Annotated in this window: 58 protein-coding genes and 1 tRNA gene (2 of these 59 running past the window's edge); 25 read left to right on the forward strand and 34 right to left on the reverse strand. The window is 64.1% G+C overall.

Annotated elements, in window-relative coordinates:
- The 3 genes from ctaD to EDD25_RS00560 form a co-directional block, all read left to right on the forward strand.
- On the forward strand, positions 1 to 1,606 hold the 3' portion of the coding sequence (ctaD, locus tag EDD25_RS00550; RefSeq protein ID WP_134171546.1) for an aa3-type cytochrome oxidase subunit I. Its footprint begins 125 nt before the window's first position; only the last 1,606 of its 1,731 coding nucleotides appear in the window; the start codon falls outside the window, past its left edge; it ends in the stop codon at positions 1,604 to 1,606.
- Positions 1,607 to 2,029: a cytochrome c oxidase subunit 4 gene (locus EDD25_RS00555; RefSeq protein ID WP_134171547.1), complete on the forward strand. Its 423-nt coding sequence runs from the start codon at positions 1,607 to 1,609 to the stop codon at positions 2,027 to 2,029.
- A gap of 253 nt (positions 2,030 to 2,282) precedes the next feature.
- Positions 2,283 to 3,668, forward strand: coding sequence for an MFS transporter (locus EDD25_RS00560; RefSeq protein ID WP_134171548.1), 1,386 nt, complete (start codon positions 2,283 to 2,285; stop codon positions 3,666 to 3,668).
- A 103-nt stretch (positions 3,669 to 3,771) separates the two neighbouring features.
- Here the strand turns inward: EDD25_RS00560 and EDD25_RS00565 are convergent, their stop codons facing one another.
- Complete coding sequence (locus EDD25_RS00565) at positions 3,772 to 4,674, reverse strand: LysR family transcriptional regulator (protein ID WP_241986335.1); 903 nt, start codon at positions 4,672 to 4,674, stop codon at positions 3,772 to 3,774.
- A gap of 116 nt (positions 4,675 to 4,790) precedes the next feature.
- Here EDD25_RS00565 and mmsB point away from each other — a divergent pair, with 116 nt between their 5' ends.
- Positions 4,791 to 5,693: a 3-hydroxyisobutyrate dehydrogenase gene (mmsB, locus tag EDD25_RS00570; protein ID WP_134171550.1), complete on the forward strand. Its 903-nt coding sequence runs from the start codon at positions 4,791 to 4,793 to the stop codon at positions 5,691 to 5,693.
- Between the two features lie 30 nt (positions 5,694 to 5,723).
- A complete protein-coding gene (locus EDD25_RS00575) occupies positions 5,724 to 7,208 on the forward strand; it encodes a CoA-acylating methylmalonate-semialdehyde dehydrogenase (protein WP_134171551.1) in 1,485 nt (494 codons plus the stop codon).
- A 139-nt stretch (positions 7,209 to 7,347) separates the two neighbouring features.
- Here EDD25_RS00575 and EDD25_RS00580 read toward each other — a convergent pair whose 3' ends face one another.
- From EDD25_RS00580 to ctaE, 5 genes are read right to left on the reverse strand one after another with little or no spacing between them, the layout of a single operon-like run.
- Positions 7,348 to 8,178, reverse strand: coding sequence for a methyltransferase domain-containing protein (locus tag EDD25_RS00580; RefSeq protein WP_166671152.1), 831 nt, complete (start codon positions 8,176 to 8,178; stop codon positions 7,348 to 7,350).
- Positions 8,179 to 8,203: 25 nt separating this feature from the next.
- Positions 8,204 to 9,838 carry a cytochrome bc1 complex cytochrome b subunit gene (gene qcrB / locus EDD25_RS00585; protein WP_134171553.1) on the reverse strand — a complete coding sequence of 545 codons (1,635 nt, stop codon included), beginning with the start codon at positions 9,836 to 9,838 and terminating at the stop codon, positions 8,204 to 8,206.
- A complete protein-coding gene (gene qcrA / locus EDD25_RS00590) occupies positions 9,835 to 10,908 on the reverse strand; it encodes a cytochrome bc1 complex Rieske iron-sulfur subunit (RefSeq protein ID WP_134171554.1) in 1,074 nt (357 codons plus the stop codon). Before qcrA ends, qcrB begins: the two co-directional genes overlap by 4 nt.
- Positions 10,909 to 10,961: 53 nt before the next feature.
- Positions 10,962 to 11,792: a cytochrome bc1 complex diheme cytochrome c subunit gene (gene qcrC, locus EDD25_RS00595; protein ID WP_134171555.1), complete on the reverse strand. Its 831-nt coding sequence runs from the start codon at positions 11,790 to 11,792 to the stop codon at positions 10,962 to 10,964.
- A gap of 24 nt (positions 11,793 to 11,816) precedes the next feature.
- Positions 11,817 to 12,446, reverse strand: coding sequence for an aa3-type cytochrome oxidase subunit III (ctaE, locus tag EDD25_RS00600; RefSeq protein WP_241986334.1), 630 nt, complete (start codon positions 12,444 to 12,446; stop codon positions 11,817 to 11,819).
- A gap of 143 nt (positions 12,447 to 12,589) precedes the next feature.
- Here ctaE and trpD point away from each other — a divergent pair, with 143 nt between their 5' ends.
- The 4 genes from trpD (at position 12,590) to dhaM (ending at position 16,077) form a co-directional block, all read left to right on the forward strand.
- Positions 12,590 to 13,642: an anthranilate phosphoribosyltransferase gene (gene trpD / locus EDD25_RS00605; RefSeq protein WP_134171557.1), complete on the forward strand. Its 1,053-nt coding sequence runs from the start codon at positions 12,590 to 12,592 to the stop codon at positions 13,640 to 13,642.
- 81 nt (positions 13,643 to 13,723) lie between these two features.
- Positions 13,724 to 14,725 carry a dihydroxyacetone kinase subunit DhaK gene (dhaK, locus tag EDD25_RS00610; RefSeq protein WP_134175000.1) on the forward strand — a complete coding sequence of 334 codons (1,002 nt, stop codon included), beginning with the start codon at positions 13,724 to 13,726 and terminating at the stop codon, positions 14,723 to 14,725.
- Between the two features lie 9 nt (positions 14,726 to 14,734).
- Positions 14,735 to 15,370, forward strand: coding sequence for a dihydroxyacetone kinase subunit DhaL (gene dhaL, locus EDD25_RS00615; protein ID WP_134171558.1), 636 nt, complete (start codon positions 14,735 to 14,737; stop codon positions 15,368 to 15,370).
- Complete coding sequence (gene dhaM / locus EDD25_RS00620) at positions 15,370 to 16,077, forward strand: dihydroxyacetone kinase phosphoryl donor subunit DhaM (protein ID WP_134171559.1); 708 nt, start codon at positions 15,370 to 15,372, stop codon at positions 16,075 to 16,077. The genes dhaL and dhaM overlap by 1 nt, the downstream gene beginning before the upstream one ends.
- Positions 16,078 to 16,484: 407 nt before the next feature.
- On the opposite strand, the gene EDD25_RS00625 is transcribed toward dhaM, so the two are convergent.
- A complete protein-coding gene (locus EDD25_RS00625) occupies positions 16,485 to 17,264 on the reverse strand; it encodes an SDR family oxidoreductase (protein WP_134171560.1) in 780 nt (259 codons plus the stop codon).
- Between the two features lie 125 nt (positions 17,265 to 17,389).
- Between EDD25_RS00625 and EDD25_RS00630 the strand changes: the two genes are divergently transcribed.
- The 4 genes from EDD25_RS00630 to EDD25_RS00645 all read left to right on the forward strand — a co-directional run bounded on the left by EDD25_RS00630 (position 17,390) and on the right by EDD25_RS00645 (position 20,047).
- Positions 17,390 to 17,863 carry an NfeD family protein gene (locus tag EDD25_RS00630; RefSeq protein WP_134171561.1) on the forward strand — a complete coding sequence of 158 codons (474 nt, stop codon included), beginning with the start codon at positions 17,390 to 17,392 and terminating at the stop codon, positions 17,861 to 17,863.
- Positions 17,860 to 18,810, forward strand: a complete 951-nt coding sequence (locus tag EDD25_RS00635; protein ID WP_134171562.1) for an SPFH domain-containing protein — start codon at positions 17,860 to 17,862, stop codon at positions 18,808 to 18,810. The genes EDD25_RS00630 and EDD25_RS00635 overlap by 4 nt, the downstream gene beginning before the upstream one ends.
- A 3-nt stretch (positions 18,811 to 18,813) precedes the next feature.
- Positions 18,814 to 19,572: a glycerophosphodiester phosphodiesterase family protein gene (locus tag EDD25_RS00640; protein WP_241986333.1), complete on the forward strand. Its 759-nt coding sequence runs from the start codon at positions 18,814 to 18,816 to the stop codon at positions 19,570 to 19,572.
- A 109-nt stretch (positions 19,573 to 19,681) separates the two neighbouring features.
- Positions 19,682 to 20,047, forward strand: a complete 366-nt coding sequence (locus EDD25_RS00645; RefSeq protein ID WP_134171563.1) for an RNA polymerase-binding protein RbpA — start codon at positions 19,682 to 19,684, stop codon at positions 20,045 to 20,047.
- A gap of 61 nt (positions 20,048 to 20,108) precedes the next feature.
- Here EDD25_RS00645 and lnt read toward each other — a convergent pair whose 3' ends face one another.
- From lnt to EDD25_RS00695, 10 genes are all read right to left on the reverse strand, one after another.
- Positions 20,109 to 21,665, reverse strand: a complete 1,557-nt coding sequence (gene lnt / locus EDD25_RS00650; RefSeq protein WP_134171564.1) for an apolipoprotein N-acyltransferase — start codon at positions 21,663 to 21,665, stop codon at positions 20,109 to 20,111.
- Positions 21,666 to 24,131: a DEAD/DEAH box helicase gene (locus tag EDD25_RS00655; protein ID WP_134171565.1), complete on the reverse strand. Its 2,466-nt coding sequence runs from the start codon at positions 24,129 to 24,131 to the stop codon at positions 21,666 to 21,668.
- Positions 24,132 to 24,137: 6 nt separating this feature from the next.
- Complete coding sequence (gene tatC, locus EDD25_RS00660; RefSeq protein ID WP_134171566.1) at positions 24,138 to 24,890, reverse strand: twin-arginine translocase subunit TatC; 753 nt, start codon at positions 24,888 to 24,890, stop codon at positions 24,138 to 24,140.
- A gap of 46 nt (positions 24,891 to 24,936) precedes the next feature.
- Positions 24,937 to 25,149 (reverse strand): twin-arginine translocase TatA/TatE family subunit, encoded by a 213-nt coding sequence (tatA, locus tag EDD25_RS18100; protein WP_134171567.1) that lies wholly within the window; start codon positions 25,147 to 25,149, stop codon positions 24,937 to 24,939.
- Entirely contained in the window at positions 25,139 to 25,498 is a 360-nt protein-coding gene (locus EDD25_RS00670) for a hypothetical protein (protein WP_134171568.1), read from the reverse strand. The genes tatA and EDD25_RS00670 overlap by 11 nt, the downstream gene beginning before the upstream one ends.
- Before the next feature lies 1 nt (position 25,499).
- Positions 25,500 to 26,483 carry a helix-turn-helix transcriptional regulator gene (locus tag EDD25_RS00675; RefSeq protein ID WP_134171569.1) on the reverse strand — a complete coding sequence of 328 codons (984 nt, stop codon included), beginning with the start codon at positions 26,481 to 26,483 and terminating at the stop codon, positions 25,500 to 25,502.
- On the reverse strand, positions 26,476 to 27,480 hold the full coding sequence (locus tag EDD25_RS00680; protein ID WP_241986332.1) for a helix-turn-helix transcriptional regulator: 1,005 nt from the start codon (positions 27,478 to 27,480) through the stop codon (positions 26,476 to 26,478). Before EDD25_RS00680 ends, EDD25_RS00675 begins: the two co-directional genes overlap by 8 nt.
- A 99-nt stretch (positions 27,481 to 27,579) precedes the next feature.
- The gene (locus tag EDD25_RS00685) at positions 27,580 to 28,548 is read right to left on the reverse strand and encodes an FKBP-type peptidyl-prolyl cis-trans isomerase (RefSeq protein WP_134171571.1); all 969 of its coding nucleotides are present in this window, start codon (positions 28,546 to 28,548) and stop codon (positions 27,580 to 27,582) included.
- 68 nt (positions 28,549 to 28,616) lie between these two features.
- Entirely contained in the window at positions 28,617 to 29,654 is a 1,038-nt protein-coding gene (locus EDD25_RS00690) for a tRNA (adenine-N1)-methyltransferase (protein WP_134171572.1), read from the reverse strand.
- A 39-nt stretch (positions 29,655 to 29,693) separates the two neighbouring features.
- Positions 29,694 to 30,419 carry an HAD family hydrolase gene (locus EDD25_RS00695; protein WP_277871676.1) on the reverse strand — a complete coding sequence of 242 codons (726 nt, stop codon included), beginning with the start codon at positions 30,417 to 30,419 and terminating at the stop codon, positions 29,694 to 29,696.
- Positions 30,420 to 30,498: 79 nt separating this feature from the next.
- On the opposite strand from EDD25_RS00695, the gene EDD25_RS00700 reads away from it, so the two are divergent.
- Positions 30,499 to 31,437, forward strand: coding sequence for a proteasome assembly chaperone family protein (locus EDD25_RS00700; protein ID WP_134171573.1), 939 nt, complete (start codon positions 30,499 to 30,501; stop codon positions 31,435 to 31,437).
- A gap of 2 nt (positions 31,438 to 31,439) precedes the next feature.
- Here the strand turns inward: EDD25_RS00700 and mshC are convergent, their stop codons facing one another.
- From mshC to EDD25_RS00715, 3 genes are read right to left on the reverse strand one after another with little or no spacing between them, the layout of a single operon-like run.
- The gene (gene mshC / locus EDD25_RS00705; RefSeq protein ID WP_134171574.1) at positions 31,440 to 32,720 is read right to left on the reverse strand and encodes a cysteine--1-D-myo-inosityl 2-amino-2-deoxy-alpha-D-glucopyranoside ligase; all 1,281 of its coding nucleotides are present in this window, start codon (positions 32,718 to 32,720) and stop codon (positions 31,440 to 31,442) included.
- Between the two features lie 13 nt (positions 32,721 to 32,733).
- Positions 32,734 to 33,588: an undecaprenyl-diphosphate phosphatase gene (locus EDD25_RS00710; RefSeq protein ID WP_134171575.1), complete on the reverse strand. Its 855-nt coding sequence runs from the start codon at positions 33,586 to 33,588 to the stop codon at positions 32,734 to 32,736.
- A gap of 36 nt (positions 33,589 to 33,624) precedes the next feature.
- On the reverse strand, positions 33,625 to 34,950 hold the full coding sequence (locus tag EDD25_RS00715) for a M20/M25/M40 family metallo-hydrolase (RefSeq protein ID WP_134171576.1): 1,326 nt from the start codon (positions 34,948 to 34,950) through the stop codon (positions 33,625 to 33,627).
- A 111-nt stretch (positions 34,951 to 35,061) separates the two neighbouring features.
- Here EDD25_RS00715 and EDD25_RS00720 point away from each other — a divergent pair.
- Positions 35,062 to 35,146 (forward strand) — tRNA-Leu (locus tag EDD25_RS00720).
- Positions 35,147 to 35,426: 280 nt separating this feature from the next.
- Here the strand turns inward: EDD25_RS00720 and EDD25_RS00725 are convergent.
- Together EDD25_RS00725 and EDD25_RS00730 are read right to left on the reverse strand one after the other, a co-directional pair.
- A complete protein-coding gene (locus tag EDD25_RS00725) occupies positions 35,427 to 35,963 on the reverse strand; it encodes a CarD family transcriptional regulator (RefSeq protein WP_134171577.1) in 537 nt (178 codons plus the stop codon).
- A gap of 61 nt (positions 35,964 to 36,024) precedes the next feature.
- Complete coding sequence (locus EDD25_RS00730; protein ID WP_341765335.1) at positions 36,025 to 36,738, reverse strand: TetR/AcrR family transcriptional regulator; 714 nt, start codon at positions 36,736 to 36,738, stop codon at positions 36,025 to 36,027.
- A 59-nt stretch (positions 36,739 to 36,797) separates the two neighbouring features.
- Here EDD25_RS00730 and EDD25_RS00735 point away from each other — a divergent pair, with 59 nt between their 5' ends.
- Positions 36,798 to 37,064: a hypothetical protein gene (locus EDD25_RS00735; protein WP_134171579.1), complete on the forward strand. Its 267-nt coding sequence runs from the start codon at positions 36,798 to 36,800 to the stop codon at positions 37,062 to 37,064.
- Positions 37,065 to 37,089: 25 nt separating this feature from the next.
- Here the strand turns inward: EDD25_RS00735 and EDD25_RS00740 are convergent, their stop codons facing one another.
- The 4 genes from EDD25_RS00740 to EDD25_RS00755 all read right to left on the reverse strand — a co-directional run bounded on the left by EDD25_RS00740 (position 37,090) and on the right by EDD25_RS00755 (position 40,587).
- Positions 37,090 to 37,971, reverse strand: a complete 882-nt coding sequence (locus EDD25_RS00740; protein WP_134171580.1) for an ABC transporter permease — start codon at positions 37,969 to 37,971, stop codon at positions 37,090 to 37,092.
- Complete coding sequence (locus tag EDD25_RS00745) at positions 37,958 to 38,914, reverse strand: ABC transporter ATP-binding protein (RefSeq protein WP_134175006.1); 957 nt, start codon at positions 38,912 to 38,914, stop codon at positions 37,958 to 37,960. Before EDD25_RS00745 ends, EDD25_RS00740 begins: the two co-directional genes overlap by 14 nt.
- 62 nt (positions 38,915 to 38,976) lie before the next feature.
- The gene (locus EDD25_RS00750) at positions 38,977 to 40,119 is read right to left on the reverse strand and encodes a LolA family protein (protein ID WP_134171581.1); all 1,143 of its coding nucleotides are present in this window, start codon (positions 40,117 to 40,119) and stop codon (positions 38,977 to 38,979) included.
- Positions 40,120 to 40,215: 96 nt separating this feature from the next.
- Complete coding sequence (locus tag EDD25_RS00755) at positions 40,216 to 40,587, reverse strand: hypothetical protein (protein WP_134171582.1); 372 nt, start codon at positions 40,585 to 40,587, stop codon at positions 40,216 to 40,218.
- 68 nt (positions 40,588 to 40,655) lie between these two features.
- On the opposite strand from EDD25_RS00755, the gene EDD25_RS00760 reads away from it, so the two are divergent.
- The gene (locus EDD25_RS00760; protein WP_241986331.1) at positions 40,656 to 41,546 is read left to right on the forward strand and encodes a hypothetical protein; all 891 of its coding nucleotides are present in this window, start codon (positions 40,656 to 40,658) and stop codon (positions 41,544 to 41,546) included.
- A 50-nt stretch (positions 41,547 to 41,596) separates the two neighbouring features.
- Here the strand turns inward: EDD25_RS00760 and EDD25_RS00765 are convergent, their stop codons facing one another.
- The 3 genes from EDD25_RS00765 to EDD25_RS00770 form a co-directional block, all read right to left on the reverse strand.
- A complete protein-coding gene (locus EDD25_RS00765; protein ID WP_134171583.1) occupies positions 41,597 to 42,547 on the reverse strand; it encodes a J domain-containing protein in 951 nt (316 codons plus the stop codon).
- Between the two features lie 426 nt (positions 42,548 to 42,973).
- The gene (locus tag EDD25_RS17335) at positions 42,974 to 43,138 is read right to left on the reverse strand and encodes a hypothetical protein (protein WP_166671154.1); all 165 of its coding nucleotides are present in this window, start codon (positions 43,136 to 43,138) and stop codon (positions 42,974 to 42,976) included.
- 130 nt (positions 43,139 to 43,268) lie between these two features.
- A complete protein-coding gene (locus EDD25_RS00770; RefSeq protein ID WP_134171584.1) occupies positions 43,269 to 43,979 on the reverse strand; it encodes an SOS response-associated peptidase in 711 nt (236 codons plus the stop codon).
- 72 nt (positions 43,980 to 44,051) lie between these two features.
- On the opposite strand from EDD25_RS00770, the gene EDD25_RS00775 reads away from it, so the two are divergent.
- Positions 44,052 to 44,888 (forward strand): DUF3097 domain-containing protein, encoded by an 837-nt coding sequence (locus EDD25_RS00775; RefSeq protein WP_134171585.1) that lies wholly within the window; start codon positions 44,052 to 44,054, stop codon positions 44,886 to 44,888.
- A gap of 248 nt (positions 44,889 to 45,136) precedes the next feature.
- Positions 45,137 to 45,340: a transcription antiterminator/RNA stability regulator CspE gene (cspE, locus tag EDD25_RS00780; RefSeq protein ID WP_134171586.1), complete on the forward strand. Its 204-nt coding sequence runs from the start codon at positions 45,137 to 45,139 to the stop codon at positions 45,338 to 45,340.
- A gap of 90 nt (positions 45,341 to 45,430) precedes the next feature.
- On the opposite strand, the gene EDD25_RS00785 is transcribed toward cspE, so the two are convergent.
- Positions 45,431 to 45,910 carry an Lrp/AsnC family transcriptional regulator gene (locus EDD25_RS00785; RefSeq protein ID WP_134171587.1) on the reverse strand — a complete coding sequence of 160 codons (480 nt, stop codon included), beginning with the start codon at positions 45,908 to 45,910 and terminating at the stop codon, positions 45,431 to 45,433.
- 107 nt (positions 45,911 to 46,017) lie between these two features.
- Here EDD25_RS00785 and EDD25_RS00790 point away from each other — a divergent pair, with 107 nt between their 5' ends.
- From EDD25_RS00790 to EDD25_RS00795, 3 genes are all read left to right on the forward strand, one after another.
- Positions 46,018 to 47,232, forward strand: coding sequence for a trans-sulfuration enzyme family protein (locus EDD25_RS00790; protein ID WP_134171588.1), 1,215 nt, complete (start codon positions 46,018 to 46,020; stop codon positions 47,230 to 47,232).
- A 214-nt stretch (positions 47,233 to 47,446) separates the two neighbouring features.
- Entirely contained in the window at positions 47,447 to 47,575 is a 129-nt protein-coding gene (locus EDD25_RS18105; RefSeq protein WP_277871674.1) for a hypothetical protein, read from the forward strand.
- Positions 47,572 to 48,126: a DUF222 domain-containing protein gene (locus tag EDD25_RS00795; protein ID WP_134171589.1), complete on the forward strand. Its 555-nt coding sequence runs from the start codon at positions 47,572 to 47,574 to the stop codon at positions 48,124 to 48,126. The genes EDD25_RS18105 and EDD25_RS00795 overlap by 4 nt, the downstream gene beginning before the upstream one ends.
- Positions 48,127 to 48,549: 423 nt before the next feature.
- On the opposite strand, the gene EDD25_RS00800 is transcribed toward EDD25_RS00795, so the two are convergent.
- Positions 48,550 to 50,367, reverse strand: coding sequence for a DEAD/DEAH box helicase (locus EDD25_RS00800; protein WP_134171590.1), 1,818 nt, complete (start codon positions 50,365 to 50,367; stop codon positions 48,550 to 48,552).
- Positions 50,368 to 50,423: 56 nt separating this feature from the next.
- On the opposite strand from EDD25_RS00800, the gene EDD25_RS00805 reads away from it, so the two are divergent.
- A complete protein-coding gene (locus EDD25_RS00805; RefSeq protein WP_134171591.1) occupies positions 50,424 to 51,209 on the forward strand; it encodes an SGNH/GDSL hydrolase family protein in 786 nt (261 codons plus the stop codon).
- An 11-nt stretch (positions 51,210 to 51,220) separates the two neighbouring features.
- Here EDD25_RS00805 and EDD25_RS00810 read toward each other — a convergent pair whose 3' ends face one another.
- Both EDD25_RS00810 and EDD25_RS00815 read right to left on the reverse strand, forming a co-directional pair.
- Entirely contained in the window at positions 51,221 to 52,453 is a 1,233-nt protein-coding gene (locus tag EDD25_RS00810; RefSeq protein WP_134171592.1) for a D-alanyl-D-alanine carboxypeptidase family protein, read from the reverse strand.
- Between the two features lie 125 nt (positions 52,454 to 52,578).
- Positions 52,579 to 53,382 (reverse strand): TrmH family RNA methyltransferase, encoded by an 804-nt coding sequence (locus EDD25_RS00815; RefSeq protein WP_134171593.1) that lies wholly within the window; start codon positions 53,380 to 53,382, stop codon positions 52,579 to 52,581.
- 275 nt (positions 53,383 to 53,657) lie between these two features.
- On the opposite strand from EDD25_RS00815, the gene EDD25_RS00820 reads away from it, so the two are divergent.
- Both EDD25_RS00820 and EDD25_RS00825 read left to right on the forward strand, forming a co-directional pair.
- Positions 53,658 to 54,440, forward strand: coding sequence for a Sir2 family NAD-dependent protein deacetylase (locus EDD25_RS00820; protein ID WP_241986338.1), 783 nt, complete (start codon positions 53,658 to 53,660; stop codon positions 54,438 to 54,440).
- Between the two features lie 20 nt (positions 54,441 to 54,460).
- On the forward strand, positions 54,461 to 55,060 hold the full coding sequence (locus EDD25_RS00825; protein WP_166671155.1) for a histidine phosphatase family protein: 600 nt from the start codon (positions 54,461 to 54,463) through the stop codon (positions 55,058 to 55,060).
- A gap of 31 nt (positions 55,061 to 55,091) precedes the next feature.
- Here EDD25_RS00825 and EDD25_RS00830 read toward each other — a convergent pair whose 3' ends face one another.
- A protein-coding gene (locus EDD25_RS00830; protein ID WP_134171596.1) for a glycosyltransferase family 4 protein crosses the window boundary here: on the reverse strand, positions 55,092 to 55,562 show its final stretch. The gene runs 615 nt beyond the window's last position; the window shows 471 of its 1,086 coding nt (coding positions 616-1,086); the start codon falls outside the window, past its right edge; the stop codon is at positions 55,092 to 55,094.

Consider the following 55,562-nt stretch of genomic DNA (forward strand, 5'->3'; position numbering starts at 1 on the left):
GTACCTGATCACCTCGTTCGTGTACTTCTGCCTCGGCGGGGTCATGGCGCTCATCATTCGTGCGCAGCTCTTCGCCCCCGGTCTGGAGATCGTTCAGACCAAGGAGCAGTACAACCAGCTGTTCACGATGCACGGCACGATCATGCTGCTGATGTTCGCCACCCCGTTGTTCTTCGGATTTGCGAACTTCCTCGTCCCCCTGCAGATCGGTGCGCCCGACGTGGCGTTCCCACGTCTGAACGCGTTGGCGTATTGGTTCTTCAACTTCGGTAGCCTCATTGCCGTGGCCGGGTTCCTGACCCCCCAGGGCGCTGCGTCGTTCGGCTGGTTTGCGTACCAGCCACTCGCGAGCACGACGTTCTCGCCTGGTATCGGTGGAAACCTGTGGATGGTGGGGCTCGGTCTTTCCGGGTTCGGTACCATCCTCGGTTCCGTCAACTTCATTACGACAATCATCACGATGCGTGCCCCCGGCATGACGATGTGGCGCATGCCGATTTTCACCTGGAACTCACTGATCACCTCGTTGCTTGCCCTGATGGTGTTCCCGGTTCTCGCCGCAGCCATGCTTGCAGCCGCCTCCGACCGCATCTTTGGTTCGCACATCTACGACCCCGCCAATGGCGGTGCCATACTCTGGCAGCACTTGTTCTGGTTCTTCGGTCACCCCGAGGTATACATCATTGCCCTGCCGTTCTTCGGTATCGTTTCGGAAGTGTTCCCCGTCTTCAGTCGAAAGCCGATGTTCGGGTACAAGACGCTGGTCTACGCGACTATTGCGATCGCCGCGCTCTCCGTTTCTGTCTGGGCGCACCACATGTACGTCACGGGCTCCGTTCTGCTGCCGTTCTTCTCGCTCATGACGATGCTTATCGCGGTCCCGACCGGGGTGAAGATCTTCAACTGGATCGGAACGATGTGGCGGGGTTCCGTCACATTCGAGACGCCCATGCTCTGGGCCATCGGCTTCCTCATCACCTTCACGTTCGGTGGACTCACTGGAGTCATCCTCGCCTCGCCGCCGCTTGACTTCCACGTCACGGACACCTACTTCGTGGTTGCGCACTTCCACTACGTCGTATTCGGCACCGTTGTCTTTGCCATGTTCAGTGGCTTCTACTTCTGGTGGCCGAAATGGACAGGGAAGATGCTCAACGAGAGCCTCGGCAAGTGGCACTTCTGGTTGCTCTTCATCGGCTTCCACACCACGTTCCTCGTGCAGCATTGGCTGGGCGTCGTCGGTATGCCCCGTCGCTATGCGACGTATTCACCCGATGACGGATTCACGTGGATGAACCAGGTGTCGACCATTGGCGCCATGATTCTGGCCACGTCGATGATTCCGTTCTTCCTGAACGTATACATCACGGCCCGCAAGGCACCGCTGGTTACGGTCAACGATCCCTGGGGCTACGGTTCGTCGCTCGAGTGGGCAACGTCTTGCCCGCCGCCGCGTCACAACTTCACGTCCATCCCGAGAATTCGGTCTGAGCGTCCGGCATTCGACCTCAACCACCCAGAGGCGGGACTTCCCGTGGGTATTGGGTACCTCAAGGACGCACCGGATGCCCCCACGTACGACGCATCATCGAACAAGGTGAAGTAAATGAGAACTAACGCGCGTCTCTTCTGGGGCCTGGCGGCCTTCTTCGCCCTCATGGCGGTTATCTACACGGTGTGGAGCGTCATCGATCCGTTCACCGGAAGCGTGGAGTGGGCAGGAACGTTTGCCCTCTCGCTCAGTGCTGTCCTGGCCGCGTTCATCGGCTTCTACCTGGGCAAGGTTTACACCGCCCAGGGCGGCGAGACTCCCGAGGACCGACTCGATGCCAACATCGATGACGGCGATGCCGAGTCCGGGTTCTTCAGCCCGTGGAGCTGGTGGCCCATCGTGCTCGCGGCATCTGCTGCGCTGGTGTTCCTGGGTCTCGCTGTGGGCATCTGGGTCGCATTCATTGGGCTGGCGTTCGGAGTCATCGGGCTCGTGGGCTGGGTCTACGAGTACTACCGGGGTCTCTTCGCCCGCTAAGCAACTGCAGTATCACGTGCCGGTCTTCCCTGGGAAGGCCGGCACGACTGTTTAACCCGCGACGCGAGTGGGCATTCCACGGTGAGCCCGACCAAGGCCGTGTGCAGTTTTGCACACCCGGCCTGTGCTAATCGATATTGACAGGCACAAAGCCAGCGCACAGGCTGATACAAGCCAAAACACCTGATCGGCGCTGCCGACCACGTCGCGGCCTCCGATCACGATGTGTCAAAGAAGACACGAGGGGAATCCCATGAGCACCAGTTCCAACACCCGAAACGGTGTGCAAGAATCCGGATTGAAAAAGGTCGTCGCGGCCTCCATGGCCGGCACGGTCGTCGAATGGTACGAGTTCTTTCTCTACGCCTCGGCGGCCACTCTGGTCTTCGGCACCCTGTTCTTTCCGAACGCGGGCAGCGAACTCGAAGGCATTATTGCGGCATTCGCAACCTACGCCGTCGGCTTCCTGGCACGCCCCATCGGCGGCATCGTCTTCGGACACTTCGGTGACAAGTTCGGTCGCAAACGCCTACTCCAGCTCAGCCTCGTGCTCGTCGGAGTGGCAACCTTCCTGATGGGCTGCCTGCCGACCTTCGACCAGATCGGCTACCTCGCACCGGTTCTCCTCGTGCTCCTGCGCTTCATCCAGGGCTTCGCCGTCGGCGGCGAATGGGGCGGCGCCGTATTGCTCGTCGCCGAGCACAGCCCCGCGAAGTCGCGCGGATTCTGGGCCAGCTGGCCGCAAGCCGCCGTGCCTGCCGGGAACCTGCTCGCCACGGCCGTGCTCTTCATACTCGCCTCCACCCTCTCCGACGCGGCCTTCCTCAGTTGGGGCTGGCGTGTCGCGTTCTGGCTCTCCGCCGTCATCGTGCTCGTCGGCTACTACATTCGCACCAAGGTCAGCGATGCCCCCATCTTTCTCAAGGCGCAAAAAGAGGTCGTCGCCGGCGAGAAGAACTTCGGCATCGTCGAGGTCTTCCGCCGTTACCCGCGCGGGGTGTTCACCGCGATGGGCCTGCGCTTCGCCGAGAACATTCTCTACTACCTCGTCGTCGTCTTCTCGATCACATACCTCAAGATCATCGTCGAGATGGACACCTCCCGTGTTCTGCTTCTCCTGCTCATCGCCCACGCCGTTCACTTCACTGTGATTCCGATCGTCGGTCACCTCTCCGACCGCGTCGGCCGTCGACCGCTGTACCTCACGGGTGCCGTCCTGGCTGGCACCTGGGGCTTCTTCGCCTTTCCGATGATGGACACCGCGAACGACATCATCATCATCATCGCCATCATGACGGGCCTGCTGTTCCACGCCCTCATGTATGCCGGCCAGCCAGCCATCATGGCTGAGATGTTCCCCACCCGCATGCGCTACTCAGGGGTCTCGCTCGGCTACCAGGTGACGTCGGTCATTGCGGGCTCCATTGCACCGATCATCGCCGTGAGCCTGCTCTCCACCTTCGGTTCATCCGTGCCGGTGGCGATCTACCTCGCGGCGGCCTGCCTCCTGACGGCGATCGTGGTGATCACGCTGAAGGAAACCCGCGGCCTCTCCCTGCATGACATCGATGCAGCGGATGCCGCCGAGACAGCTGATCGCGCCGCCGCCTCTGAGCTGGCGAGCACGACGAGCCGCTGACAGCTGGACCCGATGACGGCCCGATCACAGCGATCGGGCCGTCATCACTTTGCCGCCGCCCGCTTTTCTCGTGACCCACGGTTGACGCGTGCCGACAGCAGACTCAGCCAATGAACGCCGCCGGTCGATTCGCGATCTCAAGGGTGATCGCGTCTATCGCGGCACGCACCACGGGGGAGCGCAGCGATTCGGACCGCACGACCGCCCAGATGGGCAGCTGGCGTTGAAAATCGTCGCGCAGCACCGGAACGAATTCCGGCCGGTCGTGCACGAGAAAGTTCGGCAGAAGTCCGATTCCGGCGCCCGCCTGAACCGCCTCCAGCTGCGCGAACAGGCTCGTTGACTGAAAGCTCGTGGCGGGCTCCGGCAGCTGCGACGACCGGTGGCCGAGGTCGGTCACGAGCAGAGCGCTTTCGACATACGACACGAAACTGTGGGACTGAATATCGTCGAGCGACGGGGGGACACCCCGGCGCAGCAGGTATTCATGGCTCGCGTAGAGCCGCAGGAAGTAGTTGGTGAGAAACATTGCCTGTGCGTTGTTGACGTCGTTGCGCCCGGCCACGATTTCAAGGTCAACGCCCGACCGGTTCTGGCTGACCTTGCGGGTGGCGCTAAACATTTCGATATTGATGCGCGGGTGGTCGCGCTGGAGTTTCACGAGTGCCGGTGTGACGATCTCGGCCCCGAACCCGTCGATAGTGCTGATGCGCAGCAGCCCCGACAGCGGGTCGGTGTGGCTGATCGCCGTGGTGAGGGCGCCGAGCTGGTCTTCGATCGCTTCGGCGGCGTTGACGGCGTGTCGGCCCAGCTCGGTGAGTTCCCAGCCGTGCGGGCTGCGCTCGAGCGTGCGACCGCCCAACTCCTGGTCGAGCGAGAGGATGCGTCGCGAAATGGTCGTGTGGGTGGTGTCGAGCGCCTCGGCGACCGCGTTGAAGCGGCCCAGCCGGGCCACGGTGAGCAGCACGAGGAGGTCGTTGGGGCTCGGAAGCCGGTGTGAACTCACGAATCGGTCCTTTCGCGTTTGTGCATCTATGCACATGCCCTCTGTAAAAAATTACCTTGATTGCACTCTATCCGGCTGCGAGGGTGGAGGCAGCACACAAGCAAAGGAGCTTCGTTATGTCAGTAGTTGCATGGATCGGGTTGGGCAACATGGGCGGACCCATGTCAGCAAATATGGTGGCCGCCGGGCACGAGGTGCGAGGGTTCGATCTGAATCCGGATGCCCTCGCCACGGCCGTTCAGGCGGGCGTCACCGCCGCCGGGAGCATCGCGGATGCCGTCATCGGTGCCGACGTCGTTTTCACCATGCTCCCCAAGGGCGACCACGCCCGGGCGGTCTACTTCGGCGAGGACGGAGTGCTGGCCAACACCGACACGACGACCCTGCTGGTGGATTCGTCGACGATCGACATCGACACCGCCCAGGCCCTGCACGATGCAGCTGCCGAGGCCGGCTTTCGGTTCGTCGACGCGCCTGTCTCCGGTGGCATGAGCGGCGCCACGGCAGGAAGGCTCACCTTCATGATCGGCGGGGAGGCCGGCGCGGTCGCCGATGCCACGACGTTCATCGAGCCGATGGCGGCCAACATCATCCCGACCGGCGGTGCGACGACCGGCCAGGCCGCGAAGATCTGCAACAACCTCATGCTGTTCATCAATCTCGCCGCGGCGGCCGAGGGCGCTGTACTGGCCGAGCGGCTGGGACTGGACAAGCAGGTGTTCTGGAATATCGCATCCGTTTCGTCGGGCGACAGCTGGGCGCTGCGCACCTGGTATCCCGTCAAGGATGTCGTCGAGACGGCCGCGGCCAACCGGGACTTCGCTCCGACCTTCACGACCACCCTCGCGAGCAAGGACATCGGCCTGGCCATCGCCGCGGCCCGGGCGACCAACACCCCGCTCGAAATCGGCGAGCACGTGGCCGAGCTGTTCCAGCGCCTGATCGACGAGGGCGAGGGCGGCAAGGACTGCTCCATGATCGTCAAACTCGTTGACGGCACCCTGCAGCCCCAGGCCTGACCCCTGTCACTCATCAGAAAGAGCACTCCCATGCAAACAGTTCCCCACTACATCAACGGCCAGCGCGTCGAGTCGGCCGAACGGTTCGGCCCCGTGTTCAATCCCGCCACCGGTGTGCAGGAGAAGCAGGTCGTGCTGGCCTCCCGTACGGTCGTGATCGACGCCATCGAATCCGCCACGGGCGCCCTGCCCGAGTGGCGCGCAAGCAGTCTGGCCAAGCGCACGGCAATCTTTTTCAAGGTGCGAGAACTGCTCGCGGAGCGTACGAATGAACTCGCGGCCATTCTCACGAGCGAGCACGGCAAAGTGCTCTCCGACGCGGCCGGCGAGATCACCAGGGGCCTCGAGAACATCGAATTCGCCACCGGCCTGGCCCAGATGCTGAAGGGTGACTTCTCGCAGCAGGTCTCCCACGGAATCGACGTGCACTCCGTGCGCCAGAGCGTTGGCGTCGTCGCCTGCGTCACCCCGTTCAATTTTCCAGCCATGGTGCCGCTGTGGATGATCGGCAGCGCCATCGCCTGCGGGAACACGGTCCTCCTCAAGCCGAGCGAGAAGGACCCGTCGTCGGCCATCTTCATCGCCGAAATCTTTACCGAAGCCGGTCTGCCCGCCGGAGTGCTCAATGTGGTGCAGGGCGACAAGGAGGCCGTCGACGAACTGCTCGACAATCCAGACGTCAAGGCGATCAGCTTCGTTGGCTCCACTCCGATCGCGAAGTCCATCTACAACCGCGCGGCCGCGAACGGTAAGCGCGTGCAGGCGCTGGGCGGGGCCAAGAACCACATGGTGGTGCTGCCGGATGCCGACCTCGATATGGCAGCCGATGCCGCGATCAACGCGGCGTACGGCTCCGCCGGGGAGCGCTGCATGGCCGTGAGCGTACTCGTGGCCGTCGGCGGCATCGCCGACGACCTCGTCTCCGCGATCGAAAAGCGCATGAAAACGCTCATCGTCGGCCCGGGAACCGATCCGGCCTCGCAGATGGGCCCGCTCATCACCGGCGAGCACCGCGACCGAGTCGCGTCCTACCTGACCGGCGCGGAAGCTGCGGGTGCCACCATGGTCGTCGACGGCCGCGAGCAGAACTTCGACAGCGACGGCTTCTTTCTCGGAGTGAGCCTGATTGACCACGTCACGCCCGGCATGAAGGTCTACGACGACGAAATCTTTGGCCCCGTGCTCTCTGTCGTGCGTGTGGATACCTTCGACGAGGCCGTGAAGCTCGTCAACGATCATGAGTTCGGCAACGGTGTGGCGCTGTTCACGCGCGACGGCGGGGCGGCCCGGCAGTTCGAGTTCGAGATTGAGGTCGGCATGGTCGGTATCAACGTGCCTATTCCGGTGCCGGTCGGGTCGTTCTCTTTCGGCGGCTGGAAGAACTCGCTCTTCGGTGACGCGCATATGTACGGACCCGACAGCATCCGCTTCTACACCCGCGGCAAGGTCGTCACCACTCGCTGGCCCGACCCGGCCTCCTCCGAGATCGATCTCGGCTTTCCGCAGATGGCCTAGGCCACGACGACGCGGGTCCTCGATTGTCGGGGCCCGCTTTCGCCGTTAAGCCAGCAAATGTGGGTCTCGGGGTGCCGCCCTCCTCGTCTACCGCCCGCCCCCTATTCGCTTCGCGAAACACTACAGGAGGCCGGAAGCATCAAGAAGGGTGACGACGGAAGCTGAACAGATCGAAGGCGGCCGTCACGGCACGCGCTGGGCCCGTTGCCGGTACGGGCGTGAGGGGGTCCAAGTGATGAGCCGAGGGCCCCATGTCAATCAACGCCGCGACGTCTGTTGGGGAGAGGCTGAGCTCCAGGGAGATGGACCGCTGCGACTCGAGGTCGAAATGATTGGCGAGTGCTGTCGTCAGGTGGGTTGCCTTGTCGGGCTGAATCTTCAGGGCGAGTCCGTCTGCACGGAGCTCCTGAAGGTGAGTGCTGTGCGGCGCCACGACGAGCAGGAGTCCCCGGTCGGCGAGAACCCGGTGGAATTCCGCCGCATTCCGCGGGGCGAACACATTGAGGATCACCTGCGCTGCGCCGTCGCGGATCGGCAGGGGCGACCAGACATCGGCGACCAGGCCATCGATGCGTTCATCGGCCCGTACCGTGCGCGCCACGGCAACGGGGGAGAGATCCAGGCCCAGGGCTCGCGCCGTCGACATTCCGGCGAGAGCGGCTCGTAGGTAGTATCCGGTGCCGCAACCGACGTCGAGGACGCGGAGCGGGTGCTCCGCCGCAATCGTCTCGGCAATGGCATGCCGGAGGGGTTCATACCAACCGCCAGCCTGGAATCGATCCCGAGCATCCAACATGACGGCGCTATCGCCGATGAACTTGCGGGGACCGGGCAGCATCGTGGCGTACCCGCGTTTGTTCACATCGAAGGAATGACCGGTGGCGCAGGCGAGCGTGAGGGGATCGTGCGGCTCAAGGAGCAGAAAACAGTTCGGGCACCGAAGCCACTCCGATAACGTCTGGAGTGACATCGATGCCCGATCTATTGTGGTGACTCTACTTCTCGGTGATCTCTGACTGGTGCTCGCCATGAGCGTGGTGGAGTTCCCTCTGGTGGACCGGAGTGATCCGGTCTTCGAAGAACCAGCGGGACAGACCGGCGCGGAGCTTCTCTGCGGCCGTGATCTTGCCACGTGCGTTCGGCCGGGTCATGAGCGGCTTGAAGTCGTTGTAGCTGACCAGCTTCCAGCGCTCGTACTCGTCCACGGGCTGGTGAACTTCCACGTACTCGCCACCGGGCAGCCGCACGATACGGCCGGACTCGTACCCGTGGAGCACGATCTCGCGGTCCTTCTTCATGAGGGCGAGGCAAACTCGCTTCGTGATGAAGTACGCCAGGACCGGCCCGAGGATCGTGATGGCCTGGAGCGCGTGGATGACCCCCTCCATGGTGAGGTGGAAGTGCGTCGCAATGATATCCGATGACGCCGCAGCCCACAGCCCGGCGTAGAACGTGACACCGGCAGCACCGATTGCGGTGCGGGTCGGGGCGTTCCGCGGACGATCGAGCACGTGGTGCTCGCGCTTGTCCCCGGTGATCCAGGCCTCAATGAATGGGTACACCATCACGAGGACGATGAAGATTCCGATCACAATCAGTGGAACCAGGATGTTGAAGGAGTACGTGTGGTTCAGGAACACGAACTCCCACCCCGGTGGAATCAAGCGAAGAGCGCCGTCGGCAAAACCGATATACCAGTCGGGCTGGGTTCCGGCGGAAACCGGAGATGGGTCGTACGGGCCGTAATTCCAGATCGGGTTGATCGTGAACAGTGATGCGATCAGCATGACGACACCGAAGACGATGAAGAAGAATCCACCGGCCTTGGCGGCATAGACGGGAAGTACCGGGTACCCAACGACGTTCTGGTTGGTGTGACCGGCCGACGGGTACTGCGTGTGCTTGTGCACGACAACGAACAGCAGGTGCATTGCGATCAGCGCAACGATGATGGCCGGCAGCAGCAGAATGTGCAGCGAGTACAGCCGTCCGACGATGTCGACGCCCGGGAATTCTCCGCCGAAAAGCAGGAAGGAGATCCAGGTTCCGGCGACCGGAATTCCCTTGATGATTCCATCGATGATTCGCAGGCCGTTTCCGGAGAGCAGGTCGTCGGGGAGGGAATAGCCGGTGAAGCCCTCAGCCATCGCGAGGATGAAGAGAATGAAACCGATGATCCAGTTCAGCTCGCGGGGCTTACGGAAGGCGCCCGTGAAGTAGATGCGGAGCATGTGCAGGCCAATGGCGGCCACGAAAAGCAGCGCCGCCCAGTGGTGAACCTGGCGCATGAGCAATCCACCGCGGATGTCAAAGGAAATATCGAGCGAGGACGCCATGGCGGCCGACATCTCGATTCCCTTGAGCGGAGCGTAGGAACCGTCGTAGAACACGGGAGCCATCGACGCTTGGAAGAAGAAGGTCAGGAAGGATCCGGTGAGCAGGATGATGACGAAACTGTACAGCGCCACCTCGCCCAGCAGGAAGGACCAGTGATCCGGAAAGATCTTGCGCCCAAGCTCTTTGACGGCACCGGAAATGCTGGTGCGCTCGTCGAGGTAGTTCGCGGCGGATGAAGTGAATCCGCCGGATTTTTTTACCTCGGCGGGTTTACGGGTGTCTAACGAAGTCATTTACGCTCCCAGAAGCTCGGACCGACCGGTTCAGTGAAATCGCTCTGCGCGATGAGATAACCTTCTGCGTCTACCGTGATCGGCAGCTGCGGGAGCGGCCGCGCGGCCGGTCCGAAAATTACCTCGCAGTGATTCGTGACGTCGAATTGTGATTGGTGACACGGGCACAGAAGGTGGTGGGTTTGCTGCTCATACAACGCAACAGGGCAACCAACATGAGTACATATCTTAGAATACGCGACGATGCCCTGGTAGGACCAGTCCTTGCGCTCAGGAGTCTCGACGAGTTGTTCCGGCTTGAGGCGCATGAGGAGAACCGCTGCCTTTGCCTTCTCTTCCAGGCGACCGTGGCCCATTTCGGCCAGGCCTTCCGGAATCACGTGGAAGGAGGAACCGAGCGTGAGGTCGGATGCCTTGATCGGCGTTCCCGAGGGGTCAAGAGCCAAACGCGTGCCCGTTTTCCACAGCGTCTCCCGCAGCAGCTCCACCGGGTCCTGGTCCTGCGGGCCGAGGCCACGGAAGAGCACAACTGCGGGGAGCGGGAACGCAATGAGGGCACCGATCAGGCTGTTGCGAATGAGAGTGCGGCGACCGAAGCCGGACTCTTCATTGGCCTGCTGGAAGATCTCCACGGCACGGGCCCGAACCTCGTCGGTACCACGGACGGGATGACGTTCGTCGACCCCTTCGTGGTCGGACATGAGGGCCTTGCCCCAGTGCACAGCGCCGATGCCGATTGCGAACAGCGCGAGGGAAAGTCCCAGGCCGATGAAGAGGTTGTTCAACCGAACCGAGCCCGGATCTTCCGCCGTGATGGGGAATGCCATGTATGCGGCGATAGCGAACACGCTGCCGACAATGGACACATAGAAGAGGGTATAGACGGTGCGCTCTGCCTTGCGCTCCTCTTTCGGATTTAGATCCGTGATCCGGGGGCGGTGCGGCGGGAAGCCGGGGTTCTCGAGCGAGTTGCGCGCGACGACGGCGGTACCTGCAGGGGTACCTGCGCGTACAACGCTCGACGAGTCGGCGGCGGGGACATGCTCCGCGCCGTTATCGTCCTTGGCCATTGTTCTCCTTCTTACCAGCTGTCAATGTATTGCTGCGTCGCACGGGTAGTCGATCAGTTCGATTTGGCGGTGATCCACACGGTCAGGGCCACGATGGCGCCCAGTCCGAAGATCCAAATGAACAGGCCCTCTGCTACGGGCCCCAGGGACCCGAGGGCAACTCCGCCGGGTGACGGGTTGTTTTCGATGTACTTGAGGTACGTAATGATGTCGCGCTTGCCTTCGGCTGACACGTTCATGTCGTTGAAGACGGGCATGTTCTGCGGGCCGGTGATCATGGCCTCGTAGATGTGGGCGGCGGACACGTCCTTGATCGCGGGGGCAAACTTGCCCTCGGTGAGGGCTCCACCGGCGCCGGCCACGTTGTGGCACATGGCGCAGTTGATGCGGAAGAGTTCGGCGCCATTTGCAGCGTCGCCACTCGCATCGAGGACTTCGCCCGCGGGAATCGCGGGGCCGGGAGCCTGAGACGCCACATATGCGGCGAGTGCCGCAGTCTGGGCTTCAGTGAACTGAGTTGGCTTCTTCTGCGCCTGAGGTCCCTGCATCTGCATCGGCATGCGGCCGGTGCCGACCTGGAAGTCAACGGAGGCAGCTCCAACACCGAGCAGGCTCGGCGCGACGTCCGAGCCCTCCAGGGCGAGGCCGTGACAGGTGGCGCAGTTTGCGGCAAAGAGCTTCTCGCCCTCATCGATCGTCTGCTGCGAGGACGCATCCGTTGTGGCTGACGCAGTGGTGGTACTGAGGGCCGCATAGCCGGCACCCGTGAAGAGCAATCCGATGGCAATGAGGGCAACGCTGGCCAAAGGGTGGCGACGGCCGGACTTACCCGACGTGCCACCCTTGCGAGGCGTCGAAGCTGAGGGGGTTTTATTCGTGGTCATGCTGAAGGTGTCCGCTCCTGATTCTTATTTAAGAACGTAGACGACCAGGAAAAGCCCGATCCAGACGACGTCGACGAAGTGCCAGTAGTAAGAGACCACGATGGCGCTGGTCGCTTCTTTATGACCGAAGTTCTTGACCGCAAAACCGCGACCAATGATGAGAAGGAATGCGATGAGACCGGCCGTCACGTGGATTCCGTGGAATCCGGTGGTGATGTAGAACGCCGATCCGTAGGCGTTGGAGCTAAGAGAAATTCCCTCAGAAACCAACGTCGCGTACTCGAAGACCTGTCCGATTACGAAGATCGCGCCGAGGGCGTAGGTGAGGAAGAACCACTCAACCATGCCCCACTGGCTCAGCTTCCAGCCCGTGGAGCGAGCTTGCAGCCGCTCTGCAGCGAAGACGCCGAACTGGCACGTCACGGATGACGAAACAAGGATGAGCGTATTGATCAACGCAAAGGTGAAATTGTGTTTGTCCGACTCGAAGAGCCAGAGCTCGGGGGAGGTGGATCGAAGCGTGAAATAGATCGCGAAGAGTCCCGCAAAGAACATCACCTCGCTACCCAGCCACACAATGGTGCCCACAGCCACGCTGTTGGGCCGGTTCACAACGGGTGCTATCGCCGTCTGAGTAATTGAGGTGCTGGTCACCCCTCCATTATGGCCGATAATCGCACAGGTTTTTCTCATTGAGGCGTGCAAGTCGCCCTTCTTCGACGGTTGGGGTGCCCTGAGGCGGGGGGTGTATCCCTGTGGATACGGGGAAGCAGGGCCATTTCAGTAGAATTACGGACATGCTTGAATCTCAGTCATGGCCAAATATTCTTACTGCTCTTCTTGACGGCGAAGACCTGAGTGTGGCCGACGCCGCGTGGTGCATGGACCAGGTGATGCTGGGGGCCGTGACGCCGGCCCAACTGGGCGCGTTTCTTGTGGCGCTGCGGGCCAAGGGTGAAACCGTCAATGAAATCGTCGGATTCCGTGACGCGGTTCTCGAACATGCCGTGCCGCTCAACGTTGACTCCATGGGTTTGGACATCGTTGGTACCGGGGGTGACCGTTTTGGCACGGTGAACATTTCGACCATGGCGTCGATTGTGTGTGCTGCTGCGGGCGTGCCGGTCGTGAAGCACGGCAATCGGGCGGCGAGCTCGGCGTCCGGATCATCGGATGTACTCTCGGCGCTCGGCATCGATCTCACCCTTTCCTCGGAGCGGGTTGCTGAGGTGCTGGGCAGGACCGGGATCACGTTCGCGTACGCGGCTGCGTTTCACCCCGGTTTCGGCAACGCGGCCGGCACCCGCAAGGAGCTGGGAATACCCACGGTTTTCAATTACCTCGGCCCGCTGTGCAACCCAGCCCGGCCGGAGGCATCCGCTGTGGGCGTGGCGAATCTCGACCGAGTCCCACTATTCGTCGGGGTGTTCCAGACCAGAGGCGCAACCGCTCTTGTTTTTCGCGGCGATGACGGTCTCGACGAACTCACAACAACCGGCCACAGCCATGTGTGGGAGGTCTCGAGGGGACTCGTCACGGAACACGACATTGATCCGCGCGATCTGGGCATCAAACGGGCGCAGATCAGTGACCTGGTGGGTGGAGATGCCGACCATAACGCTGCCGTCGTGCACACGGTGCTCTCCGGCGAGCCGGGCCCGATTCGTGACATCGTACTGCTCAATGCCGCAGCCGGCCTCGTGGCTTTCGACCTCGCCAACAACCCCTCCCAAGTGCAGGTGTCCATCCTGGATCGCTTCCGGGACAAGATGCTCGTTGCAGCGACGGCCATTGATTCGGGGACTGCGACATCAAAGCTTGCGGAATGGGTCGCGGCGACACGGATGTAATTCGGCGTAGATCGCGTATGTTAGGCGTGTCAGAGCCGACAAATCCGGCAGTGCCGGAACCGATTGAGTGAATGGATGACCGTGAAGAAACTCATCAATGATCCAAGCAATGTTGTTGCAGAGTCCGTGGCGGGTTTTGCACTCGCGCACGCCGACCTCGTTCGTGTCTCGAACGATCCCCTCTTCATCGTGCGCGCGGACGCTCCGGTTCGGGGCAAGGTGGGAATCGTCAGCGGTGGCGGCAGCGGCCACGAGCCCCTGCACGGCGGATTCGTGGGACCGGGAATGCTCGACGCCGCCGTCCCCGGCCCGGTTTTCACCTCTCCAACCCCCGACCCGATCCTTGCCGCGACCAAGGCGGTCGATGGGGGAGCGGGGGTTCTGCACATTGTCAAGAATTACACCGGTGACGTGCTCAACTTTGAGACGGCGGCTGACCTGGCCCTGATGGAAGACATCGATGTGCGATCCGTGATCACCAACGATGACGTCGCGGTCAAGGATTCCCTGTACACGGCCGGCCGTCGAGGCGTGGCCGGCACCGTACTCGTGGAAAAGATCGCGGGGGCGGCGGCAGAGCGCCTGGATGACCTCGCGACCGTTGCTCGTATTGCAGAGAAGGTCAATTCTTTTGTTCGATCGATGGGCGTCGCGCTCACACCGTGCGTCGTGCCGCACGCCGGCGAACCGAGCTTCATTCTCGCTGAAGATGAAATTGAGATCGGCATCGGCATTCATGGCGAGCCGGGCCGGGAACGCATCACGATGGAACCCGCCGATGCCATCGTGGATCGTCTGCTGGGGCCCATCCTTGAGGATCTGCCCTTCGACAGCGGCGACGAGGTGCTTTTGTTCGTGAATGGAATGGGTGGCACCCCGCAGATCGAGCTCTACATCCTGTTTCGACGGGCGGCCGAGGTTCTTGCAGAACGGGGAATCACGGTGACACGTTCCCTCGTCGGTAACTACACCACGAGCCTGGACATGCAGGGGGCGTCGATTTCGGTCTTAAAACTCGACGCGGAGCTGACCACCCTGTGGGATGCCCCGGTGCAAACATCCGCACTGCGCTGGGGAAAGTAAGAAACGGGAATGTATCTGACCACAGCCTGGGCACTCGCGTGGGTGCGTCTCTCCGCGCAGGTCATTGCTGAGCACCGCAGCGACCTCAACACCCTCGACCGGGAGATTGGGGACGGTGACCACGGCGAGAATATGGACCGTGGCTTCGGCGCTGTTATGGGCCGCCTGAGCGACGTCTCTGACGACGCCGTGCCGTCTGAGGTGCTCAAGCTTGTGGCAAGCACTCTGATCTCAACGGTCGGTGGCGCGGCGGGTCCGCTCTATGGCACGGCCTATTTGAAGGCGGCGATCGCCGTCACCGGTGTGGCCGAGCTCGATGCCGCGGCGACCGTTTCGCTGCTCACGGCCGCACGAGACGGAATTGTGCTGCGGGGTAAGGCAGTGACCGGGGACAAGACCATGATCGACGCTTGGAATCCTGCCGTCGACGCGGCGGTCGCACGGCAGGCAGCCGGCGGTACCCCCCTCGACATCTTGTCGGCGGCCGCAGACGCCGCCGATCAGGGTGCGATCGCGACCGAACCGCTCGTGGCGCGTAAGGGCCGCGCGAGCTACCTGGGGGAGCGAGCGCGGGGTCACCGAGATCCGGGTGCGGAGTCCACCCGGCTGCTGTTGCGCGCGGCCGTAGACGTGGTGGCCGTGTGATGGGGGAGAGCACGGGGCACGTGGGCCAGCAGGTCGGCCTTGTCTTCGTTTCACACAGTGCGCTCATCGCTGACGGACTGGTCGAGCTCGCTCGACAAATGGCGCCACGTGCAATTCTCATGCCGGCCGGGGGAACTGACGAAGGGGGGATCGGCACGAGTTTCCTCAAGGTCTCCGAGGGGATGCTCGCTGCCGTGAGCGCCGGGGGAGTGGTGGTGCTCTGTGACCTCGGCTCAGCCATTCTGACGGCGGAGACGGCACTGGAGTTTCTGGACGATGACGTTCGCGCTCGCATCCGCATTGTGGATGCGCCGCTCGTTGAGGGCGGAGTGGCCGCGGCTGTCGCCGCCGAGATCGGGGGAGACATCGACGCTGTCGAAGCGGCCGCCCTGTCGGCCGTGACCGCCGGCGAGGTCGAAGCCACTCCAACGAGTCAGTCCGATGCTTTCGTCACGCGTTCCGTGACGCTCGTCAATCGAGACGGCCTGCACGCGCGGCCCGCAGCGGAATTCGTCACCCTCGCCAGTACTTTTGATGCCGCAGTCTCTGTTAATGGCACCGATGCCACGAGCCTCCTGGGAATCATGTCGCTGGGGCTGGCGCGGGGGATGACAGTGGAGATCTCGTCGTCAGGGTCGGAGGCCGCCGAGGCGGTCACGGCGCTCGTGGCGCTTCTGGAGTCCGGATTCGGCGAGGAGCACGAGTAGCAGGGCCGCTTAGCACGATCTGTCTTTTTTGTCGAATCCAGCGTAGTGTGTACGCATGTCTGTAGATGATGGCTCGAGAGTGGATTCCTCAGCATGCCCGGTGTGCAACCATCCCATGGGGGAGCACACCATCGATCACTCAACGAAGAACGCGATACTCAACTGCCCGGTTGCACATCCGGGGGCCTTTGACCGGGATGCCTTCGAGCCGGTCAACGAACTCGGGATGGTGATCCACACAAAACCCGTCCCCAAAGCATCGTTGCGTTAGCACTGTTCCGGCGAAGATTCTGGCTCTTCCCAAATCACCTGATTGTGTGTCGGAATCACTCTCAAGAAGAGCCTACTTGACATAATGTGCATTATCGGTCACACGTGTGGTGGCCCGTCAGGGACTTGTCGGCTCGTTACGCCGTGAGGAAACCAGTGATGTCTCCGACGTAGCGTGTGTGGTTCTCCGGCACGGTGTTGTCGGGCACAGGTTCCACGGCGGCCAGGGCGATCTCGGCGGCGAACTCGCTCACATTGTACAGACGTCCGGCAGCTTCCTTGCGCAGCCCAATCGCACCAGGATTTGAGCGTTCGAGCAATGTTGCGGTAATTGTTCCCTCGATCATGTCGCCGGAGACAACGACGAAGCCGATGCCGGCGGCGTCGAGCTCCGGGATCATGGCCCGCAGGGCATCTTCACCCGCGCGCTTGCTGCGTGCGACCGGCTCGTACTCGGGCATCGTGGGCGTGGTCTCCACGAAGTGCGCCTGATGGCTCGTCACAAACACAACCCGGGAGTTCTCCCCCAGCAGCGGCAACGCGGCGGTGAGCAGGTTGACCTGGGCGTCGCGGTTGAGCGCCATGGCGTAGTCCGCCGCCATTCCGCTCTCCATGCCGCCGGAGGCATTCATGACGAGAATGTCGAGCCCGCCGAATCCCGCGCGAACCGTCTCAAACATGGCCGTGACGGAGGCCGGATCGGTCAGGTCGGCGCCGACAGTGATGGCCGTTCCGCCTGCGGCGCGGATCGAATCGGCGAGTTTCTTCGCTCGCGCCTCCTTGTTGCGGAAGTTGATCACGACTGATGCGCCCGCCTCGGCGAAGTAGGCCACGGTATCCGCGCCAATCCCCCGGGATGATCCGGTGACAAGAACGCGCTTGCCCTTGAGTGATCCTGCTGCAAGTGGATTGGTCACGCATGCTCCTCAAAGTAGGCGGGTCAAATCTGGACGACCCGCAAGCTTCGAGACTACCAACAACCCGGTAAAACAGCCCTCCACCTGCTAGTTTTGGAGCATAAACCCGCTGGAAAGGGGACGCTATGGACGCTTTCATCGCCGATTACGCGTGGATTGTCTGGCTCGTGCTTATCCTGCTGTTCGTGACCATCGAGATGTTTACACTTGAGTTCACCTTCATTATGTTGGCCCTCGGAAGTGTTGGCGGTCTCGTCTCCGGCCTGCTCGGGGCACCGTGGTGGCTGCAACTCGTCATCGCGGCCCTTCTCGCCGTCATACTGCTCGTCGGTATCAGAGCGAGATTGCTCCGCATCCTCAAACGCGGTGGCGATCCGGCCAAATCGAACATCGATGCCCTACTGGGAATCGAGGGAGACATCGTCAAGTCGCTGGACGCCCCGGGCGGACTCGTTCGACTGGCCAACGGCGAAACCTGGACCGCTCGCCTCTCCCCCGCCGCCGAACGGGGCCGCCTCGACCCGGGCGAGCGCATTGTCGTCACCGAGATAGACGGCGCGACCGCCGTGGTCATGCCTGCCGAAAGGAAAACGTCATGAACGCTTCCGAAGCGCTTATCACCCAGATCGTTGTGATCGTTGTGATTGTCGCCCTGATCATCGCGGTCATCGTCACCATCTCGAAGGCCATTCGTATCATTCCCCAGGCGCGCGCCGGCATCGTCGAGCGGCTCGGCCGCTACCACAAGACGCTCAATCCGGGTCTGAATCTCCTGATCCCGTTCATTGACCGTCTGCGCCCTCTCATCGACATACGCGAACAGGTCGTCTCGTTCCCTCCGCAGCCTGTGATCACCGAGGATAACCTCGTCGTGTCGATCGACACCGTCGTGTACTTCCAGGTGACGGATGCTCGCGCCGCGACCTACGAGATCAACAACTACCTCGGGGCGGTCGAGCAGCTGACCACGACGACCTTGCGTAACGTTGTCGGTGGGCTCAACCTTGAGGAGGCCCTGACGAGCCGGGACAACATCAACGGCCAATTGCGTATCGTGCTTGACGAGGCAACCGGCAAGTGGGGTATCCGGGTCGGGCGTGTCGAGCTGAAGGCGATTGATCCGCCCATCTCCATTCAAGATTCCATGGAGAAGCAAATGCGTGCCGAGCGTGACCGACGCGCCCTGATCCTCACGGCCGAGGGGACAAAACAGTCGGCGATCCTCACGGCCGAGGGGGCTCGACAGGCGTCGATCCTCGAGGCGGAAGGCTACGCCAGGGCTGCCGTTCTGCGCGCACAGGGCGAGGCGGAGGCCATCACGACAGTGTTCAAGGCCATTCATGACGGAGATCCGGATCCGAAATTGCTCGCCTACCAGTACCTGCTGACCCTGCCGAAGCTGGCACAGGGCAGCGCCAACAAACTGTGGATTGTTCCGAGTGAGCTCACCGAAGCGATGAAGGGCATCGGCAACGCCTTCGGTCCGAAGGGAACCGGCACGGAGGCCGACTCCCCCGCGCCGGTTCGCCCCGTACCCCGGGCCTAGGCGGTGTCAGACCCCTCCGCTTTCCTCGCCCGCTCCGGCATTCGAGTCTTCGCCCACCGTGGCATGGTCGGCGAGGCACCGGAGAACACCCTTCTGGCGTTTCTCACCGCCCTGTCGGCCGGGGCGACCCACCTGGAAACCGATGTGCACGCCAGTCTCGACGCGGTGGCCGTGATCAGTCACGACCCCAATCTGGCCCGTGTAGGGCGCGACGTGCGCGTCAACCAGCTGACATTGGCGGAGCTCAAGCGAGTCAACTTAGGCAACGGCCAGTTCGTTCCCTCCCTGCCCGAAGCCCTCGACGCCTTCCCGGAGGCACTCTTCAACATCGACGTCAAGTGTGACGAGGCCGTCGTCCCCACGGTGCAGGCGGTTCTCGGCGCGCGGGCGACGGCACGAGTGCTCATCACCTCTTTTTCGGAGGACCGCCGCCGTCGCGCCTGCGACCTGCTTCCTGGCGTGGCCACATCCGCGTCGTCCCAGGTGGTCGCGAGGGCTCTGGTTGCCGCCTCCCTCGCACCCACGAATGTGCTTCGTCGCGTCCTGCGCGGTATCACGGCCGTACAGGTTCCGGAGCGCGCCGGTCCCCTGCGCATCGTCACCCCGCACTTTGTGCACCGGATGCATGCGGTGGGCGTGGAGGTGCACGTGTGGACCGTGAATGAGGTGTCGGCCATGCGCCGCCTGCTTGATATCGGTGTGGATGGACTCATCACCGACCGAACCGATGTCGCTGTCGCCCTCATAACCGAGCGAAGCTGAGAATTTGCCCCCAAAAAAGGGGTTGCGGGAAGCGAACGCACAGCTTAATGGTTTACAACTGGGTATGCATCGCGAGAACTGTGATTGCATCGCGAGAGGAGACCACACGATGGCTGACCGCAGTTTACGTGGCATGAGATTGGGCGCACAAAGCCTGCAGAGCGAAGAGGGCGTAACCTTTTCCGCACGAGTAACGCATACCTACCGGTGCGCGACGTGCAGCAAAGAAACAGTCATGATTTTTTCGGCAGACGCCGAAGCCCCCGATGAATGGGAATGCAAGTACTGTTCCCGAGTGGCGACGCGCCTTGAAGACTCCGCGCCGGTGATCGTTGATCACTCCGGGGAGAAGATCGCCCGCAGCCATTGGGATATGTTGCTCGAACGTCGCACGCGTGCAGAGCTGGAGGAACTCCTGCAGGAGCGCCTCACCGTTCTGCGCGAGCGTCGCGGACAGCAGAAGGTCGGTGCCTGAGCTACCACTCAGAACGCGACAGCACGGTCCCGAGCCCTGGTGGCTTCGGGGCCGTTTCTCGTTAATCCCGGTGCGGCCGAGTTTCGCGCCGAATCCGCCTCGCACTGAACCCGCAGAGCACGAAGCCGAAAACGCCTAGCCCGGACACGAGCCACTCGATCTGTCGTCCCGCGACCATGGCCGCCGTGATCGTGGAGCTGAGGGGCACGGTCGCCACCATGGCGCCCGGCTCCCACGTGGTCAGCTGATCGATGGTCTCGCCGTTCGGCGTGATGATCGCGCTCGTGCCGACGGTCGAGATGTTGACGACCGTGCGCCCGGTCTCAATGGCTCGCAGCCGGGCAATGGCGAGCTGCTGCACGCTCTCGTCGGTGTGCCCGAAGTCCGCGTTGTTGGTCTGGCCGAGGATGATTTCGGCGCGGTCATCGATCATGTTATGAATGAGCTGATCGTCGGCGATGTCGAAGCAGATCGCGATACCGGCGAGCACGCCGTTGACATCAAAAATGTTGTCGCGTGTGCCGATGCCATAGTCCCGACCGATCAGGTCGATGAGAGCCGGCGCGAAGGGGCGCCAGAAGGCCCGGTCGGGCATGTACTCGGCGAAGGGAACGGGATGCACCTTGTCGTAGACGTCAACGGCACCCTGGCCCGCCTCCCAGAGGAGAGAACTGTTGAAATACGTTCCGTTACTGAGGGTGATCGTGCCAGCCAGGAGCGGGGCGTTCATCTCCCGACTGATGTAATCGAGAGTCTGGGCGGCGCGCGGGTATTGGAGCGGATCGATGTCGCTGGCGTTCTCCGGCCACACCACGAAGTCGACGTCCTCTTCGAGCAGGGGAAGCGTGGCAGAGACATGATCACCCAGAATCTGCCCCGGCGTGTACTCGGCAAACAATCCGGCATCGGACGCCCCCTGCACGGCGGCCAAACGTGTGCTGCCACTATGCACGACGGGGAATGCCGGAACGAGAAGGAGCAGCACGACAGCGGTGACCGCGATGGTGGCGTGCCGGAGACGGCCGAGCCGCACATCGCGCAGCAGCTGCACGGTGAGAGCGCTCAGCAGTACGACCAGAAAGCTGAGGCCGGACATGCCCACCCAGCCGACGAGCGAAGCGAACGGTCCCTCCGACTGACTCAGCGCCACCCGACCCCAGGCGAATCCGCCATAGGGCCACACGGCCGAGATGGCCTCCCGCGCGGTCCACAGTCCGGCCACAATCACCGGGACGATTCCGAGGCGGCCCAGTCGGCTCGGCCACAGGCGGGGTCCCACCCGCAGCACGACCGCTGTCAGCGCGAGGCCCACGGCGAAGAAGATGCTCTGGAGTCCACCGAGGGCGATCCACGGCACCGGGCCGAGGTACAGCGTGATCCAGTAAATGTGAATCAGCCAGAAGGACAAGCCGGCCACGACGCCGACCGCGAGGCCAGTCCACGGTCCCCGGCCGAGGAGGGAAACGAACATGAGCGCGACGCCGACGGGAGCCAGCACCCACCAGTCCTGATCGGGATAGCCGGCGTCGAGCACAGCGCCGGCCAGGGCGGCCAGCACCAGGGCGGCCCAGAGGGGCAGGCTCAGGGCGCGTTGGCTCCCACCACTCAGCGTCGGCATTCAGGAGACCGAGGAGTACGCGACGATTCCGCGGCGCACGTCGTCGATCGCCTGGCGTGCCGCGCGGCCAACGGGGCCGTCGGCGACGACGGACAGCTGATCGAGCAGGTCTATTGTTTGCTTGGTCCAGCGCACAAAGTCCCCCGCCGCCATCTCTGCCTCGAGGAGCACATCGCCGAGCGATGCGCCACGCGCCCACTTCCACATGCTGAGGCTCAGGCCCACAGAGAGCGGTTTGCTGCCGGGGAGCTTGTGGTCCCGCTCAAGATCGTCGATGCGGCTCCAGAGATCCTGCGTCTCGTCGAGGGCGCCGCGAAAGGCGCCGCGAGGCAGGTAGCGGGCGTCGAGGAGCCCCTCTTCCCTCCTCGGTTCGAAGACGAGCGCGCAGGCCATGGCGGCGAGACTCGCGGGGTCGAGGTCGTTCCACAGTCCACGACGCAGGGACTCGGCCACGAGCAGGTCGCGTTCGGCGTAAATGCGCCGGAGAATTCGGCCACTCTCGCTGAGCTCAACGCGGCCGTGCTCGTTCTGCGTGAGATAGCCGTAGCCGAGGAGCACGTCACTCACCCGGTCAAAGACCCGCGCAATCGCTCCGGTGCGCGCGTTGATCTGCTGGCTGAGCGCCGCGGTCTGACGCGAAAGCTTCCACCAGCGCTCCGCCCAGCGGGTGTGTTGCTCCCGCTCCGGGCAGTGGTGGCACGCGTGCGCCCGCATGGCCTTGCGCAGGCGCGCAATCTGGCGCTGACGTTTGTCGCGTTCTCCGCGCCGCGAGTTGTCGCTCGTGGACACGGCGCGTTCGCACTCCGTCAGCTCGCGCCGGATTGTTGTGTACTCGGCGAAGTCACCGAGATGGCACGTCATCGCCTCGGCGAAACCGGCGAGGGACTCCTGCTGCTGCCGAACGGTGCGTGCCAGGTCGACGACGGCCCGGTCGGCCTGGAACTGGGCGAAGGAGGACTCGAGCACAGCCCTGGTGCGTTCCCGGCCAAACTGGTCGATGAGGTTCACGGCCATGTTGTAGGTCGGTTTGAAGCTGGAATTGAGCGGATACGTGCGGCGGGAGGCGAGGGAGGCCACCGCGTGCGGGTCCAGGCCCTGCTGCCATTGGATGACCGAGTGACCGAGGGTGTCGATGCCGCGGCGCCCGGCCCGCCCGGTGAGCTGGGTGTACTCCCCCGGCGTGATCGGAACCCGCGCTTCACCATTGAATTTCTCAAGCTTGTCGAGCACGACGGTGCGTGCCGGCATGTTGATTCCGAGGGCCAGGGTCTCGGTCGCAAAGACCGCCTTGACGAGCTTCTTCTGAAAGAGCTCCTCGACGACCTCCTTGAATGCCGGGAGAAGACCGGCGTGGTGTGCGGCCACGCCACGCTCGAGGCCGTCGAGCCACTCAAAGTATCCGAGCACACCGAGGTCCTCATCGAGCAGGGTTCGGCAGCGCTCGTCGACGATTCCGCGGATTTCGCGTCGTTCGTGTTCGTCCGTGAGGCGCACACCCGCACGCAGCACCTGCCGAACGGCCTGGTCGCAGCCGACCCTGCTGAAGATGAAGAAGATGGCAGGGAGCAGATGTTTGCCCTGGAGCATGCGCACGATCTCGGCGCGGTCCATGCGTGCCGTCTCGGTGCGCTGCGGCACGAAGTCCGGTCGGTTCCTTTGACGCCCGCGGTAGTCGGTTCTGCGGTCGTCCCCGCTGCGTCCGCCCCGCCCGCCGGTGCGCGCTCCCGCTTGGGACAGGCGAACGAGTTCCGGGTTGACCCTGTGGGTTCCGACGAGGCCCGCCGCATCGAACAAATCGAGCATGTTGTTCTTCACGAGTACGTGCTGTTCGAGCGGTACCGGGCGTTCCTCGGAGACGATGACGTCGGTCTCGCCGCGCACCGCCTGCAGCCAATCGCCGAACTCTTCGGCGTTGGACACGGTGGCGCTGAGGGACACCATGCGCACACGCTGCGGCAGGTGAATGATCACTTCTTCCCAGACGGCGCCTCGGAATCGATCGGCGAGGTAGTGCACCTCGTCCATCACGACGAAGGCGAGGTTCGTGAGCAGATCCGAGTCCGCGTAGAGCATGTTCCGCAGCACCTCGGTTGTCATCACCACGATGCGGGCCTTCGCGTTGATGTTGGTGTCGCCCGTGAGAAGACCCACCTCGTCGGCGCCGTACTCCGCGACGAATTCCTGAAACTTCTGGTTACTGAGCGCCTTCATGGGCGCGGTGTAGAAGACCTTCTTCGTGGGATCCTGCATCGCCAGGTAGATGGCGAACTCGGCCACGATTGTCTTGCCCGCCCCGGTGGGCGCAGCAACGAGCACACTGTTTCCGGACTCGATCGAGGCGCACGCCTCAATCTGGAACGGATCCAGATCGAAGCGCCGTGCGGCTTGAAATAGCTGAAGAACCGGGTGGATGATGCGGTTGCGGGATGCGGCGTAGCGTTCGGCCGGGGATTGGATGTGAGTCACGTGATCCTAAAATGCCAGGTCTTTTTCCACGGCACGAGCGCGTTTGGCGGCTCGTCGGTCGTGCAGGAAGGCAATGCCGTACGCGGCGAAGTAGAGCGCCACCATGGGGATCGCGAGGAGGAACATCGAGACAACGTCTGCCGCGGGAGTGGCGATGGCCGTGAAGAGGGTGATGACGAGGATCGCGATGCGCCAGGATTTGATGATGGAGGAGGCGCTGATGACCCCGGCAAAGTTGAGCAGCACGATGAAGACCGGGAGCACAAACGCGATGCCGATTGCCACGACGAGTTTGAGCACGAAATCAAAGTAGTTCTGCGCATTTATGAAGGCGGAGTCTTCTGCGGGAGCGAAGCTCGTCATCAGCTCAACGACGTGGGGAAGCACATACCACCCGGCGGCGCACCCGGCCAGAAAAAGCGGTATGGCGGTGAAGAAGAAGCCGAACGTGTACGCCTTCTCGGTTCGGGTCAGTCCCGGTACAAGGAAGGCAAAGATCTGGTAAAGCCACACGGGACTCGACACAATGAGACCCACGTAGAACGAAATCTTGAGCTTGAGGTCGAATGCCGACGTGATGTCGGGGTAGTTGATCTGAGCGTTGCGGTGCTGGGCATTGATGATCGCGTAGATCGGCTCGCGCAGCTGGTCCCACACGAAGTCCGAGAGCATCCAGCCTGCAACCGCACCCAGCAGGATGCCGGCGGCGGCCAGGAACAGGCGCTTGCGCAGCTCGATCAGGTGTTGACCGAGCGACATCTTGCCTTCTGACGCCGTACCCCGACGGCTTCGCACCGCCATCTATCTAGGGCTTGTTCGCCGGGTCGACCGGGCCGTCGGACTTAGGGTGCTCTGCCGTCGGCTCATCGTTCTTGTCGCCCTTGATCTCGGTCTTGAAGATCTTCATGGACTGGCCGAGGCTTCGAGCAAGGCCGGGGAGTTTCGGTGCGCCGAAGAGGAGCAGGATGATGAAGAGGATGATCACGAGGTGCCATCCGCTGAGTGCGTTACCGAACATGAGGTTTTGTCCTCTGAATCATTTGAGCGTGTAGCATCAGTTTACCGCGCGTGATCAGCCGATCGCGACGCAGCTGCGCTCGATGCCGTTGACCGACGGATGCCGATTCCACAGCGACGCGCAGTTCGGCAGCATCGACGAAGACCGCCGGTCGAAAACGGCGCGGTTCGTCGTGCGCGCCGCCGGGTGTCCCTCCCCGCTCCAGCGCCGCGAGTTGATCCCCGAGGTCCTGTAACGCGTCGGCCGTGCGCATCAGCTTGCGATACAGCACAATACCGAGGCCGGTGAGGGTGCCCAATAGCAGCAGCACGGCGCCGGTCCAGATGAGCAGCCAGGACCACCAGGGCATGTCAGCGCTCCCCGTACTGGGCGGCGCCCGCGGCAGCCCAGTCGGAAACCGCCTGGCGCGCTTGCGGTGGTCCGATAACCGTGACCAGGCCCCCGAGTCCGGTGACGAGTCGGGTGAGAGAGGTGTACTGGGCGACGCGGAGGGTGACGCGAACGATTGACGCATCATTCTTCGTGGCTCTCTCCACCCGTTCCGGTCGATAATCGGCCAGCAGGGCAGCGACAGCCTCCGGCATCTCCAGAACAACCGTCACGTCATCGATTGACGGCTCGAAGAGCGTGTCCGGCAGTGTCATGTCACCGGCATGGGGAATGGTCGGCCTGTTTGTCACCGAGACGTCACGCATGCGATCGAGGCGGAACGTGCGAACGGCGCCTCTCAGATGGCACCACCCGCGCAGGTACCAGTCACGGTCGACGGATTCGACGCGCAGCGGGTCGACGTGGCGCAGAACGCGTTCACCGCGCGAGTTCAGGTAGTCGAATTCAATCTGCACATGCTGCCGCACCGCGGTTTGCATCAAAAAAATGATCTCTGGGGATTCCCGGTTCGCGACCACCAGTTGGCTCGGTGCAGCGGATGCGCCGCGGGTCAGTTTGGCCATCAGCGACGCGATCGCGCCACGATCGGCGTTCTCCGGCAGGGCAGACAGGTACTGCAGCCCGGCGATCAGGGCAGCCGCTTCCCTCGCCGAGAAGCGCGGGGAATCGTCGATCGCCACTCGATGGGTGAGCACTATCCGGTCATTGTCTTCGAATTCGTCCCAGAGAATGTCGAACAGGTCCCCGTGCAGGTACTGGCGTGTTTCCCCCGGCACGCCAGACACCGCAATGAGGCGCACGGCAGAGCGCACGCGCGCGGCCGGGACACCGAAACGCTCGGCAACCTCGGCGACGCTGACGTCGTCATGGTCGATCAGGTAGGGCACGAGCGACAGCAGGAAAGTCAGCTTGTCGGCGGCAACGGGCGTGTGCAATTCACTCATGTGGCCCTCCATGCGCCTGCGCGACACCGAGCAGTCGCCTACGCACGGCCGATTGCAGGAGCGCCGGTGTCAGCACTCGAACCTCCGGGCCGTACCCGGCGAGTTCATCGGCGAGGATGTTCAGGTCGGTGTATCGCAGGGTGATCACGCTGCGCGGGGCCCCGGATGGTTCGCTGTCGGTGTTGCGCTTGCCGAGGCGAACGGACGCATCGCTGTCTGGCAGCACCGAGAGCGTCGCGGTCTGTGCGGTCCAGAGTGCCTCAAGCCCGTCGAGCGCTTTCTGGCCCGGGTTGCCGCCTGTCGCCGCGTCTGCCGGAACGACGGGTGTGCCTGGTACCGGCAGTACCGGCCCCACAATTCTTGACAGCAGAAAGGTCCGGGGTGCGGCCAGGGCCTGGTCGGTCGCGAAGAGGTGCCAGCGGCCGTCATGAAGCACGATGGCGCGAGGCGCGACACGACGACGCTGCGAAGCTCGCTCCCCCGGCTTGAGGTATGGAAATGAGACGACCTGGTTCTTGTCCATGGCCTTGCTCAGCGGTTCGAAGGAGGCTTCCCTCGCCCGGAGGGTAGGCGCATAGCCGAGAATCGGGTCACGGGAGTCGATGCCGAGGGAATTGAGCTTGGTGAGGGCCCGACGCGACTCGGCGGACAACGATCCCTCACGCCAGACGGTCGCCGCGAGTTTGAGAAGCATCAATTCGTCGGGTGAAAACGTCACGTCGGCCGGAAGATCATAGAGCCCCTTGGGAATCCGATACCGAAGGTGATGATTACTGCCCGGGTCATCGGGCGCTTCGATCATCTCGAGGGGGATGCCGAGCTCCCGGATGTCGTCCTTGTCCCGCTCGAACTGCCGCTCGAGGCTCGTGTTGCTCTCGCTCGCAGAATACCGCTGGCGGTAGCCCTGAACGGTGGCGAGAATCTCGGCCTTCGTCAGGCCGATCTCCGTTGCAATCAGAGCGAGCACAAGGCTGAAGAGGCGCTCCTCAACGGTCACGGGTCTGGGCGAGGCTGGTGCTGCTGGAGGCTGATCAGAAAGGGGCGGCACCGTGCGATTCTATCGCGCGGTGCCGCCCCGGGTTGCAGGCCGGAAGGCCTAATCGATTCCGAGGATGTCCACGACGAAGACGAGGGTGGACCCTGCCGGAATGCCCGTCATCGCCTGGTCACCGTAGCCCCGGTCGGGCGGGATGACGGCGAGGATCTGGGATCCGACCGTCTGGCCGATCATGGCGTCGGCGAAACCGGGAATGACACCGCCCTGAACCTTGGAACCGTCCGCCGCGACGAGCGGTACGGGTACGCCGGTCTTCCAGGTGGAGTCGAAGACCTCTTTGCTCGCCCAGATGACGCCCGTGTACGCAACGGTCACCGGGTCGCCCTCAACGACCGTCGCGCCGGCGCCCCTCTTGAGCACGGCGATCTCCAGGTCCGTGGGAGGGGCACCGGAGGGAATGGTGATGCCGGGGGTGCCGTCTTCGGCCAGTACCACGCCGGGCATCCCGTTCACGCTCGGCTGGTCGGCTCCGTTGGCTCGCGTCAGGTACGACTTGACGACGTCGATCACGAAGACGAGCGTGTCGGTTGCGGTGATCCCGAGGTCTGCGTTTCCGCCCTGCGGCCCGAACGCGTCCTCGGGAGCAACCGTCACAGCGATCCGCGAGCCCACCTGAGCGCACAGCAGGGCATCGGAGAGCCCCTTGATTGTCTGGTCGTTGACGACGAGGCTGGCCTGTGATGTGCCGTCATAAGGCGATTCCTGCACGACCGCACCCGTAGTGCCGTTGTACACGCTCAGATCGACCGTGACCTTCTGGCCCTCGGTAACCGGTGCGCCCTCACCGGGAACGACCACGTTGAGTTGCGTTGTCGTGGTTTTGATCGGTGTCGGAAAGTCGACAACGGGCTTGACGCCGACGTCTCCGCTGACGCTGAGAAGATTTGACGCGGCGCCCTCGCCCAACGGCGACGTACAGTCGTTCGCGGTGGCACCTGGGGCGCTGCAGGCTGTCAGGGATGCCACGAGTAGTCCGGCGGTAACAATCAGCGCGGATGCTTTGCGCACAAGTCCTCTTTCTGAATACGGGGTGCCGCGCGTGTGCGGCGGAAACCGGCCGGGTCGGCGACCGAAAGTCAGTCTATCTGGGGTTCTACCGGTGACTCGAGGTCACGGGCCTTGGACAGCCCGGCGCTCGTGCTCGCGGCGCGAGCGCGTTTGCGCATGCTCTTCGAGCTGACATTTCTTTCGCCCAGCGCACCCGGTGTCCATGCTTCCACATCGGCATCGTCGAAGTCGGTCTTCGACGGTCGCCGTTTGAGTTCGGGCAGGACCGTGCCCGGCGCCAGTCGTCGTGCCGTGATCAGGAAACCGGTGTGGCCGATCATGCGGTGGTCGGGGCGAACCGCGAGGCCTTCGACGTGCCAGCCTCGAATCATCGTCTCGTTCGAGTCGGGGTTCGTGTACATCCCGGTGCCGCGAATGGCTTCCGCCACGCGAGAAAGCTGGGTGACGGTGGCCACGTAGCACAGCAGTACACCACCGGGCTTGAGCGCCTCTGAAACAACTTCAAGGCATTCCCACGGTGCCAGCATGTCCAGCACGACACGGTCGACGGTCTGCGGTGCGGCGACCTCCGGGAGGGTGTTGGCCAGGTCGCCGAGGGTGATCGTCCAGTTCTGCGGGTCCGATCCGAGGAACGTTGCCACGTTGTCGCGAGCGACGTCCGCGAACTCCTCACGCCTTTCAAACGAGGCGAGCCGGCCGGCCGGCCCGATGGCCCGCAACAGCCACAGGGACAGTGCCCCTGAGCCGACGCCCGCTTCCACGACTGTCGCGCCGGGGAAGATGTCTGCCTGCGCGACGATCTGCGCGGCGTCCTTGGGGTAGATGATCGCGGCGCCTCGCGGCATTGACATCACGAAGTCGCTCAGGAGCGGCCGCAGGGCGAGGTGTTCGACTCCCACGTTGTTGGTGACCACCGAACCATCGGGCTGTCCGATGATGTCATCGTGCGAGAGGATGCCGCGGTGCGTGTGAAATCCCTGGCCGGGAATCAACGCGATTGTGTTCATGCGGCCCTTGGGCCCGGTGAGCTGCACCCGGTCGCCGGCCCTGAACGTTCCGCTGTTCTGTACGACCTGGTTGTTCGTGTGTGTGGCACTCGTGTTCATGTGACTACTGGATCCTCGTGGTTGATGGGCTCGACGGCATTAGGGCTGCAGCGTACGAGTCGGCGTCAAGTCTAATTCGATCTCGGCGAGGCGAGCGCGGTACAGCGCGCTCACGTGTTCGAGGGTGCGCCCGTCGAGGGTGGACCAGCGCGTGTACTCGGCGCTCTCCGGCAGGTCAATCTGGTGTGGCACGGCAACGGCAATGGTGCCGGCGGCGACGGCGCTCGTGATGCCGGGAGCCGAATCCTCGATAGCGATGCAGTGTTCCGGATCGACGCCGAGGGCTGCCGCCGCCGTGAGGTACGGCTCGGGGTGCGGCTTGCTGTTGGCGACCATGTCCCCGGCAATGATCAGGTCGAAGGCGGCGAAGTCAATCAGCTCTGCGATCTGAAGGGCCATGCGCTTCACAGACATCGTGACGAGTGCGGTGGGGATCCCCGCGGTCTTCAGTTCGGCAAGGAGCTCACGCGACCCGGGACGCCACGGGATTCCATGCTCGGCAAGCTGTTCCTGCACTCGGTCGGTGAGCCACTGGACGATCGCATCGGCGTCCATGTCGACCCCACGGGCCTGCAGGATGCTGGCGGAATTCCACAATCCGGAACCCACCAAGAGCATGCAGTCGTCGTGGGTCCAGACCCCACCGTAGGAGGCAACGAGCTCGGTTTCGGCGCGCATCCAGTAGGGCTCGGTGTCGACGAGAGTGCCGTCCATGTCCCAGAGTACGGCGGCGGGTAGGGGGGAAACCTTCTGGAACACAGTCACGGAGTCCAAGTGTAGAGGGCACGGCTTATCCTTGACTAACGGTGCATGACACGGGCACGCGAAATCGAGGTTTTACACGGTGACAGACGGCAAAGGGTTTCTGGGCGGACGACTGATGGTCGTGGCGTTTGAGGGCTGGAATGATGCGGGCGAAGCGGCCACGGGGGCCGTTCGCGCGCTCAAGGAGCTCCTCAACGTTGGCGAGATCATGGCGGTGGACCCTGAGCTGTACTTCGACTATCAGTTCAACCGGCCAACGGTGTCGACCAACGAAGAGGGCCTGCGCGTCATCGAGTGGCCGAGTGCCAGGCTCTACGCGCCGGAATCTCCGGGAACCGAGGGTGTTCCTCTCGCCGAAGACGCCGAGCTGCGCGTGAGCGGCACGAACGCCGGCAACATCTATCTTCTGATCGGCACCGAACCGTCGCGCAGTTGGAAGAGCTTTGCGGCCGAGGTCACCGATGCGGCCCTCGCCGCTGACGTTGCCGGTGTTGTCTTCCTGGGTGCGATGCTCGCCGATGTTCCGCACACCCGCCCAATTTCGATTTTCGTCTCCAGTGACAACGCTGACGTTCGCGGCGAGCTGCAGATCGAACGCAGCAGCTATGAGGGTCCGGTTGGGATCCTGAGCATTTTGTCTGACGCGGCGGAAGCGGCGGGCATCCCGACGCTCTCGATCTGGGCATCCGTGCCGCACTACGTGCACAATGCCCCGTCGCCGAAAGCCATGCTGGCCCTCATCGACAAGCTTGAGGAAGTTATAGACGTGTCGATCCCCCGCGGCACCCTCGTGACCGAGGCGGCCGAGTGGGAGGCCGGCGTCGATACCCTGGCCGGTGAAGACGAGGAGATGGCCGCCTACATCGTGCAACTCGAGCAGGCGCGCGACACCGTGGATTCTCCCGAGGCCAGTGGCGAAGCCATCGCCCAGGAATTCGAGAAGTACCTGCGCAAGCGCAGCGATGGTCGAGACGGCCGCGCCGACGGCCGCTCGGGCCCCGAAGGACCCAGGCAGTAGCCTCAGCTCTCGCGCAGGTTCACGCCCAGGAGGGCGTCAATCGCGTCGGTGAGAAGCTCCGGGTCGTCGACACCGCTCGTGGCGGCGTCGAGCGCGTGCAGGGCGGCCGGAGAATTCAGGTCGGCCCTGAGGCTCGCGCGCATCATCTCGATCACCGCAGTGCTCGAGGCCGGGTTGGCGATAGGTGATGCCGACGCGGAGGCGAAGGCGGCAAGGTAGCGGGCGAGGCGCTGCTCGGCGGCGCTCAGCAGGGTGTCGGTCCACGCCCAGTCGGTGCGGTAGTGCTGCGCCAGGAGGGCCAGTCGAATGGCCCGCGGGTCGACGCCCTGGCTACGCAAACCGGAGACCAGGACAAGGTTCCCGAGCGACTTGCTCATTTTTTCGCCCTGGTACGCCACCATGCCGGTGTGGCTGTAAACACCGGCCAGCGGATGCCCGGAGAGCGCGGATGCGTGCCCCGCGCTCATGTCGTGGTGGGGGAAGACCAGGTCTGAGCCGCCACCCTGCACGGTGAAGTCGGTGCCGAGTTCCTTGAGCGCAATAACGGAACACTCGATGTGCCACCCAGGACGCCCCGCCCCGACAGGTGAGGGCCACTGCGGTTCCCCGTCGCGGGCCGCGCGCCACAGCATCGGGTCGAGGGCATCACGCTTGCCCGCACGGTCGGGGTCTCCCCCACGCTCGGCGAACAGCGCGAGCATTGTGTCGCGGTTCAGGTTGCTCTCGTCGCCGAGACGCCAGTCGGTCTGTGCCTCAGCGGCCGCGATATCGAAGTACACGTCGGAGCCGGTGATGCCGTCGGCACCGGCGACGGCATCGGAGGTCTCGACCTCGTACGCGAAACCCGCTGCCCACAACTGGGCGACCGCGTCGGACACCTCGTCGATGACCTCGGTCACGGCCACGTACTCGTTCGGCGGGATAATGCCGAGGGCCTCCATGTCGGTGCGGAAGAGTTCCACCTGGGACTGGGCAAGTTCACGCCAATCCACACCGGTCCTGGTCGCTCGTTCAAGCAACGGGTCGTCGATGTCCGTCACGTTCTGCGCATAGTGCACCTGAAAGCCCGCGTCGAGCCACACGCGCTGGAGCGTGTCGAAGGCCAGATAGGTGGCCGCATGACCGAGGTGCGTGGCGTCATAGGGTGTGATTCCGCACACGTACAGGCGCGCGACATTGATGGGTCGCGCCTCAACGAGTGAGTCTGTCGCGGTGTCGTGCAGCCAGGGCGCGTCCGACGTACCCGGTACAGACGGAATTTCTGGTCGCTTCCAAGCATGCATGCAACAAGCCTAACTAGGCATTGATGACGTTCGTTGCCAGCAGTACGAAGACGGCGGTGCCGAGAACGATGCGGTAGATGACGAAGGGCAGGAAACTGCGCTTGGAGATGTAGTTCATGAACAAGCCGATCACGAACAACGCCACCACGAAGGCGACGACCGTTGCGACCAGCGTCTCGAACGCACCGAAGATTTCCGGCTTGCAACCGACGGCGCCATCGATGCAGGGTTTCGCGATCGATTTGTACACCTGGTAGAACCCGCTGCCGAGCACCGCGGGGATGGCGAGCAGGAAGGCGTATCGCGCGGCGGCGCGGCGCTCGTACCCCATGAACAGGCCCAGGGTGATGGTTCCCCCCGAGCGGGAGACACCGGGGACGAGTGCGAGCGACTGGGCAAAGCCGTAGACGACGCCGTCTGGATACGTGAGGTCCTTGAGCTTGCGCTTCTTGGCGCCCACGTAGTCGGCGATGCCCAGGAGGATGCCGAAGACGATGAGCATGGTCGCGGTGATCCACAGGTTGCGGAGCACGGTTTCGATCTGGTCCTGGAACAGGAGACCGAGAATGACGATCGGCAGCGAGCCGATGATGATGAGCCAGCCCATCCGGGCATCCGGGTCATTGCGTGGAACCCGGCCCGAAAGCGACCTCGCCCACTGCCCAATGATGCGCACGATGTCGTGCCAGAAGAAGATCACCACGGCCAGTTCCGTACCGATCTGGGTAATTGCCGTGAATTGTGCTCCGGGGTCTGCCCCGGTGCCGAGGAACTGGCCAACGATCGCAATGTGGGCGCTGGAAGACACCGGAAGAAACTCGGTTAGTCCCTGGACCAAGCCCAGAATGATCGCATTAATGAAGTCCACGTGCGTCGCTTCCGCTTGGTGATAATCGAGTACTGGTTAGTAGCTTGAGAGCAGGTCGGTCAGAACCCGCCTGCCAAACACTAATGCGTCGAGGGGAACGCGCTCATCCACGCCGTGGAACATCGCAGGGAAATCCAATTCCGCCGGGAGTTTGAGCGGGGCGAAACCGTAGCCCTTGATCCCGAGGGTGCTCAGTGCCTTGTTGTCTGTTCCTGCCGAGAGCAGATACGGCAGCACGGGTGCCCCAGGGTCGTGGCGTCCGAGGGTTTCAACGACCGCCTCCACGAGGGGGCCGCCGAATTCGGTTTCCAAGCCGATATCGCGGTGCATGATGACGATTTGGATATCGGGTCCGATGAGCTCGGCGATTTCGGCCAGCACGGCGTCCTCCTCACCCGGGAGCGATCGGATGTCGATGAGCGCCTCAGCGGTGTCGGGAATCACGTTGTGCTTGTAGCCGGCCGTGAGTCCGGTGGGGTTTGTCGTGGTGCGCAGGCTCGCCTGGATGAAGCCCGAGGCCGTACCGGTCGCAAGGGCGAGCTCGTCGGGGCCCACCTGCTGCGGGTCGACGTCGAGGATGCGAGCCACCTCGGCCAGGAGCTGCGTGGTCGTGTCGGTGAGCCGAATGGGCCACGTGTGGCGGCCGACCTTCGCAACGGCCTCAGCGAGGCGCGTGACGGCATTGTCGTGGTGCACGCGGGAGCCGTGGCCAGCACTGCCCGTGGCGACGAGTTTGACCCAAATGAGGGCCTTCTCTCCCGTCTGCAACAGGTACGCGCGTTTTCCTGCGAGCGTGATGGAATAACCGCCGACTTCGCTGATCGCCTCCGTGGCACCTTCGAAAAGCTCGGGGTGCGTCCTGGCGAGGTATCCCGAACCCAGTACTCCCCCGGCCTCCTCGTCGGCGAAGAACGCAATCACGAGGTCGCGCTCCGGCGCTCCGCCTGAGCCGATGATGTCGGTGAGCGACGCGAGGATCATGGCATCCATATTTTTCATGTCCACTGCACCGCGGCCCCAGAGCAGTCCGTCTTTGATGACACCGCTAAAGGGGTCAACGGACCAGTTGGCCGCATCGGCGGGAACGACGTCGAGGTGACCGTGGACCACGAGGGCGCTCCGACTGCTGTCGCGGCCGCGGACGCGTGCAACGACGCTCGTGCGGCCCGGCTCGGAATCGAAGAGCTGCGGCTCCAGGCCGAGGCCGCGCAGGTGGGCGGCCACGTACTCGGCGGCATCCGTTTCGCCGTTGGATCGACCCTCGCCATAGTTCGACGTATCGAAGCGAATAAGGTCTCGGGCAAGCCGCGCAGTGAGGTCGAGTTCGCTGTCTGCGGGCTGGTCTGGAGCGGTGAAAGCCATGCTCACACGCTACCTGCATGACCACAACGGTGGCGCGGGTGAAACGTGCCTTGTAATCCGTGCTAAGTTATTACCTCGGCAGCCGGTTTTACACGGAGGCCACATCACCCGGTCCGGGTGGCGGAATTGGTAGACGCGCTGGCTTGAGGTGCCAGTGCCCGTTAAGGGCGTGTGGGTTCAATTCCCATCTCGGACACATTGATTGCTCTAGAAGCAGTCAACGAGAACTGGTTGAGACAGTTCGTAAGGCCGGATCTTAGGATCCGGCCTTATCTCGTTAACGTGCGTCGGAAATGAACCCAGAAAAATTTCGGACTATTTGTCATCCTGATTCGGAAAGATTGCTTTCTCGATGATGATAATTACCCAGGCGACGGGGATCTCCACGCGGTTGATCGCCGACGACCGGTGGTGGGCGCACTGAAGGGCCGCCAGGAGGTGTCCCGGCGGCCCTTCAGGGGTGATTCAGAGGTGGATCAGACGGCGACGGCGGCGGGGTCCTCTGCGGGGGCGGCGACCTCGGCGGGTCCGACCGTGAGGATCTCCTTGAGCAGGAGATCGCTTGCCTCCTGGTCAGTCAGTCCCTGCGCGAGCGCGAGCTCCGAGACGAGGATCTGGCGTGCCTTTTCAAGCATCCGCTTCTCTCCGGCGGAGACGCCCTTGTCCTGGTCGCGGCGCCACAGGTCGCGAACGACCTCGCTGACGCGGTACACGCTGCCGCTGGCCATCTTCTCCTGGTTGGACTTGTATCGGCGCGACCAGTTGCCGGGCTCTTCGGTGAACGGGTTCTGCAGCACGGCGTAGACCGCCTGCACCCCCTCGGCATCGATTACGTCTCGCACCCCGACGAGCTCAACGTTGTCAACGGGCAGCTGAATCGTGAGTGCGCTCGTGTGCACGTTGAGGGTCATGAACTGCTTTTCTTCGCCCTTGATCGTGCGCGACGTGAGTGCCGTGATGGTGACCGCGCCGTGGTGCGGGTAAACGAGTGTTTCGCCGATTTCAATGTTCATAGGGAATACGCCTTGTCTTCAATTGGATTAAGCATTCTGCAGAGGTCAATTTGTCTGGAGTTCACGTGGTGTGGGTCGGGGTGTCGATCAGCCATTCGGGCAGCAGGGTCACGAGTTGGTCGACCAGCTCGTCGTCGGATACGTCAATGTGACCGCGCATCCAGGCGCTGATGAGTGTGAGCGCCCCGCCCGCCACATAGGTCGTGACGAGCTCCGCGTCGACCTGGGGCGGCGCATTCTCACCCTCGAAGACCGACTCCAGCATGCGGGTCGCATACGCGTCAACAATCTGGTCAAACGCGCTTCGCGTGAGCGGAAGTTCGGACACGCTTGAGTACAGCGGGAAATTCTCCAGCATGTGCCCCACGAGCCTGGCGTAGCCGAGCCGGGCCGCGCTCCGCCCTTCCGAGCGGTCGTTCCCGCGCAGGTCCACGCCATCCGCGCTGATTTGCGCGAATTGCACGCGGAGCAACTCGGCGGCGACGACGTCGAGGCTCGCGAAGTGCGCATAAAAGGAACTGCGGCTGATTCCCGCCGTACGCACGATATCCGCTACCGACACGGATGCAGTGGGGTCGGCCATGAGCGCGCGTGTAGCCGTGAATATGAGTTGGCGCGTACGCTCAGCTCGAGGATCATGCGTTGACCAGCGAGATTCCGGCTCCTGTACCTCGGAACCGTTCACTATCGTCATTCGATTATCATACCACTTCTCGGACAGGTGTCGGAGAACGGGTTTTATACCGTAAAACCTGGTCGGCTCGCCTACGCGCATGCCCTCAAACCCGTGAACGTACGGGAGACTGGAATCTTCAATCACGACGAGGGAATCACATGATCACGCTTCACCAGGACGTCGACGGTTTCATCCGCATGAATAGACATTTTCCAGAGAGCGCGAGCATCACCATCAACTTCACCACGGGCGCCTCCGAGATGTTCACCGGTACCGCGCTCAACGTGATCTTTGACGCGGCCGTCGCCGAGTTCCGGGCGCGGAATCGGCTTGACGCCAAGGGCTTCTCGCGCGCTCCCGCCGTGACCGTGCAGCGCGTGAAAGGCATTCAGTTCGTTGCCGTACACGCCGGAATGGCCGCGTAGGGGCCTTCGGTATCGGGCTCCTCGTTCAGGACAGGATGTCTTTCGTCGTGAACCGGCCGTAGGCCAGGGCGCCGAAGACGAGAATATAGGCGCCCTGCAGCATCGCATTCGAGGCGAATGATGACAGGTCGATGGGCTGTCGCAAGAGGTCGCCGAATCCGAGCCAGTAGTGACTGAACAGCCACGGGTGCAACCACGACAGCTGCGGAAGCACGTCGAGGATCTGTGCCACCACGGAGACGACGACCGTGGCCGCCATCGCTCCCACGGGCACATCGGTGAGCGTGGAGATGAACAGGCCGATCGCGGCCAGGCCCAGCAGGGAAACGGTCACGTAGGCCGCGATCAGCAGGGACCGCAGTAGTGACTCGGCAACGGAGATCGTGTCGCCGGACAACAGGGTCACGGGTCCCACCGGAAAGAGGAGCGCACCGATAAGCGCACCGGTGGCGGTCAGCATCAGGGTCGCGACGAGGCAGAAGGCTGCAGCGCCGAGGTACTTCACCAGGAGAAGGCGCACGCGACCGGCGGGGGCGACGAGCAGGTAGCGGAGTGTCCCGAGTCCGGCTTCGCCGGCGATCGTGTCGCCGGCCACGACGCCGATGGTGAGGGGGAGAAAGAGCGGGATCGCCACGACCATGGCCGTGAACCCGACAAACAGTCCGTTCTGGGTGACCTGGTCGAGAAACGGCGGGCCCTGCCCGGGCCTGAGTTCGTTGGAGGAGAGCCGAACGGACACCGCGAGCAGGATGGGGATCAGCGCGACGGACACGAGCATCGCCCAGGTTCGACGACGACGGAACAACACAGACAGCTCGGAGCCGAGCAGGTCCCACCCGGCCGAACCGCGTGCGGGGCGGGCGTGGGCAGTTGTGGGGGTGACGGGCCGAACGCTATTGGACGACATCGAAACCTTCTCCGGTCAGAGCGACAAACCGGTCTTCGAGGCTGGGTTCCTCGAGCACAAAGCCACGGATGCGAACCTCCGCCGCCACGAGTGCCGTCACGATGGCCTCTGCGGGCGTGCGGCCTACCGGGTAGGCCGCCATGACCGCGGGGTCCTCCTGCGCCGCGTCTGCTCCACTCATCGGCACGGGCACGGGCACGAGGCCCAGATCGGTGAGCACCCGAGAGGCCGCGCCGACGTCGGGTGTGGTGATCCGAACCCGTCGCTCGCTCCCTCGGCCGAGGTCGGCGAGGGTGCCCTGCGCCACGAGGGTGCCTGCGCTCATCACGGCCGCGTGGGTACACATCTGTTCGACTTCCGCGAGCAGATGGCTCGACACGAAAACCGTGGTGCCCTCGGCGGCGAGCGAGCGAATGAGGCTGCGCACCTCCCGCGTGCCCTGCGGGTCCAGGCCATTGGTGGGTTCGTCGAGTACGAGCAGTTCGCGGTGCGTCAAGAGGGCGTTGGCGATACCGAGCCGCTGCTTCATGCCGAGGGAATAGGCGTGCACCTTCTTGTTCGCCGCGTGGCTGAGGCCCACGCGTTCGAGCGCCAGGGCCACCCGGGCGCGTCGCGTGCGGGAGGACGCATGCCGATCCGCCGTGTCGAGTCGGCCGAGGTTCGCCGTGCCCGATAGGAACGGATAGAAGGCGGGGCCCTCCACGAGCGCTCCGACACGAGGAAGTACCTCAGACAGCCGCCCAGGCATCGGCTCGCCGAGCACGCTGATCTCACCACTCGTCGCAGAGGTCAGGCCCAGCAGCATGCGGATACTCGTGGTCTTTCCCGAACCGTTGGGCCCGAGAAAACCGAACACGGCACCCCGCGGCACGGCGAGGTCGATGCTATCGACCGCCGTCTGACGGCCGAAGCGTTTGGTCAGGCCGCGCGTCGCGATTGCCAGGTCAGGAGGGGACGCGTCGCGGTTGCCGCCCGTAGCTGTGTCGTGGGTGGCACCGACGACCGTCACGGAGCAGTGGCGACGGCCTGCAGCCGCTCGATTGGCACGGATCCGGCCAGAATTCGACCGTCAGTGGTGATGAGAATGTTGACGAGCGATGTCGACAACGTTCGCCCGCCCTCCACCTTCGTGGTGAACTGCGTGAACAGCGGCGAGGCGGTGAGTTCTTCCGGGACGGATGCCGCGGGCAGCTCCATGACGGCGTCCCACCCGGTGCCGGTGACGACGGGAAGATCGCCCGGGAGGGGCTTCGTGCCGTCGTCGGACGTCATGTGGTCGGCGCCCGGTGCTGCCGGAATCGCCTGTTCCGTCACCGTGGCGTTGGCGGGCGGCGTGAACTCGAAGAGATCGGCGGAGGGGGCGCTGAAATCGACCTTCGTGAAGCCGACCTCAAATGCCGGCTCGTTCTGCCCGTTGGCTTGTACCGTGACACGCAACGGCATACCGGTTTCGGAGTCGACGGCAATCGATACTGAGCGCACGAGAGTCTCTGTCGATGTGGGCGTGAGGACCAGGTCGTACACGGTGCGCCCGGCGACCCTGGTGTCATTGCCGACCGAAACGGTCGTGCTCGGGTCGAGGTCGCTGAGGAAACGGTCGGCCAGCGCAGCGGGAGTGCCCAGGTCGCCGGGTGCGAACTCTTTCACGGCCGCCGCCTTGTCCTCGGGCGTTGCGGATTCGTGGGCGGGAATGGCGAGGTGCGTGACGGCATTCGTGTCCGACTCGTAGAACCAGGCGTCGGTCCCATTGCTGATCAGGTCTCGTTCGGCGAGGCGGTCCAACACCTGAACCCGCACGTTGCCTGGGCCGTCCGCGTAAATTCGCGCCGTGTGCGACCCGGTAAGAAGCTCAAGGGCGGTGGTGACGGCCTGCGACGAAGCGTCCGCTGTGGTGCCACCGGGCGCCGACGGTGATGGCGAGACCGCACCGCCGAGGTCCACGTCAGGAAGGCCCAGGTTGGATGACTGGTCCACCGTGCCGGAAAATGATGTCACGGTGCTCTCACTCACCATCAATAACACTTGCTTCGGCGTCTTGTCCGGGAGGTCAACGGCGGCACCGGCCTGAAGCGGAACGGTGATCACGCCGACAACGATGACGGCGGGCACGATGACGGCCGGCAGCCATTTGAGCGACTTGTGTGGCACGATTATCGACCCTTCCCACGAGGATTCATGAAACGAAGTTTACGCCGGGCAGCTGGGAATCGTCTGGTCACCCCATCAAAATTCCTGCTGCGCTGGTCAGGATTCGCTCGGTGCGGCGTCCGAGATGCCGATGAACTGGCTGCCGATTCCGTCGCATTCCGTGCGTCCGAGTCCGGGAGCGGGCTCCGGCACCTCGTCGAAACCGTGATGTGCGCAGCTGATGTACGTGAACACGGGCCACCACTTCTTGGGGCGAACGGCTTCCGTGAAGCCACAGACGTCGCACGTGAGCTGCACCCAGACGGGCTTCTTCCCGGTGCGGTTGGCGCGCGACTGTAGGAGCCAGGCGGGCGGGTCTTCTTCGAGCCTGGCCAGTTGCGCCTCGCCCATGCGGGTGGGAATGCCATGACGCGTCGCCATTTCCAGTGGAATGTCCAAGCGCAGGGCAACTTCTCGTCTCGTAATCATCTCCAACAAGAATACGCGGTGCACGCGCTTCCGGCATCCTTTGGTCAACCCCGCGGGGATGGCGCGTCATGGAATACTGGAACATGCTGAAAACTGCCTCGCCGCTCGGACTTCTCCTCGATGTCGACGGCCCCATCGCCAGCCCTGTCACGCGCACCATCGCAACCCCGAGCATCCTCACTGATCTGATCGCCCTCGCCGCCGCCAACGTGCCGATCGCCTTCATCACCGGCCGGTCCGCCGCTTTCATCCGCGAACAGGTCGTCACCCCGCTACGTGAGCAGGGGCTACCCTTGACTTTTCGCATGTATGGCGTCTGCGAAAAGGGCGCCGTGTGGTTCCCCATCGGGGTTGACGGCATGGGCGACGTCGTTGTCGACGCGAGTGTGGCCCTGCCCGACGCGGTGGTTGACGAACTCCGGCAACTGGTGCACGACGAGTTCGCCGACACGATGTTCTTCGATGAGACCAAGCAGGCCATGGTGTCGGTTGAGCAGCGAACGGATGTCGACAGCCGGGCCTACAAAGCCCGGCAGCCGGCCTTCAATGAGGCGGCCTTTTCCATATTGGTGCGGCACGGACTCGGCGTGTCCTTCGAAGATCGGGTCTCAGCGGATGCTTCGGGTGCTGTGCCCTTCCGGCTCGATGCAACGATCATTTCGACGGACGTCGAGTCCGTGAAACTCGACAAGAACCACGCGGCCGAACGCGCGCTGGCTTTCTTCGCGGAAGGCGGACCGCTCCCCCAGCTGTGGCGTTCGGTGGGCGACTCCCGCAGCGATTACCGGATGGCGGACCATTTGCATGAAGCGGGATACGACGTGGCGCATGTGGATGTGCGCCCCTTGGACGGCATGCTCACGCGCCCATACCCGATCATTGTGATGGGTGACCAGATCCACGACGAAGCCGGTGCCAGCTTTCTGGACTACTGGGTCACCAAGCTCGGCCTGCGCTAACGGCTGCTCTCTCAGGGGTCGTGCGCCCCCTGAGCGGCGGTCGCCGTGCCTTACGTGGCTACGAAGCGGATACCGTTCTGCAGGGTGCTGCGAAGCTCGAAGACCTTTTCAAAGCTCCCCCTGTCCATGCCGGGAAAACCGTCGCGGAGAAGCCCGTTGAGGCGCGATCGCGGGATGACGATGACCGTGGGGTGACGCCCGCGCTTCGCAACGGAGAGGGGTGCGTCGAGTGCGCTGTCGGGAAGCACGACGACGAGTGCCGTGAATCGCACCCGCACCTGTCGGGTGAAGGCCTTCGCGCTGACCTGAAAGCGGCGGATCGGGTCCTCGCCATCGGTCATCTCGTCGCCGACCAGCTCGCCGCGGCGCAACTGCACCTCGCCGCCCCAGTCCTCTGACAACACGGCGAACAGGCCAGCCGGGCCGAGCACCACATGATCGAGTTTGTCACTGCCGTTACCGGAGTCGACGTCGTGCCAGGCCGTGAAGCCGATTCCGAGGCCCGATACCAGCTGTGCGGTCGTTTCCTCGGCCAGCGCCTTCGCGAGCGTGTGACGGATCCCGCGGGGAGCCGATCGCACGAGCGACGGAGCATACGGGTCATCGATCACGGTGCCCCGGCCGGCCCACTCTCGAATGAGATTCAAATACTGCTGCCGTACCCGGCCGCCCGGATGCCCGTGCATGCGTGTCTTGAGGCTGGTTTTCGAGGCACGGCTCGACGCGGACGAACCCGGTGTCGTTGAGGTCCGGAAGGGATCCGCCGGCATGGCGGACTCCGGATCGCCGACCCGCGTGCGGTCGTAAGCCGCACGGCTCTCGGGACTGCCGACGCGTTCCCACGCGATCTGCACCGCGTGGAATTGTGCAGCACTACCACCGACATCGGGGTGCGTCTTGCGCAGCTGCAGTCTGTACGCGCGGCGCAGCGCGTCGTCGCTCGCCGAGGGAGCAACTCCCAATACCTCGTACGGGGTGGACGCGGCGGGGCTCTCGTGCATCCGGGGATGTACCTTCCTGCGGTCAGACGATCGGTGGGTCAATGGGACAACATACCGCGCGTGGCTGGAATACCGCCGAACACGGGCTCTCCACGCCGGAGTGCACACCGCTCAGTGAATGACGGATCCCGCCCCAGGCATACCGGGCGGGGGCGCTGTCGCTCATTGCGGGCTGGGCGGCCGTGTGCGTTACCGACGCCGGCTGGGTCCGGCTCGCCGTGGGGCGCTTCGAAGTCGCGGCCGCGGCCAGTCATGCCATGAGGGAAGACCCGTCGCGACGGATATCGGAGTTGCTCGTGTTACCGGCGGGCCTCGGCACTGCCGGCCTTGCCGTTCGCGGCGGGTATTCTCGCGGCGTTGATCAACCTGGTCGCCGGGCTCCCGCCCAAGGACGGGCGCCGCACGCTACCCAGCCGCGCGGGACGCCTAGTTGCGAAGAAAGTGGAACGGGATAGCGAGAGCCAGCGAAATCGCCAGGATTCCGGCGATGAAGATCGCGCCCTGAAAGACCGTGACCGAGAAGGCAAGGCCGAACAGGAACATGCCCAGGATGAAAATCGCAAGGGCGATAATAAAGGGGACGATGTTCATGGTGTGATCCTCTCGACGTGGTGCCCGCGCAAATTCTCCGGACTCCTCCTTTGAGCGTACCGGCCCCAGCCGATCGAGCTTAACCAAACGCGGCAGGGCGAGGAGAATACGTGGTCGGGAACGGCCCCGCCTAGACGGAATCGCCCCTGAGGGGTCCGATGAGTTCCGGACCATCGCCCACGACCGGTGCAACTTCATAGAAGCGCAGCGTTTCGGCGAGGCCTCGAGACGCGGCAACGGCAGCGTCCACGAAGTCCTGGTCCCCGCGGGTGTGCGGATCGAGCCATTGGTCCCAGGCCTCGTCGGGAAGCGCTACCGGTATCCGGTCGTGAATTGCGGCGAGCGGCCCCTGCGCGTCGGCCGTCAGAATCGTGGCCGAGAGTACCCACCGGGCAGGGTCGTCATCGGCCAGCGCGGGGTTGCGCCACCAGGAATACAGGCCTGCAAACGCGAGCGGGAGTCCGTCATCCGAATGCACGAAGTAGGGAGTCTTCGTGCTTCCCTCTGTGTGCCACTCGTAGTACCCCGTCGCCGGGATGAGCGCACGCCGCGCCTCGACGGACTTCTTGAACGTTGGCTTCTCGGCCGCCGACTCTGAGCGCGCGTTGAACGTGGGGAACGTGGATTTGGGGTCGGTGGCGAATGACGGGATTAACGACCAACGCGCGGACTCGAGGCGACGCACGGCCGGTTCCTGCTTCGCTGACTCCAACACGATCGGAATCTGTTCCGTCGGCTTGATATTCCACGACGGCTCCGGCAGATTCGCCCCCTCGTGTTCAACGTCGAACATGGCAGCGAGATCTGCCGCCGTATCGGTAATGACGTATCGACCACACATGAGTAACAGATTACTCCAGCCCATTGTCGTGGCGGCCGCGACCCGCAGCGCAGGTGAGCTAGCGTCGATTCTATGGACGACCGATACGGCGCAGACGTGCTCTCCCCCGGCTGGCAAAAAGCCGGCCGCATCATCATTCCCACCCAGGAAGCCACCCGCGATCTCGTGGTTGAGGAGGTTGCGACCGGTTTCTGCGGGGCGATCATCCGGGTGGAGAAAAAGATAGTCACGCTGGAAGACCGGCATGGCAAGCACCGGTTATTCCCGCTCGGCGGGGGGTTCCTCCTGGAAGGCAAGCCCGTGGTGCTCGTTGCACCCACCATGGCCGCCGCGATCGGGCGGGCACGAACGGCATCGGGGTCGATGGCTGTGACGGATGCGCCCGCGCGCGTCGCCCGGGCAAGCCGAATCTTCGTCGAGGGTCGCCACGACGCCGAGCTCGTGGAGAAGGTGTGGGGAGCCGATCTGCGCATTGAGGGCGTAGTCGTGGAGTACCTCGAGGGCATCGATCACCTGGAGGAGATCCTCGCGGAGTTCGGCCCCAGCCCCAGACGCAAGGTCGGCGTGCTGGTGGACCACCTGGTCCCCCGCTCGAAGGAGAGCCGCATCGCTGAGGCGGTGGCCCGCGGTCCGCACGGAAAATCCGTTCTCGTGGTCGGGCACCCCTACATCGATGTGTGGCAGGCGGTGAAGCCCGCGAGGGTGGGCCTGTCCGAATGGCCCCAGATACCGCGCAGCATCGAATGGAAGCACGGCATCTGCGCCGCTCTCGGTTGGCCGCACGAGGAGCAGGCGGATATCGCCAGGGCCTGGCAGCGGATCCTCGGGCAGGTGCGTACGTACGCCGATCTCGAACCCCAGCTCCTCGGACGTGTCGAACACCTCATCGACTTCGTGACCGTGGATTGATGAATTGCGGGCGTGCGCAAAGAACCCTCCGCCTCGAAAAGACCGAGGGTTTGTTTTGAAACGCCGCCTAAGTTCGTATCTATGGCCGATGTGGGCTAGTGTTGGTTCTGAAGTTGTAGTGCTTGCACGTCTTAAACGCATTGACCTCGGTTGATGCGCCACATTCCTTTCGGAAGCGGACGACGAATACCGCGACGAGCGGCCCTGACAGTCGGGGTCGATCTAACACTCCTGGAGGAGTTTTACAAATGGCAACAGGTACCGTAAAATGGTTCAACGCTGAAAAGGGCTTCGGCTTCATTGCACCCGACGACGGAAGCGCCGATGTTTTCGCGCACTACTCCGCGATCGCGTCGAATGGCTACAAGTCCCTCGATGAGAACCAGAAGGTCGAGTTCGAGGTAACCCAGGGCCCCAAGGGCCCCCAGGCCGAGAACATTCGCTCCCTCTAAGCTTTTTTGAAAAGCTGTAGCTTATAAACAGCTATAGATAGAGTTCCGTAACGCCCCCGCCTCTGGCGGGGGCGTTACCTCGTTAACCACTTATTTGACCAGGTCCTGCCAGCCGTCACCGTCGACGTACTCAAAGATCAGGTTGGTCTCGGTGTGGGCGACGGCCGGATGCTCCGCGAGGTGTTCCAGAACGAAGTCGCGCAGATCTGAGGCGTCGGCCGCCGCGACGTGCAGCAGGTAGTCGTCGGCCCCCGCGGTGTGGAACAGCCCGATGACACCGGGCCAGTGCGGTGCAGCGTTGCGGAAATCATCAATCTGCGCGCGGGCGTGTTTGGCCAGTCGCACCGAGATGAGCGCCTGCAGGGATGCACCAAGCGCCGCGAGGTCGATGTTCGCTCGATAGCCGCGAATATGACCGAGCTGTTGCAGTCGACGCAACCGCAAGGACACGGTGGACTCCGCCACTCCGATCTCGCCCGCCAACGCCGCCCCTGACGCGCGGGCATTCACCGATAGCGCTCGCAGAAGCGCACGATCGACCCGGTCTAGTTCTGGCTTCTTCGATTCCATCGCTGTGCTCCTTCGTTGCAGAGAAGTTTATGCGATATTCGCACGAACTTGTGGCAGAGTCTGCAGAGCCACTTGCGCATACGAACAGAATCTGTTTCTGTCGAAGAATGTTGCCATCGTCGTCACACATCGAAACCCGTGCGGTCCACTCCGGGATGAGCGGACTCACCGAAAGCGGGTCCCACGTACCCGTCATTGATCTCTCCACCACGAATCACCTGACCGGGGTCGATTCCGGTGGCGATTCCTATGAGAATCTGGCGACGGGAGGAACCCTCCAGCCCGGCGACTCCGCGGTGTATCAGCGCTTGTGGCAGCCCGGTGTCGCCCGGTTCGAGGAATCGCTCTCCTCGCTCGAAGGGTCGGAATCCACTGTCGCGTTTGCCAGCGGGATGGCCGCGCTGACGGCCACCCTTATCGCCACCGTCACTGCGGGCAAGCCGCACATCGTGGCATTGCGCCCGATCTATGGCGGAACGGACCACGTGCTCGCGAGCGGTTTACTTGGCACCGAAATCACCTGGGCGGATGCGGGCGGCGTGACTGCCGCCATCCGACCCAACACCGGACTGGTCATCCTGGAATCCCCCGCCAACCCGACCCTGCAGCTGACCGACATTCGCGCGATTGTCGACGCGGCCGGGACGGTGCCGGTGCTCGTCGACAACACCTTCGCCACGCCGGTGCTGCAGCGACCGCTCGAATCGGGCGCAACCCTCGTACTGCACAGTGCCACCAAGTACATCGGCGGACATGGGGATGCGATGGGCGGAACCGTGTCCGGCCCGGAGGAATGGATGGTGCGCCTCCGGCAGGTGCGTGCTCTGACCGGTGGGTTGCTGCATCCGCTGAGCGCCTATCTCCTGCACCGCGGGTTGCGCACCCTACCCGTGCGCGTGCGCGCCCAGCAGGCGACGGCCGGCCTGATCGCCGGCCGACTCGTCGGCCACCCCGCGCTGAGTCGGGTGCTCTACCCCGGGCTCACCGGGCAGGACCCGCAGGCACTGATTGGACGCCAGTGTGCCGGCGCCGGTTCGCTCATCGCCCTGGACTTCGGCGACTATGACGCCGCCGCGCGTTTCACCGAGTCGCTCCGGCTCATCACGCACGCCGTGTCTCTCGGCGGGGTCGACTCGCTCGTGCAGCACCCGGCTTCGCTCACGCATCGCCCGGTCGAGGCGAGTGCGCGCCCCTCCGCCGGCGTCGTGCGCATCTCGGTGGGCCTGGAGCACGTTGACGACCTCATGGCCGACATCCTCGCCGCCCTCGAGGCCAGCCGTGAAGCGGGCACCGTACGGTCCACGGTTCCGCTGGTGGGCTAAGGGCTGCGCGAAGCCGGTAACGCGAGCTCGCGGGACCGGGCGGGCCGGGCCTCGCCGGTGGGCTGCGGTCCCGCACGGGGCGGCCCTGGGCTCTCCCCGGGGCGATTCTGCGTTCGTGAACGGATGTTGCTGGTGGTGAAGAGGTGTTGTAACCTCGGAACTATTTGTCTGAGAGTTCCTCGTTTGTGTGTACGAATCGGGGTAAAATGGGGGCGTGGACACGAGCGAAGAACCGGAAGATCCCCTCCGCTGCGTTGCCGCCGCTGCCGACCCGTTCGGTTTCGTTGACGGTGACGGTGTCGCCCCGGAGTTGATGGGCGTGGAGCTGATCAGCCGGGCGTGATCAACCTCGTCAAGGGTGACGCGCAGGTCGGCGCCCTGATTGATCGGGTGATGTACGTCGAGAAGGTGATCGTCTGGGCGCAGGCCTCCAGGGTCGAGGCGGTGGATCGGGCCTTCACGCGGGCGACGGACGTTGCCCAGACGGGGAAGGCAACCGGTACGGACCGGTGGGATGCCCGGTACGCTGCGGAACGGGCGATGACGGCGGAGATCGCGTGCGCGCTGCGTATTCCGCAGAGCACCGCGGCAGGCCTGTGGCGGGAGAGCCGGTGCCTCACGCATGCGTTGCCGCTCACGCTGGCGGCGTTGCGGGCCGGGCAGATCAGTGCGCGTCATGCGCAGCGCATGATTGATCATGTCGCGTCGATTCCGTCCCGGTCGCAGCGGGAGTTTGAGGCGGCGGCGCTTCCGTTCGCGGTGACGTTGACGGTGTCGAAGTTTGATCTGAAGGCGCGTCTGTTGCGGGAGGGCCTGCACCCGGGCAGCCTGGAGGGGTATGGTCTGATCGACCCGGAGGCCGCACACCGACTGGTCGGTCACCCAGACCGATGACGGGGTGCTGCACGGGGTCTCCCCAACCGGCAGGCCCTACGCCACCGACCCGGCCACCCGCATGCCGCCCCCGCTCGCGCACCCCGGCGAGGGACCCCGAACGCGCGAGAAATACATCAACCCGTTCGACACAGACTGGCCCACCGACCCCCTCCGCGACCCCGCGCCCTTCTAACCGCCATCAGAAGGCGAGTTGATCCGGAACCGCGTTGATCCGTTACGACACGCTCAGCGAGCCGGACCAACCGAACCAGCGGTGCAGGCAGAGGGCGGCGTGGTTCTCCGCGCACTCGGTCGGCACCGGCGGGCTTCAGAACTGCTCCGTCGTCACGAAGGTACGGACCCGACCAAACCGGCCAGGATCTCGGATCCCGCGTCGGTCAATACTCACCCGGGCTGCCGAGAAGACGACTGAGAACAGGGCTAGCTGCGGCCGAGACGGCGGCGGAGCAGGTCGATGCGCATCTGCAACTGGGTGACGCTGGCCTGGGCGACCGCGGGGCCGCCGCACAGCCGCCGCAGTTCCGAGTGGATCATGCCGTGGGGCTCTTCGGCGAGCTTGGACCACATGCCCACGAGGCTCGCGAGGAGCGTCCGCTGTTCCTTCAGCGTGCGATAGAGCGGCGGGGGGTCCTCCGGGGCGATCTCACCCGTTGCCGGGTCCTTACGGCGGTCTGTAGAGCGTTTGGCCTGCTTGGTCTGGTGGTGCCGCAGCAGTTCGGAGACCTGTTCAGGCTCCAACAGGCCCGGGATGCCGATGAAGTCGAATTCCTCATCGGTTCCAGGTTCGGCCAGTTCGCCGAACTCGTCGCCGTTGAACATGACCATGTCGAACGTGGCCTGGGAGTCCAACGCCTGCCAGGTGAAGTCGTCTTCGCCGAGGTCATCCGAGGCCTTCTCGTCCTTGTTGGCCGCGGCAACCATGGCGTCTTCGGGGTTGTACATGCCGTCATCGCCGTCTTCACGGTTGCTGCGGTCAAGCGCATGGTCGCGTTCGAGCTCCATGGCGTTGGCGAGGCTGAGCAGCCCCGGCACGTTGGGCAGGAAGATCGACGCCGTCTCACCGCGGCGACGGGCGCGCACGAATCGGCCGATCGCCTGGGCGAAGTACAGGGGGGTCGCGGCGCTTGTGGCATAGACGCCCACCGCGAGCCGCGGCACGTCGACGCCCTCAGACACCATGCGCACGGCCACCATCCATCGCCTGGTGTTCTTCGAGAATTCGTCGATACGGTCGCTGGATTCCTTCTCGTCCGAGAGGACGATCGTGACCGGCTCCCCACAGATCTCCTCGAGGATCACCGCGTAGGCCCGTGCGGTTGTCTGGTCGGTCGCGATCACGAGGCCGCCGGCATCCGGGATGCCCTGGCGCACGGCAGTCAGGCGCTGGTCCGCCGATCGAAGCACCGCCGGGATCCACTGGCCGGTCGGCTCAAGTGCGGTGCGCCACGCCTGGCTCGTGATGTCCTTGGTGTTGCCCTCCCCCAGTTTGGCTTCCATCTCGTCGCCGGCGCGCGTGCGCCACTTCATGTGCCCGGCGTAGACCATGAACATCACCGGGCGAACGACGCCATCGGCCAGCGCGCGGCCGTAGCCGTAGGCGTAGTCGCTCTGTGACATGCGAATGCCGTGCTTGTCGGGCAGGTAGCTCACGAACGGGATCGGCGAGGTGTCAGAGCGAAACGGGGTACCGGTGAGAGAAAGCCGGCGCGTCGCCGGGCCGAAGGCCTCCCGGATGGCGTCGCCCCAGCTCAGCGCATCGCCGCCGTGGTGGATCTCGTCGAGAATCACGAGGGTGCGGCTGGACTCGGTGAGTCGCTTGTGCAGCGCCGCCCGGGCGGCAACCTGCGCATACGTGACCACGACGCCGTGATAGTGGCTGCCGTAGATGCCGTCGGCGTTCTTGAACATCGGGTCGAGACGGATGCCTGCCCTCGCCGCGGCATCCGCCCACTGGTTCTTCAGATGCTCGGTCGGGGCAACAACCGTGATGCGGTCGATGGTGCGGCGCGAGCGCAGCTCGGCGGCAAGTCGCAGCGCGAACGTGGTCTTTCCGGCACCCGGTGTGGCTGCGGCGAGAAAATCCCGGGGCTCGTGCACGAAGTAGGTCTCAAGGGCTTCGGCCTGCCAGGCCCGCAACTTGCTTGCGGTGCCCCACGCGGCTCTCTCCGGGAAGGATGGGGACAAGTGTTCGGCTGCACTCGTCCCCTGCGCGGGGCCGAAAATAGATGGAGTATTCACTACTCCCCAAGATATCAAGTTGTGCGGGGGAGCATATGTCACGGCACAATGTCAGGATGACGAATCAGCAGCATCCGTGGTCCCGTTACGTCGCCGTGGGCGATTCCTTCACGGAGGGAATCGGCGACCCCGAACCGTCTGCCCCTGGGGGAAGCCGGGGGTGGGCCGACCGAGTGGCCGAGATGCTCAGCGCCGGGACCGACGATTTCGCGTACGCGAACCTCGCCGTGCGGGGCAAGCTCATTCGACAGATCAGCCACGAGCAGATCGAACCGGCCATCGACCTGCGACCCGACCTGGTCACGTTCTCGGCCGGCGGCAACGATGTGATTCGACCGGGTACCGACCCGGACGAGATAGCGTCCCGCTGCGAGGAAGCTGTGGGCCGGCTCCGCCGTGATGGCGCGACGGTCGTGCTGTTCACCGGTGCCGACGTGGGCTTCTCCCCCGTGTTTCGCGGCATCCGCGGCAAGGTCGCCATCTACAACGAGAATCTGCGCGCCGTCGCCGAGAAGCATGACTGCATCGTGGCCGACATGTGGTCGCTGCGGGAGATTCAGGATTCGCGCATGTGGGCACCCGACCGGCTACACCTGAACGCCCTGGGCCATCACACCGTGGCTCGGATGGTGCTCTCGGCGCTCAATGTGGAGAACACTCTTGAGCCACAGAATCCCGAACCGATGCGCGGCACGACCTGGCACCAGGCCCGCACGGAAGACCTCGTCTGGGCCAGGGAATACCTTGTGCCGTGGGTACTGAGACGAGTGCGGCACCAGTCGTCTGGTGACAATGTGCTGCCCAAACGCCCGGCCGCCGGACCCTTCCTGCTGCACCAGTAGCCAGCGGGCCGCTAACCGGCCGCGAGCTCGCCCGGGTGGCTGAACCGCCAGCCGGGACCCGGGCCGGTGAGGGGTTCGTCGAGCACCAGGGGCACACTGACCGACCGGTCCCCCACGGTGAAGTCCACGTCGCCGACCGAGTCGCCCGTCTGGCCGACGGTCATGTTTCGTGCCGTGATCGCGCCGGTGACGGGAGTGTCCGACCAGACGAGGACGGAGGCGTCCTCGCCGGCCACCGCGTCTGCCGTCTGCCCCCACTTCGTCGTGTACGAGCCGAAAGAATCGCCCTTCGCGGCGAGGTCCACGTCCTGGAAGCCCGGCTTGACACTCGCGATGAGCGCAGCAATCGCATCATTGAGTTCCCCGTGCGTGTCGCCGCCGAGCACCACGCCCACGAGGGTGACGGTCTCGCCGCCCACGGTGAGGTCCGTCGAGAACAGCAGGCACGCGCCGGCGGCATCGGTCGTTCCGGTCTTGATGCCGTCAACGCCCCCCGTGCCGAGCAGCTTGTTCGTGTTCGTGACCCTGCCGATCGTGGGCAGAACGGCAGCAGGCATTGCCACGATCTCGGCCAGTGCCGGGTTACCGACGGCAAGTTTCGCGAGCTCGACGAGGTCCGCCGGGCTGCTCACGCTGCTGGACGAAATGCCGCTCGTGTCGGCCACGACGGTGTCGGTGAGGCCCTTCGCCTGCAGCCAGGAGTTCGCGGCCGTGAGGTAGCCCTTCTCGCTTCCGTAGGCCCACACGGCAAGGGAGGCCGCGTAGTTATTGGCGGAGGGAAGCAGCATGGCCTCGAAAGCCTCTCGCTCGCTCAGCACCATGCCCGATACGACGGTGGCGACAGAGCCGTTCTCGGCGAGTGACTTGTAGTACAGGTCAATATCGGCATCGGTGAAGGTGATGTCGGGCCCGGCCTCGCCCGCGGCGAGAGGCTTGGCGTCCAACACCACGAGTGCCGTGACCATCTTCGTGATGCTCGCGATCGGAACGGATGCCTGTTCCCCGTGGGACGCGAGCACCCCGGGGAATCCGACGGCCCCGATCGCACCCTCGCCGAAGCTCGGCCATGCCGGTTCCGTCGTCGGCTGTGTCAGATCCGCGGGCTGACTGATCGTGGCGGCCGACGCCGGCACGGGGGCGAGCCCGGTGGCACCGAGGTAACCGACGCCCACGAGGGCAATGAGGAGGGATCCGAAGACGGCGAGGCGCCTTCGGCGAAGGGTCACGCGTCGGCTCTGGGGCATCCGTCAATCGTACCGGCCCTGGCCTCGCCGGTGCCTTGCCTGGCCGTCGTCGCACTCGTTAGAGTCCCGGGCACTCGTTGAAATTAGTGCTGTGGGACCAAACGAGTGCCGCGACTCCACAATGGCTAGAGGCGTAGGGCGTAGAGCGCGACGGCGCTCGCCGAGGCCACGTTGAGCGAATCGACGCCGTGCAGCATGGGGATGGTGACCACGGTGTCCGCAGCCTCGAGCGCGTGGGGGCTGAGACCATCGCCCTCGGCCCCGAGCACGAGGGCCACCCGCTCCGGCGCGGTGGCGGCGAAACGATCGAGGGACACGGCCTCGTCGCTCAGCGCCAGCGCTGCGAGGTGGAAGCCGGCCTCGCGTAGCAGCGGCGTCGCCTCACTCCACTCGGGGAGCCGGGTCCACGGCACTTGCAACACGGTGCCCATGCTCACGCGGACGCTGCGTCGGTACAGTGGGTCCGCGCAGCGCGGCGTGATCAGCACGGCGTCGGCGCCGAGGCCCGCCACGGAACGAAAAATGGCACCCACGTTCGTGTGATCGACGATGTCTTCGAGAATCACGATGCGGCGGGCGTCGGCGATGAGCTCTGACACCGACGGGAGCGCCGGACGATGAATGGCGGCCAGGGCGCCGCGGTGCAGGTTGTATCCCGTGAGCTTCTCCAGTATTCGAGACTCCCCCACGTACACGGGCACATCCGGCCAATCCTGGAGCAGCCGTTCCGCGTCGGGCAGCCACTGCTCCTGAACGAGGAGGGAGCGCGGCTGGTGGCCCGCAGCGAGGGCGCGACCGATCACCTTGGCAGACTCCGCGATGTAGAGACCACCGGCGGGCTCGGAGACCCGTCGCAACGCGACATCGGTGAGGCGGGAGTAGTCGCTCAGGTCGGGCAGATCGAGGTCGGTGATGGGGATGATCTGCACGGGAAGAGCGCCTTTCGAGGGAGAGTTACGTTCAGCCTGACAGGTCGGCAATCATTTCTGAAAACAGACGAGTTTAGAATTGTAGTGTGGGAAAATACGAGCCCGCGGTTTCCCCGGGTCCGGGTGGAACTCCACAGATCGAGACGGGAGCATGTATGACAGCCGATCTGTTCCCGCGTGCCGGCATCCTGACTGACGCAGTGTTAGCCCATGAGGCGCCTGCCGGTACACCGGACAACTCCACGGCGCGGACACAACTCGACGCCCTCGCCGACATGCTGCGCGGACGCCAGGCCGTCGTCCTGACCGGCGCCGGGCTCAGCACCGACTCGGGTATTCCGGACTATCGGGGCGAGGGCGCTCCTCAGCGCACGCCCATGACCTTTCAAACTTTTGCGAGCAACGAGCGCGCTCGAAAACGTTATTGGGCGGGCAGCCATCTGGGGTGGCGACATTTTCGCGCGGCACAGCCCAACATGGGTCATACCTCACTGATGCGCCTCGAGGCCTCTGGTGTGTTCTCCGGCATCATCACGCAGAACGTTGACGGCCTGCACGCGCGCGCCGGGTCCCGGCACGTCGTCGAACTGCACGGATCGATGGATCGCGTTATCTGTCTCGTCTGCGGACAGGCCTTCGGGCGAGACAGCGTGGCGGAGCGGCTGGAAGATGCGAACCCGTCGCTCAGAACGCCCGAGGCCGTGCGCATCGCTCCGGACGGCGACGTCGACGTCGATGACATTGACGGTTTCACCATTCCGGCCTGCACGGTCTGTGGCGGGATGCTCAAGCCCAATGTGGTGTTCTTCGGTGAGCTGGTGCCCACCGAACGGTTCACGGCCGCCCAGTCGCTCGTGCAGGCCGCCGAGGCGTTCGTTATCGCGGGGTCCTCTCTCGCGGTGAATTCCGGCATCCGCTTGCTTGAACAGGCTCGTCGCCGCAAACTACCGATCATTGTCATCAACCGCGGCGCCACAAAGGGCGACGGACGCGCGGTGCTCAAGCTCGACGCCGGCACCTCGGAGACCCTCGCTGGGTTGGCGGACCGCCTGTGCTGAACAGTACGGAGGCCGCGCGCGTGACACGGCTGTCCATCGTGCGCCATGGCCAGACCGAATGGAACCTGCACCAGCGCATCCAGGGGAGCACGGACATCCCGCTGAATTCCACCGGGCGGGCCCAGGCCGCCGAGTCGGGCATGCGCCTGCGTGAGCGACATTGGGACGTTGTCGTGAGCAGCCCGCTGCTGCGAGCCGAAGAAACCGCGCGGATCATCGCCGGCGAGCTAGGACTCACCCGACCGGAACTCGATGCGGATATGACCGAACGTCACCACGGCGAGGTGGAGGGGCTCACCTTCGCGGAACGGCAGAAGCGCTTTCCCGACGGCGTCCCCGTCCCCGGTCTGGAAACCCGCCAGCACGTCTTGGGCCGGGTGCTGCCCGCACTGGCGCGCCTGGCCGACGTGCATGACGGCAAGTCCGTGCTGATCGTGAGCCACGGCGGCATCATCGGCACGCTGCTGCGCCATTTCACCGACGGGGAACGCCCGCGCCACGACGAGATCATCGCCAACGGTTCGGTGCACGATTTCGTCTGGCAGTACGGCCGCATTGAACTCACGCATTTCGACGCGACGCTCCGCACGGTCAACGAATCATTCGACGTTCTGCGCTGAGCGGCCAGCGAGCACGTCGGTGAGGCGGGTCTCAGCCCCGTGAGCCCGGCTCGACCTGTTCGGTGATCGCCGCGAGCAGCTTGACCGCAGAGGCCCGCCACGTGAAGCGCGACGCCGCGACAACGGAGCGACCAGACCGAGCCGCCCACTCCCCCGGTTCGGCCAGTGCGTGCACGGCGGCGACGAGAGCCGCCGGGTCGGTGGGCTCGAAGTAGAGGGCGGCGTCGGCACCGATCTCTCGAAAAATGGGGATGTCGCTCACCACGACCGGAACGCCGAGGCTCATCGCCTCGACGAGCGGAATGCCGAAACCCTCGTCCAGCGATGCGGTCACGAGGGCGGTCGCCGAGCGGAGCACGGCGGTGTACTCCTCGTCGGTCGCCCCGTTGTGAAAGACGAGTCGAGCCTGTGGGGCGAGACTCGTGAGCCTGGCCCGCTCTTCCTCGGATACCCGGCTCATCAGGTGTAGTTCGTGTTCGGGCAGTTCGGCCGCGGCGCGCAC

This window comes from Cryobacterium psychrophilum (assembly GCF_004365915.1).
Classification (GTDB): Bacteria; Actinomycetota; Actinomycetes; order Actinomycetales; family Microbacteriaceae; genus Cryobacterium; species Cryobacterium psychrophilum.

Excerpts from the sequence above, each read along its gene's own strand:
- EDD25_RS00555 (WP_134171547.1), top strand. The coding sequence starts at position 1,607 with ATGAGAACTAACGCGCGTCTCTTCTGGGGCCTGGCGGCCTTCTTCGCC.
- EDD25_RS00560 (WP_134171548.1), top strand. The coding sequence starts at position 2,283 with ATGAGCACCAGTTCCAACACCCGAAACGGTGTGCAAGAATCCGGATTG.
- mmsB (WP_134171550.1), top strand. The coding sequence starts at position 4,791 with ATGTCAGTAGTTGCATGGATCGGGTTGGGCAACATGGGCGGACCCATG.
- EDD25_RS00575 (WP_134171551.1), top strand. The coding sequence starts at position 5,724 with ATGCAAACAGTTCCCCACTACATCAACGGCCAGCGCGTCGAGTCGGCC.
- EDD25_RS00580 (WP_166671152.1), bottom strand. The coding sequence starts at position 8,178 with ATGTCACTCCAGACGTTATCGGAGTGGCTTCGGTGCCCGAACTGTTTT.
- qcrB (WP_134171553.1), bottom strand. The coding sequence starts at position 9,838 with ATGACTTCGTTAGACACCCGTAAACCCGCCGAGGTAAAAAAATCCGGC.
- qcrA (WP_134171554.1), bottom strand. The coding sequence starts at position 10,908 with ATGGCCAAGGACGATAACGGCGCGGAGCATGTCCCCGCCGCCGACTCG.
- qcrC (WP_134171555.1), bottom strand. The coding sequence starts at position 11,792 with ATGACCACGAATAAAACCCCCTCAGCTTCGACGCCTCGCAAGGGTGGC.
- trpD (WP_134171557.1), top strand. The coding sequence starts at position 12,590 with ATGCTTGAATCTCAGTCATGGCCAAATATTCTTACTGCTCTTCTTGAC.
- dhaL (WP_134171558.1), top strand. The coding sequence starts at position 14,735 with ATGTATCTGACCACAGCCTGGGCACTCGCGTGGGTGCGTCTCTCCGCG.
- dhaM (WP_134171559.1), top strand. The coding sequence starts at position 15,370 with ATGGGGGAGAGCACGGGGCACGTGGGCCAGCAGGTCGGCCTTGTCTTC.
- EDD25_RS00630 (WP_134171561.1), top strand. The coding sequence starts at position 17,390 with ATGGACGCTTTCATCGCCGATTACGCGTGGATTGTCTGGCTCGTGCTT.
- EDD25_RS00635 (WP_134171562.1), top strand. The coding sequence starts at position 17,860 with ATGAACGCTTCCGAAGCGCTTATCACCCAGATCGTTGTGATCGTTGTG.
- EDD25_RS00645 (WP_134171563.1), top strand. The coding sequence starts at position 19,682 with ATGGCTGACCGCAGTTTACGTGGCATGAGATTGGGCGCACAAAGCCTG.
- lnt (WP_134171564.1), bottom strand. The coding sequence starts at position 21,665 with ATGCCGACGCTGAGTGGTGGGAGCCAACGCGCCCTGAGCCTGCCCCTC.
- tatC (WP_134171566.1), bottom strand. The coding sequence starts at position 24,890 with ATGTCGCTCGGTCAACACCTGATCGAGCTGCGCAAGCGCCTGTTCCTG.
- tatA (WP_134171567.1), bottom strand. The coding sequence starts at position 25,149 with ATGTTCGGTAACGCACTCAGCGGATGGCACCTCGTGATCATCCTCTTC.
- EDD25_RS00670 (WP_134171568.1), bottom strand. The coding sequence starts at position 25,498 with ATGCCCTGGTGGTCCTGGCTGCTCATCTGGACCGGCGCCGTGCTGCTG.
- EDD25_RS00675 (WP_134171569.1), bottom strand. The coding sequence starts at position 26,483 with ATGAGTGAATTGCACACGCCCGTTGCCGCCGACAAGCTGACTTTCCTG.
- EDD25_RS00690 (WP_134171572.1), bottom strand. The coding sequence starts at position 29,654 with ATGAACACGAGTGCCACACACACGAACAACCAGGTCGTACAGAACAGC.
- mshC (WP_134171574.1), bottom strand. The coding sequence starts at position 32,720 with ATGCATGCTTGGAAGCGACCAGAAATTCCGTCTGTACCGGGTACGTCG.
- EDD25_RS00715 (WP_134171576.1), bottom strand. The coding sequence starts at position 34,950 with ATGGCTTTCACCGCTCCAGACCAGCCCGCAGACAGCGAACTCGACCTC.
- EDD25_RS00725 (WP_134171577.1), bottom strand. The coding sequence starts at position 35,963 with ATGAACATTGAAATCGGCGAAACACTCGTTTACCCGCACCACGGCGCG.
- EDD25_RS00730 (WP_341765335.1), bottom strand. The coding sequence starts at position 36,738 with ATGCGCGTAGGCGAGCCGACCAGGTTTTACGGTATAAAACCCGTTCTC.
- EDD25_RS00735 (WP_134171579.1), top strand. The coding sequence starts at position 36,798 with ATGATCACGCTTCACCAGGACGTCGACGGTTTCATCCGCATGAATAGA.
- EDD25_RS00740 (WP_134171580.1), bottom strand. The coding sequence starts at position 37,971 with ATGTCGTCCAATAGCGTTCGGCCCGTCACCCCCACAACTGCCCACGCC.
- EDD25_RS00755 (WP_134171582.1), bottom strand. The coding sequence starts at position 40,587 with ATGATTACGAGACGAGAAGTTGCCCTGCGCTTGGACATTCCACTGGAA.
- EDD25_RS00760 (WP_241986331.1), top strand. The coding sequence starts at position 40,656 with ATGGAATACTGGAACATGCTGAAAACTGCCTCGCCGCTCGGACTTCTC.
- EDD25_RS00765 (WP_134171583.1), bottom strand. The coding sequence starts at position 42,547 with ATGCACGAGAGCCCCGCCGCGTCCACCCCGTACGAGGTATTGGGAGTT.
- EDD25_RS17335 (WP_166671154.1), bottom strand. The coding sequence starts at position 43,138 with ATGAACATCGTCCCCTTTATTATCGCCCTTGCGATTTTCATCCTGGGC.
- EDD25_RS00770 (WP_134171584.1), bottom strand. The coding sequence starts at position 43,979 with ATGTGTGGTCGATACGTCATTACCGATACGGCGGCAGATCTCGCTGCC.
- EDD25_RS00775 (WP_134171585.1), top strand. The coding sequence starts at position 44,052 with ATGGACGACCGATACGGCGCAGACGTGCTCTCCCCCGGCTGGCAAAAA.
- cspE (WP_134171586.1), top strand. The coding sequence starts at position 45,137 with ATGGCAACAGGTACCGTAAAATGGTTCAACGCTGAAAAGGGCTTCGGC.
- EDD25_RS00785 (WP_134171587.1), bottom strand. The coding sequence starts at position 45,910 with ATGGAATCGAAGAAGCCAGAACTAGACCGGGTCGATCGTGCGCTTCTG.
- EDD25_RS00790 (WP_134171588.1), top strand. The coding sequence starts at position 46,018 with ATGTTGCCATCGTCGTCACACATCGAAACCCGTGCGGTCCACTCCGGG.
- EDD25_RS00805 (WP_134171591.1), top strand. The coding sequence starts at position 50,424 with ATGACGAATCAGCAGCATCCGTGGTCCCGTTACGTCGCCGTGGGCGAT.
- EDD25_RS00810 (WP_134171592.1), bottom strand. The coding sequence starts at position 52,453 with ATGCCCCAGAGCCGACGCGTGACCCTTCGCCGAAGGCGCCTCGCCGTC.
- EDD25_RS00820 (WP_241986338.1), top strand. The coding sequence starts at position 53,658 with ATGCTGCGCGGACGCCAGGCCGTCGTCCTGACCGGCGCCGGGCTCAGC.